The organism is Corynebacterium sp., from assembly GCF_022712275.1.
Lineage (GTDB): Bacteria > Actinomycetota > Actinomycetes > Mycobacteriales > Mycobacteriaceae > Corynebacterium.
Genome location: NZ_JALAGU010000048.1, coordinates 1 through 56,441, shown reverse-complemented (window position 1 = coordinate 56,441; position 56,441 = coordinate 1). Strand labels below are relative to the sequence as shown.

Annotated in this window: 52 protein-coding genes (1 of these 52 running past the window's edge); 28 read left to right on the top strand and 24 right to left on the bottom strand. The window is 67.8% G+C overall.

Features of this window, described 5'->3' with window-relative positions:
- A protein-coding gene (locus Q0A27_RS11470; protein ID WP_291475594.1) for an alpha/beta hydrolase family protein crosses the window boundary here: on the bottom strand, positions 1-841 show its 5' portion. Its footprint begins 431 nt before the window's first position; only the first 841 of its 1,272 coding nucleotides appear in the window; it begins with the start codon at positions 839-841; its stop codon lies off the left edge, out of view.
- A gap of 173 nt (positions 842-1,014) precedes the next feature.
- On the opposite strand from Q0A27_RS11470, the gene Q0A27_RS11465 reads away from it, so the two are divergent.
- Both Q0A27_RS11465 and Q0A27_RS11460 read left to right on the top strand, forming a co-directional pair.
- The gene (locus tag Q0A27_RS11465) at positions 1,015-2,820 is read left to right on the top strand and encodes an ABC transporter ATP-binding protein (RefSeq protein ID WP_291475592.1); all 1,806 of its coding nucleotides are present in this window, start codon (positions 1,015-1,017) and stop codon (positions 2,818-2,820) included.
- Positions 2,820-4,700 (top strand): ABC transporter ATP-binding protein, encoded by a 1,881-nt coding sequence (locus Q0A27_RS11460; RefSeq protein ID WP_291475590.1) that lies wholly within the window; start codon positions 2,820-2,822, stop codon positions 4,698-4,700. The genes Q0A27_RS11465 and Q0A27_RS11460 overlap by 1 nt, the downstream gene beginning before the upstream one ends.
- A gap of 203 nt (positions 4,701-4,903) precedes the next feature.
- Here the strand turns inward: Q0A27_RS11460 and Q0A27_RS11455 are convergent, their stop codons facing one another.
- Complete coding sequence (locus tag Q0A27_RS11455) at positions 4,904-5,269, bottom strand: hypothetical protein (RefSeq protein ID WP_291475588.1); 366 nt, start codon at positions 5,267-5,269, stop codon at positions 4,904-4,906.
- A 26-nt stretch (positions 5,270-5,295) separates the two neighbouring features.
- Complete coding sequence (locus Q0A27_RS11450) at positions 5,296-5,598, bottom strand: hypothetical protein (protein WP_291475586.1); 303 nt, start codon at positions 5,596-5,598, stop codon at positions 5,296-5,298.
- 58 nt (positions 5,599-5,656) lie between these two features.
- Here Q0A27_RS11450 and Q0A27_RS11445 point away from each other — a divergent pair, with 58 nt between their 5' ends.
- The 4 genes from Q0A27_RS11445 to Q0A27_RS11430 all read left to right on the top strand — a co-directional run bounded on the left by Q0A27_RS11445 (position 5,657) and on the right by Q0A27_RS11430 (position 13,447).
- Positions 5,657-6,139, top strand: coding sequence for an SRPBCC family protein (locus Q0A27_RS11445; protein ID WP_291475583.1), 483 nt, complete (start codon positions 5,657-5,659; stop codon positions 6,137-6,139).
- Between the two features lie 241 nt (positions 6,140-6,380).
- Positions 6,381-8,054: an ABC-F family ATP-binding cassette domain-containing protein gene (locus Q0A27_RS11440; RefSeq protein ID WP_291475582.1), complete on the top strand. Its 1,674-nt coding sequence runs from the start codon at positions 6,381-6,383 to the stop codon at positions 8,052-8,054.
- A gap of 37 nt (positions 8,055-8,091) precedes the next feature.
- Positions 8,092-12,051: a Pls/PosA family non-ribosomal peptide synthetase gene (locus Q0A27_RS11435; protein ID WP_291475580.1), complete on the top strand. Its 3,960-nt coding sequence runs from the start codon at positions 8,092-8,094 to the stop codon at positions 12,049-12,051.
- 10 nt (positions 12,052-12,061) lie between these two features.
- On the top strand, positions 12,062-13,447 hold the full coding sequence (locus Q0A27_RS11430; protein ID WP_291475578.1) for a M1 family metallopeptidase: 1,386 nt from the start codon (positions 12,062-12,064) through the stop codon (positions 13,445-13,447).
- Positions 13,448-13,454: 7 nt separating this feature from the next.
- Here Q0A27_RS11430 and Q0A27_RS11425 read toward each other — a convergent pair whose 3' ends face one another.
- Positions 13,455-14,681, bottom strand: coding sequence for an FAD-dependent oxidoreductase (locus Q0A27_RS11425; protein ID WP_291475576.1), 1,227 nt, complete (start codon positions 14,679-14,681; stop codon positions 13,455-13,457).
- Positions 14,682-14,819: 138 nt separating this feature from the next.
- Here Q0A27_RS11425 and Q0A27_RS11420 point away from each other — a divergent pair, with 138 nt between their 5' ends.
- From Q0A27_RS11420 to Q0A27_RS11405, 4 genes are all read left to right on the top strand, one after another.
- Positions 14,820-15,662 (top strand): class I SAM-dependent methyltransferase, encoded by an 843-nt coding sequence (locus tag Q0A27_RS11420; protein WP_291475574.1) that lies wholly within the window; start codon positions 14,820-14,822, stop codon positions 15,660-15,662.
- Positions 15,663-15,728: 66 nt separating this feature from the next.
- Positions 15,729-16,175 carry a DoxX family protein gene (locus tag Q0A27_RS11415; protein WP_291475573.1) on the top strand — a complete coding sequence of 149 codons (447 nt, stop codon included), beginning with the start codon at positions 15,729-15,731 and terminating at the stop codon, positions 16,173-16,175.
- Between the two features lie 253 nt (positions 16,176-16,428).
- A complete protein-coding gene (locus tag Q0A27_RS11410; RefSeq protein ID WP_291475571.1) occupies positions 16,429-17,970 on the top strand; it encodes an aldehyde dehydrogenase family protein in 1,542 nt (513 codons plus the stop codon).
- Between the two features lie 95 nt (positions 17,971-18,065).
- A complete protein-coding gene (locus Q0A27_RS11405) occupies positions 18,066-18,626 on the top strand; it encodes a type 1 glutamine amidotransferase domain-containing protein (protein ID WP_291475570.1) in 561 nt (186 codons plus the stop codon).
- Positions 18,627-18,664: 38 nt separating this feature from the next.
- On the opposite strand, the gene Q0A27_RS11400 is transcribed toward Q0A27_RS11405, so the two are convergent.
- Positions 18,665-19,006, bottom strand: a complete 342-nt coding sequence (locus Q0A27_RS11400; RefSeq protein ID WP_291475568.1) for a hypothetical protein — start codon at positions 19,004-19,006, stop codon at positions 18,665-18,667.
- A gap of 35 nt (positions 19,007-19,041) precedes the next feature.
- Positions 19,042-20,109, bottom strand: coding sequence for an aldo/keto reductase (locus Q0A27_RS11395; protein ID WP_291475567.1), 1,068 nt, complete (start codon positions 20,107-20,109; stop codon positions 19,042-19,044).
- Between the two features lie 100 nt (positions 20,110-20,209).
- On the opposite strand from Q0A27_RS11395, the gene Q0A27_RS11390 reads away from it, so the two are divergent.
- The 6 genes from Q0A27_RS11390 (at position 20,210) to Q0A27_RS11365 (ending at position 25,121) form a co-directional block, all read left to right on the top strand.
- Entirely contained in the window at positions 20,210-21,592 is a 1,383-nt protein-coding gene (locus tag Q0A27_RS11390) for a hemolysin family protein (RefSeq protein WP_291475565.1), read from the top strand.
- A complete protein-coding gene (locus tag Q0A27_RS11385; protein WP_291475563.1) occupies positions 21,592-22,581 on the top strand; it encodes a CNNM domain-containing protein in 990 nt (329 codons plus the stop codon). Before Q0A27_RS11390 ends, Q0A27_RS11385 begins: the two co-directional genes overlap by 1 nt.
- Before the next feature lie 202 nt (positions 22,582-22,783).
- Complete coding sequence (locus tag Q0A27_RS11380; RefSeq protein ID WP_291475562.1) at positions 22,784-23,233, top strand: MarR family winged helix-turn-helix transcriptional regulator; 450 nt, start codon at positions 22,784-22,786, stop codon at positions 23,231-23,233.
- 1 nt (position 23,234) lies between these two features.
- Positions 23,235-23,657: an organic hydroperoxide resistance protein gene (locus Q0A27_RS11375; RefSeq protein ID WP_291475560.1), complete on the top strand. Its 423-nt coding sequence runs from the start codon at positions 23,235-23,237 to the stop codon at positions 23,655-23,657.
- 44 nt (positions 23,658-23,701) lie between these two features.
- Positions 23,702-24,679, top strand: a complete 978-nt coding sequence (locus tag Q0A27_RS11370; protein WP_291475559.1) for a zinc-binding dehydrogenase — start codon at positions 23,702-23,704, stop codon at positions 24,677-24,679.
- A gap of 52 nt (positions 24,680-24,731) precedes the next feature.
- Positions 24,732-25,121: a DUF1304 domain-containing protein gene (locus tag Q0A27_RS11365; RefSeq protein WP_141331343.1), complete on the top strand. Its 390-nt coding sequence runs from the start codon at positions 24,732-24,734 to the stop codon at positions 25,119-25,121.
- A 206-nt stretch (positions 25,122-25,327) separates the two neighbouring features.
- On the opposite strand, the gene Q0A27_RS11360 is transcribed toward Q0A27_RS11365, so the two are convergent.
- Complete coding sequence (locus Q0A27_RS11360; RefSeq protein WP_291475554.1) at positions 25,328-26,146, bottom strand: PaaI family thioesterase; 819 nt, start codon at positions 26,144-26,146, stop codon at positions 25,328-25,330.
- A gap of 148 nt (positions 26,147-26,294) precedes the next feature.
- On the opposite strand from Q0A27_RS11360, the gene Q0A27_RS11355 reads away from it, so the two are divergent.
- From Q0A27_RS11355 to Q0A27_RS11345, 3 genes are read left to right on the top strand one after another with little or no spacing between them, the layout of a single operon-like run.
- Positions 26,295-26,798 carry a DNA starvation/stationary phase protection protein gene (locus Q0A27_RS11355; protein ID WP_014008668.1) on the top strand — a complete coding sequence of 168 codons (504 nt, stop codon included), beginning with the start codon at positions 26,295-26,297 and terminating at the stop codon, positions 26,796-26,798.
- A gap of 59 nt (positions 26,799-26,857) precedes the next feature.
- Positions 26,858-28,222 (top strand): glycosyltransferase 87 family protein, encoded by a 1,365-nt coding sequence (locus Q0A27_RS11350; RefSeq protein ID WP_291475551.1) that lies wholly within the window; start codon positions 26,858-26,860, stop codon positions 28,220-28,222.
- Positions 28,215-29,231, top strand: coding sequence for a DUF1524 domain-containing protein (locus Q0A27_RS11345; protein WP_291475550.1), 1,017 nt, complete (start codon positions 28,215-28,217; stop codon positions 29,229-29,231). The genes Q0A27_RS11350 and Q0A27_RS11345 overlap by 8 nt, the downstream gene beginning before the upstream one ends.
- A 48-nt stretch (positions 29,232-29,279) precedes the next feature.
- Here the strand turns inward: Q0A27_RS11345 and Q0A27_RS11340 are convergent, their stop codons facing one another.
- Positions 29,280-30,083: a CPBP family intramembrane glutamic endopeptidase gene (locus tag Q0A27_RS11340; protein ID WP_291475549.1), complete on the bottom strand. Its 804-nt coding sequence runs from the start codon at positions 30,081-30,083 to the stop codon at positions 29,280-29,282.
- A 249-nt stretch (positions 30,084-30,332) separates the two neighbouring features.
- Here Q0A27_RS11340 and Q0A27_RS11335 point away from each other — a divergent pair, with 249 nt between their 5' ends.
- Positions 30,333-31,787 (top strand): dicarboxylate/amino acid:cation symporter, encoded by a 1,455-nt coding sequence (locus Q0A27_RS11335; RefSeq protein WP_291475547.1) that lies wholly within the window; start codon positions 30,333-30,335, stop codon positions 31,785-31,787.
- 47 nt (positions 31,788-31,834) lie between these two features.
- Here the strand turns inward: Q0A27_RS11335 and Q0A27_RS11330 are convergent, their stop codons facing one another.
- Entirely contained in the window at positions 31,835-33,400 is a 1,566-nt protein-coding gene (locus tag Q0A27_RS11330; protein WP_291475545.1) for a carboxylesterase family protein, read from the bottom strand.
- Between the two features lie 143 nt (positions 33,401-33,543).
- Between Q0A27_RS11330 and Q0A27_RS11325 the strand changes: the two genes are divergently transcribed.
- Positions 33,544-34,356, top strand: a complete 813-nt coding sequence (locus tag Q0A27_RS11325; RefSeq protein WP_291475543.1) for a hypothetical protein — start codon at positions 33,544-33,546, stop codon at positions 34,354-34,356.
- Positions 34,357-34,428: 72 nt separating this feature from the next.
- Here Q0A27_RS11325 and Q0A27_RS11320 read toward each other — a convergent pair whose 3' ends face one another.
- The 5 genes from Q0A27_RS11320 to Q0A27_RS11300 form a co-directional block, all read right to left on the bottom strand.
- Complete coding sequence (locus Q0A27_RS11320; RefSeq protein WP_291475541.1) at positions 34,429-35,643, bottom strand: NAD(P)/FAD-dependent oxidoreductase; 1,215 nt, start codon at positions 35,641-35,643, stop codon at positions 34,429-34,431.
- A gap of 12 nt (positions 35,644-35,655) precedes the next feature.
- A complete protein-coding gene (locus tag Q0A27_RS11315) occupies positions 35,656-35,847 on the bottom strand; it encodes a rubredoxin (RefSeq protein WP_291475540.1) in 192 nt (63 codons plus the stop codon).
- A gap of 59 nt (positions 35,848-35,906) precedes the next feature.
- Entirely contained in the window at positions 35,907-36,074 is a 168-nt protein-coding gene (locus Q0A27_RS11310) for a rubredoxin (RefSeq protein ID WP_291475539.1), read from the bottom strand.
- Between the two features lie 83 nt (positions 36,075-36,157).
- Positions 36,158-36,526, bottom strand: coding sequence for a hypothetical protein (locus tag Q0A27_RS11305; protein WP_291475538.1), 369 nt, complete (start codon positions 36,524-36,526; stop codon positions 36,158-36,160).
- A 1-nt stretch (position 36,527) separates the two neighbouring features.
- On the bottom strand, positions 36,528-37,826 hold the full coding sequence (locus tag Q0A27_RS11300) for an alkane 1-monooxygenase (RefSeq protein ID WP_291475536.1): 1,299 nt from the start codon (positions 37,824-37,826) through the stop codon (positions 36,528-36,530).
- Positions 37,827-38,323: 497 nt separating this feature from the next.
- Here Q0A27_RS11300 and Q0A27_RS11295 point away from each other — a divergent pair, with 497 nt between their 5' ends.
- Both Q0A27_RS11295 and lepB read left to right on the top strand, forming a co-directional pair.
- On the top strand, positions 38,324-39,217 hold the full coding sequence (locus Q0A27_RS11295) for an ABC transporter ATP-binding protein (RefSeq protein ID WP_291475532.1): 894 nt from the start codon (positions 38,324-38,326) through the stop codon (positions 39,215-39,217).
- Between the two features lie 10 nt (positions 39,218-39,227).
- Positions 39,228-40,019, top strand: a complete 792-nt coding sequence (gene lepB / locus Q0A27_RS11290) for a signal peptidase I (protein ID WP_291475530.1) — start codon at positions 39,228-39,230, stop codon at positions 40,017-40,019.
- A 5-nt stretch (positions 40,020-40,024) separates the two neighbouring features.
- On the opposite strand, the gene Q0A27_RS11285 is transcribed toward lepB, so the two are convergent.
- Complete coding sequence (locus tag Q0A27_RS11285) at positions 40,025-40,621, bottom strand: response regulator transcription factor (RefSeq protein WP_291475603.1); 597 nt, start codon at positions 40,619-40,621, stop codon at positions 40,025-40,027.
- Positions 40,622-40,638: 17 nt separating this feature from the next.
- Positions 40,639-41,868: an ATP-binding protein gene (locus Q0A27_RS11280; protein WP_291475529.1), complete on the bottom strand. Its 1,230-nt coding sequence runs from the start codon at positions 41,866-41,868 to the stop codon at positions 40,639-40,641.
- Between the two features lie 131 nt (positions 41,869-41,999).
- On the opposite strand from Q0A27_RS11280, the gene Q0A27_RS11275 reads away from it, so the two are divergent.
- The gene (locus Q0A27_RS11275) at positions 42,000-43,064 is read left to right on the top strand and encodes an ABC transporter permease (RefSeq protein ID WP_291475528.1); all 1,065 of its coding nucleotides are present in this window, start codon (positions 42,000-42,002) and stop codon (positions 43,062-43,064) included.
- The gene (locus tag Q0A27_RS11270; RefSeq protein ID WP_291475527.1) at positions 43,064-43,690 is read left to right on the top strand and encodes an ABC transporter ATP-binding protein; all 627 of its coding nucleotides are present in this window, start codon (positions 43,064-43,066) and stop codon (positions 43,688-43,690) included. Before Q0A27_RS11275 ends, Q0A27_RS11270 begins: the two co-directional genes overlap by 1 nt.
- Positions 43,691-43,712: 22 nt before the next feature.
- Here Q0A27_RS11270 and Q0A27_RS11265 read toward each other — a convergent pair whose 3' ends face one another.
- The 4 genes from Q0A27_RS11265 to Q0A27_RS11250 all read right to left on the bottom strand — a co-directional run bounded on the left by Q0A27_RS11265 (position 43,713) and on the right by Q0A27_RS11250 (position 49,912).
- Positions 43,713-44,951, bottom strand: coding sequence for a dicarboxylate/amino acid:cation symporter (locus Q0A27_RS11265; protein ID WP_291475526.1), 1,239 nt, complete (start codon positions 44,949-44,951; stop codon positions 43,713-43,715).
- A gap of 109 nt (positions 44,952-45,060) precedes the next feature.
- Positions 45,061-46,599 carry an alkaline phosphatase gene (gene phoA / locus Q0A27_RS11260; RefSeq protein WP_291475525.1) on the bottom strand — a complete coding sequence of 513 codons (1,539 nt, stop codon included), beginning with the start codon at positions 46,597-46,599 and terminating at the stop codon, positions 45,061-45,063.
- A 214-nt stretch (positions 46,600-46,813) separates the two neighbouring features.
- Positions 46,814-49,150: a hypothetical protein gene (locus Q0A27_RS11255; protein WP_291475524.1), complete on the bottom strand. Its 2,337-nt coding sequence runs from the start codon at positions 49,148-49,150 to the stop codon at positions 46,814-46,816.
- Between the two features lie 132 nt (positions 49,151-49,282).
- On the bottom strand, positions 49,283-49,912 hold the full coding sequence (locus Q0A27_RS11250) for a sugar O-acetyltransferase (protein WP_291475523.1): 630 nt from the start codon (positions 49,910-49,912) through the stop codon (positions 49,283-49,285).
- Between the two features lie 118 nt (positions 49,913-50,030).
- On the opposite strand from Q0A27_RS11250, the gene Q0A27_RS11245 reads away from it, so the two are divergent.
- The 3 genes from Q0A27_RS11245 to Q0A27_RS11235 all read left to right on the top strand — a co-directional run bounded on the left by Q0A27_RS11245 (position 50,031) and on the right by Q0A27_RS11235 (position 52,653).
- Positions 50,031-51,299 carry a cystathionine gamma-synthase gene (locus tag Q0A27_RS11245; protein WP_291475522.1) on the top strand — a complete coding sequence of 423 codons (1,269 nt, stop codon included), beginning with the start codon at positions 50,031-50,033 and terminating at the stop codon, positions 51,297-51,299.
- A complete protein-coding gene (locus Q0A27_RS11240) occupies positions 51,296-52,156 on the top strand; it encodes a hypothetical protein (RefSeq protein WP_291475521.1) in 861 nt (286 codons plus the stop codon). The genes Q0A27_RS11245 and Q0A27_RS11240 overlap by 4 nt, the downstream gene beginning before the upstream one ends.
- 188 nt (positions 52,157-52,344) lie before the next feature.
- Positions 52,345-52,653 (top strand): YdeI/OmpD-associated family protein, encoded by a 309-nt coding sequence (locus Q0A27_RS11235; RefSeq protein ID WP_291475601.1) that lies wholly within the window; start codon positions 52,345-52,347, stop codon positions 52,651-52,653.
- A gap of 157 nt (positions 52,654-52,810) precedes the next feature.
- On the opposite strand, the gene adhP is transcribed toward Q0A27_RS11235, so the two are convergent.
- The 4 genes from adhP to Q0A27_RS11215 form a co-directional block, all read right to left on the bottom strand.
- On the bottom strand, positions 52,811-53,836 hold the full coding sequence (gene adhP, locus Q0A27_RS11230; protein WP_291475520.1) for an alcohol dehydrogenase AdhP: 1,026 nt from the start codon (positions 53,834-53,836) through the stop codon (positions 52,811-52,813).
- A gap of 248 nt (positions 53,837-54,084) precedes the next feature.
- On the bottom strand, positions 54,085-54,888 hold the full coding sequence (locus Q0A27_RS11225; protein ID WP_291475519.1) for a hypothetical protein: 804 nt from the start codon (positions 54,886-54,888) through the stop codon (positions 54,085-54,087).
- On the bottom strand, positions 54,885-55,616 hold the full coding sequence (locus tag Q0A27_RS11220) for an ABC transporter ATP-binding protein (protein ID WP_291475518.1): 732 nt from the start codon (positions 55,614-55,616) through the stop codon (positions 54,885-54,887). Before Q0A27_RS11220 ends, Q0A27_RS11225 begins: the two co-directional genes overlap by 4 nt.
- A 6-nt stretch (positions 55,617-55,622) precedes the next feature.
- The gene (locus Q0A27_RS11215; RefSeq protein WP_291475517.1) at positions 55,623-56,366 is read right to left on the bottom strand and encodes a hypothetical protein; all 744 of its coding nucleotides are present in this window, start codon (positions 56,364-56,366) and stop codon (positions 55,623-55,625) included.
- Positions 56,367-56,441: the final 75 nt, after the last annotated feature.

Here is a 56,441-nt window from a genome sequence, read left to right as displayed (position 1 = left end):
TCTGCTCGTAGGTGACACCGGTGCCCTTCATGGCCAGCGTGGCGTCCACCGCCGTCGCGCCGGCACCACTGGTCGCCGGGCAGCCGGAGTAGGAGCCGACCGCGTCGTACATGCCGGGGTTGTGCTCGGCGTAGACCAGGGACGTCGACCCGGTCATCGACATGCCGACGATCGCCCGCTTGTCGCTGCTGGTCCCGAGGTGGCCCTGCTCCATCGCGCCGGGAAGCTCCGAGGTGAGGAAGGTCTCCCACTTCTGGACGCCGCCGTTGCCGTTGCCGTCGCCGTCGAGCACGGACTCCTGCTGCCAGTCGGTGTAGTAGGAGAAGCCGCCGGACATCGGGATGACCACGTTGACGTTACCGATCCGGTTGCCGTAGAAGTCGATCGCCGTGGTCTGGGACAGCCAGTTCGCCTTGCCGGATCCGCCGTCGGCGCCGTTGAGCAGGTAGATCGTCGGGGCGTTGGCGGCGTCCTCCTTCGCCCGGATCGTCACGACCGGGATGTCGCGGTCCATGGCGGGGGAGTGGACCTTGAGTTCCTCGACATTGGGCAGGCGGTTGCCGGCATCGTCGTAGACCGCGTCGCGCCAGACCGACTCGTCGGAGGGGACGTAGGTGTCGGCGTCCGCGGCGTCGCGGGTGGGGAAGGCGTCGTTGATCACGGCAGGGCCGGTCGCCGGGGCGGCCGGGGCAGGGGACGCCGTGGCGCCCGGCGTCCCACCGTCGAGGCTGACCGCGACCGCGGTGACGGGCAGGGCTGCGGCGACGACGGCGGCGGCGATGCGGACGGAGCGCGGGGTGCGGGACGCGGTGCGGTGACGGGACTGTGCGGACGGGGCCATGGGGTTCCTCAGTGACTGGTGCGGTGACTGGTGCGGTGACTGGTGTGGTGACTGGGCGGTGACGGGAGGTGCGCAGGCACGCGAAGATTACCAGACGACAGTTGGAGTCTCTGACCTGCGGTGATGCGTAGCTGCCGCCCGTTACCGTGTCCTACCTGTCAGGTCCCGCCTCTATGCTCGAAGATGTGCAGCTGCTACGCCTTCTCCGCGCCTACTCGCGGCCCTATCTGGGACTGCTGACCGCGGTCCTCATCCTCCAGGGCATCTCCGCCCTGGCCACCCTCTACCTACCCAATCTCAACGGGCGGATCATCGACAAGGGTGTCTCCACCGGAGACATCGGCTACATCTGGTCCACCGGTGGTGTCATGCTCGCCGTCGCCTTCGGTCAGGTCATCGCCGCCGTCGGCGCGACCTGGTGCGCAGCCCGTGTGGCGATGGGGATCGGACGCGACATCCGGCGGGACGTCTACCGCAGTGTCGACCGGTTCTCCGCCCGTGACATGGGCGAATTCGGTGTGCCGACGCTGATCACCCGCGGTACCAATGACGTCCAGCAGGTCCAGCAGGTCACCTCGATGGCACTGAGTTTCATGGTCACCATGCCGATCATGTGTATCGGCGGCATCGTCATGGCCCTGCGGGAGGACGCCGCCCTGTCGTGGCTGGTGTGGGTCTCCGTGCCGGTGCTGCTCGCCGTCGTGGCCCTGCTCATCGCCCAGCTGGTGCCGCTGTTCAAGGTCATGCAGGACAAGGTCGACCGGATCAACGGGGTCCTGCGTGAACAGATCACCGGCATCCGTGTCGTCCGCGCCTTCGTCCGCGAGAAGCACGAGACCGACCGGTTCCGGGACGCGAACCTGGACATCGGCCGCGTCTCCGAGAAGGTCGGCCAGGTCTTCGTGCTGATGTTCCCGGTGATCATGATCCTGCTGCACGTCGCGACCGCGGCGGTGCTGTGGTTCGGCGGGCACCGCGTCGGCGACGGCAATATGGAGGTCGGGTCGCTGACCGCGTTCATGCAGTATCTGCTGCAGATACTCATGGCGGTGATGATGGGCGCGTTCATGGCGATGATGCTGCCGCGCGCCATCGTCTGCGCCGGGCGTATCAGCAAGGTCCTGGGCCATGAGCCGACCGTGGCGGAGCCGGCCACGGCGCAGGATCCCGGGGAACTGCGCGGCGAGCTGGAGTTCCGCAATGTCTCCTTCACCTACCCGGGTGCGGACAAGCCCGTGCTCTCCGACGTCTCCTTCACGGTCCGTCCCGGCCAGACCACCGCGGTGATCGGGGCGACCGGGTCGGGCAAGACAACCCTGGTCAACCTTGTTCCGCGGCTGCTGGAGCCGACCGCCGGTCAGGTGCTCCTCGACGGCGCACCGGTTGACCGGATGTCGCGTGCCGCGATCGTGGAGCGCGTCGGCCTGGTGCCGCAGAAGGCCTTCCTGTTCTCCGGGACGGTGGCCTCCAACCTGCGTTTCGGCGCTCCGGACGCCACCGATGACGAGCTGTGGGACGCCCTGCGCATCGCCCAGGCCGACCGCTTCGTCGCCGAGCGCTCCACCGGGGAAGGAGAGGACGCCGACGGTACAGAGGACGCGGTCGCCGCGACGGGCCTGGCGTCCTCCATCTCCCAGGGAGGAACGGACGTCTCCGGTGGTCAGCGCCAGCGCCTGTGTATCGCGCGCGCCCTCGTGGCGTCCCCGAAGATCTACGTCTTCGACGACTCCTTCTCCGCCCTCGACGTCCGCACCGATGCGGCGTTGCGTGAGGCCCTGGCCCCGCGCACCACGGACGCGGCGGTGGTGACCGTCGCCCAGCGCGTCTCGACCGTCCGGGAGGCCGACCAGATCCTCGTGCTGGAGGCCGGCCGTATCGTCGCCCGCGGTACCCATGAGGAGCTGCTGGAATCCAGCGGCACCTACCGGGAGATCGTCGAATCGCAGTTGACCGGTGCCGTGAACGGAGGTGACGAGTAATGGACGAGATGCAGCAGCCCCAGAAGATCCGGTCGTTCTGGTCGGCGACGAAGCGCATGCTCGGCCTGCTGGGCGCACGCAAGGCCGCGATGGCGTGGGTGTTCTTCCTGCTCACCGTGTGTGTGGTCCTGTCGGTGTGGGCGCCGAAGGTGCTCGGCTACGCCGTGGACGTCATCTACGACGGTGTCAGGGCGATGTGGAGCGGCGAGCCCGGTTCCGGGATCGACTACGGTCGGCTCGGTGAGCTCATCGGCATCGTGCTGGGCATGTACGTCGTGGCCGGGGTGTTCAACTGGCTGCAGGGGTTCGTGCTCAACCGGGTGGTCGTGGTGGTCGTCATCGAGCTGCGCGCGCGGGTGGAGCGCAAGATCCACCACCTGCCGCTGAACTACTACGACACCCGCCAGCGTGGCGACATCCTCTCGCGCACCACCAATGACGTCGACAACATCCAGCAGGCGCTCCAGCAGGCGATCAGCCAGCTGGTGTACTCGGTGATGATGATCATCGGTGTGCTGGTCATGATGTTCACCGTGTCCTGGCAGCTCACGTTGCTGTCGCTGCTCGTGCTGCCACTGACCGCCGTGATCGTCGGCGTGATCGGTGGTCGGGCGCAGAAGGAGTACGGCTCCCAGTGGCGTGAGACCGGTCGGGTCAACGGTCATGTCGAGGAGTCCTTCACCGGGCACGACCTCGTCGTCGCCTACGGTCGGCAGGAGGAGATGGCCGAGGAATTCACCGGCCGCAATGAGTCGATGTACCGGGCGAGCGCGAAGGCGCAGTTCCTGTCCGGGTCGATGATGCCGCTTATGCAGTTCCTCACCTGGTTGTCCTACGTGGTCATCGCGGTGGCCGGCGGGCTGCGGGTCGCCGGCGGATCGATGACCCTGGGTGCGGCGACGGCGTTCATCACCTACTCGCGCGAGTTCAACCAGCCGCTGTCGGAGGTCGCCGGGATGATGACGATGCTGCAGTCCGGGCTCGCCTCCACCGAGCGTGTCTTCGAGCTGCTCGACGCCGACGAGGAGGACGCCGACCCGACCGATCCGGAAACACCGGAGCTCGCCACCGGTCAGAAGCCGGGCCGGGTGGAGTTCCGGGACGTCTCCTTCGGCTACGGCGGGGCGGACACCGAGCCCCTGATCACGGACCTGGACCTCACCGTGGAGCCGGGGCAGACGATCGCGATCGTCGGTCCGACCGGTGCCGGTAAGACGACACTGGTGAACCTCATCATGCGGTTCTACGAGGTCACCGGTGGGTCCATCCGGCTCGACGGTGTGGATACCCGCGCCATGACCCGCGCTGACCTGCGCTCGCGCACCGGCATGGTGCTGCAGGACGCGGTGCTGTTCGAGGGCACGATCATGGAGAACATCCGCTACGGCCGGCTGGAGGCCACGGACCCGGAAGTGATCGACGCGGCGAAGGCGGCCTATGTCGACCGGTTCGTCCATGCGCTGCCGGAGGGCTATGACACGGTCATCGACCAGGACGGTGGCTCGGTCTCTGCCGGAGAGCGGCAGCTGATCACCATCGCCCGCGCCTTCCTGCGTGCCCCTGAGCTGCTGATCCTCGATGAGGCGACATCGTCGGTGGACACCCGCACCGAAGTTCTGGTGCAGAAGGCGATGAACGCGATCCGGGCGGACCGGACCTCATTCGTCATCGCGCACCGGCTGTCCACGATCCGGGACGCCGACCGGATCCTCGTGATGGTCGACGGTGCGATCGTGGAGCAGGGTTCCCATGAGGAGCTGCTGGAACTCGACGGCGCCTATGCGGACCTGTACCGCAGCCAGTTCGCCGCCGGTGGTGCCGGGGATGACGTGGACATTGTCGACCCGGCTGACGTGGCCGGTACAGGGGGCGCGGAGTAGACCCGTCCCCGCGCTGCCCCGTCACTTCCCGTCACTTCCCGTCACTTCCCGTCGCCCCCGTCGCCTCCGTTGTCTCCCGATGTCGACTCTGCCCCCTCACAGGCAGCTGAACCGCCCGTTTTTCTGCCGGTGAGGGTGCTGACTCGACACCTGCCGCCTGATCCACCCTGAGGCACCCGACCTGGAGCCAGGGGGTGGTGACGTCAGTGTGTGAAGGTGCCCGCGGAGGAATCACCGGTGTCTTCGGCATCGTCGGCGTAGCCGGTCTCCCAGTAGTCGAGCACCACTGTGTCCACGGGGAGAGCTGCCGTGACTTCCGCGTGGAGGCGGCGTCCCTCCTCCTCGTGAGCCCGGGCCATCTCCTGCGACGGCCACCGGAAGCTCCGCTCATAGTTCTCCGCGAACTGCCTGGTCCAGGATCGGACCTGCGCTGCGAGATCATCCGGAAGGTGGGGGAGGGGATCATCCATGTCGGAGAGCAGATAGGGCAGGTCAAGGTCGGGATTGCTGCCAGCCGGGTTCCAGAACGGCCAGTCGACCGGGTACTCGTCCATCATCTTGATGTACATGGCGCCCTTCTGTGTTCTCTTCGTTCTCAGATCACGCAGTTGCCGTCAGGGGAGGGGAGAACCAGGCACAGCGCGAGCGCTCCGGCGGCCGCACTGCCGTAGATGGCCTGGTCGACAGGCAGTCGGAAGAAGGCCCCTACACTGCCGGCGACGTAGCCGCCGTACTCGACCGAGTCCTCGACTGCGCCGTTGACCTGTGACTGCACCTCCGAGCTGGACGGGAGGTCTGCAGCACCGGCGGTTCCGGCGGTGGTGACGGCGAGCACGCCGGTAAGGCCGGTGGCGAGTGCTGTGGTGGTAAGTCGCCGACGGCGTGATGTGGTGGTCATGGCGTCCACGGTAGCGGGGAAGCGCCCGGCCGGACAGGCCCCGACTACCCTCGACGCCATGGCATACGAACTCAGCGACTCCATCACCATCGCCGCGTCCCCGGCCGAGGTCTTCGACCTGGTCAGCGACATCACCCGCACCGGCGAATGGAGCGCCCAGTGCTACAACGCGGAGTGGAACGACGCCGCCGCCACCGATCCGGCCGCCCGGGGCGTCGGAGCGACGTTCACCGGCCACAACCGGACCGAGGACCGGGAGTGGAGCACGGTGTCCGAGGTCGTGGTCTGCGAGCCCGGCCGCGAGTTCTCCTGGCAGGTCACCTCGTCCGGCACGGTGTGGGGTTACCGCCTGGAGCCGGTGAACCGCCGCGACGACGCCACCGTCCTCACCGAGTTCACCCGTTTCACCGAACAGGGTGAGGCATTCTTCGTCGAGAAGTACGGGGAGGACGCCGCCGCCCAGGAAGTCGACCGGCGGGACGCCGCCACCTACGGCATCACCGAGACGCTCCACACTCTCCGGTCACTCGTCGAGGGCTGAGCGGCCGCGCGACTGAGTGACGTCCGCATCACGCACCATGAGGCCGTCTCAGCAGGCATGCGACCGACCTGCCGTTGCGCGGTGCGGACAACCGCTGCTAGCGTGAGTCCCATGCGGAAGTAGAACCCCTGAACCGTCCCGCGCCTGAGGCGCCCCCGGATCCCCGTCGAGCGAACAGCTCCGGGCGCCGGTGAGCACAGCCCGGCGGGGCACACCTTTTCTCCACTCAGGGAGTTCCGCCATGTTGTCCGACACCTCCGCGCACACCGCCACCCCGGACGCCGTCCTGCGTATCGACGGCCTGTCTGCCCAGATCGCGGGGACGCACATCCTCACAAACCTCAGCTTCACCGTCGCCCCAGGTCAGCGCATCGGTCTGATCGGTGAGAACGGCTCGGGCAAGTCCACCCTGCTGCACGCCGTCCACGGTTCACTGCCGCGCGGTGCAACGACCGCCGGGACCATCGACACCGGTTCCGGCAGTCACCGGGCCCGCGTCGGTCTGCTGCACCAGCAGGCGCCCTTCGCCCCGGCCGACACGATCGGGCAGGCTCTGGAGTCCGCCGTCGCCGTCGAGCGTCAGGTCGCCCGTGACCTGGAGTCCGCCGCCGACCCTTACGACGAGCAGGCCTACACAAAAGCCATTGACCTGGCCGAACGCCTCGACATCTGGGAGACCGACGCCCGGATCTCGGCCACGCTCGCCGGCCTCGGCCTGTCGCACATCCCGACCGACCGCCCCACCGGGGAACTCTCCGGAGGTCAGCAGGCGCGCCTGTCCCTGGCGTGGCTGCTGCTCAACCGGCCGGACATCCTCCTGCTCGACGAGCCCACCAACCATCTCGACGACGCCGCGACGACTTACCTGGTCAGCGTCCTTTCCGCGTGGAAGGGGCCGGTACTCTTCGCCAGTCACGACCGTGCGTTCCTGGACATCGCGGCGTCCGGCATCGTGGATCTGGACCCCGCGCCGAGCATGGTCGGCCAGGACGGCGGGGTGACCCGCTACACCGGCAACTACAGCGACTATCTGGTCGCCCGCGAAGACGTCCGCGTTCGTTGGGAACGCCGGTACCGCGATGAGCAGGCGGAACTGAAGCGCCTGCGTGCCGGTGTGCGCGACAACCACACCGTCGGGCACGTCGGCGCCCCGCCCCGGACCGAGGGGAAGCTGGCGAAGAAGTTCTACGCCGACCGCAACGCGAAGGTCGTCTCGCGCCGCGTCAACGATTCCCGCTCGCGCCTGGAGAAACTCGAGGAGGAGCAGGTCCGCAAGCCCCCGAAGGAGCTGACCTTCGCCGGTCTCACGGCGGCATCGGCCGGTACCACCCGTGAACCTGCCGAGGGGCCGGTCGTCGTGGCGTCCTGCATTTCCGTGGAAGGACGCCTCCCGGGGACATCGCTGACCCTCAACGGCACCGAGAAGCTCCTGGTCACCGGACCGAACGGGTCGGGGAAGTCCACGCTGCTCTCGGTCCTCGCCGGACAACTCACTCCGGACGCCGGGTCTCTCACGGTCACCGGGGTACGCACCGGCTACCTGACCCAGGACGTCGACCTGCCGGACCCGCACGACCGCGGCGACGACCGCACAGTCGAGCGCGCCTACCGTGACCTGGTCGGTGAGGAGCTGGCCGAGGAGGTGCCACTGTCCACGTTCGGGCTGATCCACCCGCGCGACGAGAACCGACCGCTGGTGGAACTCAGCCTCGGCCAGCAGCGCAGGGTGGCCCTGGCGGTGCTGCTCGCGGATCCACCGGAGGTCCTGCTGCTCGACGAGCCGGACAATCACCTCTCGTTGTCCCTGGTCACTGCACTGGAGGAGGCGATTCCGGAGTACCCGGGGGCGGTTGTCGTCGCCTCCCACGACCGGTGGCTGCGTGAGCGGTGGTCGGGGGCGCGGCTGGAACTGTAGTTGCCGTGCACGTCATCAGAAGTTCACCTGTGTGTGCTTGACTGACGTCGTGAAACTCACCGGTGATTCTCAATCTCCCCTGACTCGCGGTGCCCTCGCGGCGCCACCCCGGACGCTCATCGACATTCTCCGGGCGACAGCACAGGACCATCCCGAGGCATCCGCCATCGATGACGGATCGGGGGCGTTGAGCTACACCGAACTGCTCGACGCCGTCGAGGCGAAGGCAGCGGTGCTCCGCTCGGCGGGGGTGCGACCGGGGGACAGGGTCGGTATCCGCGTCGACTCCGGATCGAAGGAACTATACATCTCGATTCTCGCCGTGATGCTCGCCCGGGCTGCCTACGTTCCGGTCGATGTCGACGACACCGATGAGCGGGCCCGTCTCGTCTTCGGGGAGGCACAGGCCGTCGGCATCGTCGGTAACGGCGGCTATGTGCCGCGTGAGAACGGGGACGAGCAGGGTACGCAGGACGCCGAGGCGTCCCACGACCCGACCCCGGATGACGACGCCTGGATCATCTTCACCTCCGGATCCACCGGCGTGCCGAAGGGGGTCGCGGTCACACACCGCTCGGCCGCGGCATTTGTCGACGCGGAGGCAAACCTCTTCCTGCAGGACGACCCGCTCGGCCCCGGTGACCGGGTGCTCGCCGGGCTCTCGGTCGCCTTCGATGCGTCCTGCGAGGAGATGTGGCTCGCCTGGCGGCACGGCGCGTGCCTGGTGCCGGCGCCACGCTCGCTGGTACGCAGCGGAGTGGATCTCGCGGGCTGGCTCGTCCGCCAGAACGTCACGGCTGTCTCGACCGTACCGACGCTGGCCGCGATGTGGCCCGCCGAGGCGATCGAGAACGTCCGGCTGCTCATCTTCGGTGGCGAGGCCTGCCCGCCCGAACTTGCCGCGCGCCTGGTGGAGGAGGGGCGTGAGGTGTGGAACACCTACGGCCCGACAGAGGCGACCGTCGTCGCCTGCGGTTGCCGACTCGACGAGAAAGGACCGGTGAGCATCGGTCTTCCCCTCGACGGCTGGGACCTCGCCGTCGTCGACGCCGAAGGCGGGAGGGTCGCGCCCGGGGAGCAGGGCGAACTCATCATCGGCGGCGTCGGACTCGCCCGCTACCTCGACCCCGCGAAGGACGCGGAGAAGTACGCACCGATGCCCTCCCTCGGCTGGGAGCGTGCCTACCGCTCCGGCGATCTCGTGCGCTACGAGGAGGACGGCCTGATCTTCGTCGGTCGTGCCGACGACCAGGTCAAGGTCGGTGGACGCCGTGTCGAACTCGGCGAGGTGGAGAATGCGCTGCAGGACCTGCCCGGTGTGACGGCCGCGACTGCTGCGGTCCGGAAGAGTGAGGCGGGGGTGCCGTTGCTGGTCGGCTACCTCGTCGTCGAGGGCGACCGTGACCTCGACCGCGCCGCGGCCCGCGAACATCTCGCCTCCCGCCTCGCGGCGGGGGTGATGCCGTTGCTCGCCGTCGTCGAGGAACTGCCCACGCGGACCTCCGGCAAGGTGGACCGTGCGGCACTCCCGTGGCCGCTGCCGCCCTCGGCGACCGGCGGCGCGGGACACGACAGTACGGGCGAGGGTGACGCACCCCGGACAGAGGCCGAGCAGTGGCTGGTGGAACAGTGGGAGGCTGTCCTCGGCATGCCCGTCCCGGGCACCGACGCCAACTTCTTCGACCTCGGCGGCGGGTCCCTCGCCGCCGCCCAGCTCGTCAGCCGGATCCGCACCAGGGTGCCCGAGTTCGCCGTCGCTGACGTCTACGATGTGCCGCGGTTGGCGGCGATGGCGGCAGCGGTCGCCGCGACGGACGCGCAGACCACCTCTGACACCTACCACCGCCCGGTTCCGACACCGCGTCGTACCCAGTGGCTGCAGACGCTCGCCGGCGTCCCGCTGTTCATCGTGGGCGGGGTGAGGTGGCTCGTCTACCTCCTCACCGCGGGAACGATCCTCACCTCGGTCGACGGCGACGCCTTCAGCGTCCTGCCGAGTGTGCCCTGGTGGCTGCTCATCGTCATGATCGTCGTCGTGGCGACGCCCTTCGGTCGCATGGGTATCGCTGCGGCCGCGGCCCGTCTGCTGCTGGGCGGACTCGTTCCGGGGGACTACCCGCGTGGCGGTGCCACCCACATGCGACTCTGGCTCGCCGAGCAGTTCGCGGCCCAGATCGACGCCGTCGGTCTTGCCGGGGCACCGTGGATCACGGTGTACGCCCGCATGCTCGGCGCGAAGGTCGAGCGCGATGTGTCACTGCATACGTTGCCGCCGATCACCGGGATGCTGGAGATCGGCCGGAACTCGGCGATCGAGCCCGAGACCGACCTCAGCGGGTACTGGATCGACGGTGACCTGCTGCGCGTCGGCCCGGTGCGCATCGGACGCAATGTCACCGTCGGCGCCCGGTCGACGCTCGCTCCCGGCACCCGGATCGACGACGGGGCGGAGATCTCGCCCGGTTCCGCGGTGTTCGGCCGTGTGAAGTCGGGCCAGCGGTGGAGCGGATCGCCCGCCGTGCGTACCGGTGGTGCGAAGCGCATCGCCGGCAGATGGCCGGAGAAGAAGGCGACGCAGTCGTCGGCGTGGAAGATCGCCTACGGTGTCTCGTCGGTCGGTCTGGCCCTGCAGCCGTTCGTGGCGTTCGCGGCGGGAGCCGCCGTCCTCTCGATCGGGATCGCCGGTGCAGACACCCCCTGGCAGGCGTTGCTCGGCTCGCTTGTCTGGTTGGTGCCGGCGGTGCTCGCCGTCGGCCTCGTGTACGCGGGGATCGTCCTGGTGCTCGTCCGTCTGTGCGCGGTCGGTCTGACGGAGGGGACATTCCCGGTGCACAGCCGCATCGGGTGGCAGGTGTGGACCACGGAGCGCCTGCTCGATGCATCCCGCAACTTCCTTTTCCCGATCTACTCGAGCCTGTTCACCCCGGTGTGGCTGCGCATGCTGGGCGCCCGGGTCGGGAAGAACGTCGAGGCGTCCACCGTCCTGCTGCTGCCGACGATGACCCGCATCGACGAGGGCGCGTTCCTCGCCGACGACACGATGGTCGCATCCTATGAACTGCATCGCGGATGGCTGCGGATCGCCCCGGTGCGCATCGGTAAACGGGCGTTCCTCGGCAACTCGGGCATGGCCGGCCCCGGGCACAAGGTCGCCAAGCGTTCGCTGGTCGCCGTGCTGTCGGTTGCCCCGGACAAGTCGAAGTCGGGTTCGTCATGGCTCGGCTCCCCGCCGACCCGCCTGCGCCGCGCGGCGCAGACCGGTGACGACGAGCGCACCTACAACCCCGGGACGCGGCTGAAGGTCGCGCGCACCTTGTGGGAGCTGTGCCGCATCGTGCCGGTGATCGTCTCCTGCCTGCTCGGTGTAGCGGTGCTCTGCGTCTTCACCTGGCTCTGGTCCTCGGTCGGGCCGTGGTGGACGCTCCTGCTGTCCGGCATCGTGATGCTCGCCGCCGGCGCTGTCGCTGCAGCGGTCACCACTGTCGCGAAGTGGACGATCGTGGGGCCGATCCGGGCCGGGGAGAAGCCGTTGTGGTCGAGTTTCGTGTGGCGCACCGAGGTCAGTGACACCTTCACCGAGATGCTCGCCGCACCCTGGTTCGCCCGTGCCGCCGTAGGGACGCCCGCGATGGCGGTCTGGCTGCGCTCGCTCGGTGCGCACATCGGCAAGGGCGTGTGGTGCGACTCGTACTGGCTGCCCGAACCCGATCTGGTGACCCTCGGTGACGGTTCCACCGTCAACCGGGGCTGTGTGGTGCAGACGCACCTGTTCCACGACCGCATCATGAGCATGGACCGTGTCGAGCTCGAGGACGGGGCGACGCTCGGCCCGCACAGTGTGATCCTGCCCGCCGCGTCGATCGGTGCGCATGCGACGGTCGGTCCGGCCTCGCTGGTGATGCGCGGTGAGGGCGTGCCCGTCGGCTCCCGGTGGAGCGGCAACCCGATCGGCCCCTGGAAGGCCGTGAAGGTGCGCGCCTACCAGTCAACGACATAGGATCGGTCCGATGCCCCACACCTCTGCTCCACACCCCTACCTCCCGCACTCCGGTGACCAGCGGTTCTCCGTCGCTCATACGACGCTCGCCATCGACTACACCCCGCGCACCAACCGCCTCGAGGGACGTGCCGAGTTCGACGTGCGGGTGCTCGAGGAGACCCGGGACCTGCGCTTCGACCTCGTCGGGCTGCGCGTAGGCAAGGTGCGTGTCGACGGGAAGGTGCACAAGCAGCTCAAGCACGGGAAGGACGCGCTGCATGTGCGCTTCGGTCCGTCTCTGCAGCCGGGAACCTCGCTGACCGTCGTCATCGACTACGCCGGCAAGCCGGCGCCGCGCCGGTCGCACTGGGGCGAGGTCGGCTGGGAGGAACTCACCGACGGTGCGCTCGTCGCCTCGCAGCCGTGCGGTGCGCCCACGTGGTTCCCCTGCAACGACCGGGTCGACGACCGAGGCACCTACGACATCGAGTTCACCTGTGACCCGGAGTTCTTCGTCGCGGTGACCGGTGTGCCGGGTCGCGTGACCTCCGCGGGACGCAAGAAGGCCTGGCACTTCGAGAGCCATGTCCCGACCGCGACGTACCTGCTCGCCGCGCACGTGGGGGAGTACACGGAGTACGCGTTCCGCCTCACGACCGTGGGCGATGTCGTCGTCGGCGCGGTGCGTGCCGGGGCACGGTCGCTCACCGGACACGCCCCGCAAGGCGCCGGATCCGCCAGGCTCATCGCCCCGCCTGCCCACTCCGGCCTCGTGCGCGAGGCCTTCTCCCCGGTACCCGACATGGTGGCGGTCTTCGAGGACTGGTTCGGCGACTACCCGCAGGAGGATCTGACTGTCGTCGTCGTTGACGAGGACCTGGAGATTCCGCTGGAGGCACAGGGCATGACGACCTTCGGCCTGAACCACTGCGAGGAGTCCGAGCAGCGACTCATCGCGCACGAGCTCGCCCACCAGTGGTTCGGCAACAGTGTCGGCCTCGCCCGCTGGGAGGACATCTGGCTCAACGAGGGCTTCGCCTGCTTCTCCGAGTGGATCTGGTCGCAGGAGTCGGACGGGCCGTCGATCGCGGAGTGCGCCGGCTTCCACCATGCGCGGCTGGCGGAACTGCCGCAGGATCTACAGCTTCTGGACCCCGGCGCCGCCGACCTGTTCGACGACCGTGTCTACAAGCGGGGTGCGCTGCTTCTCGAGACGCTCCGACGCACCCTCGGTGACCTGTCGTTCCGGGCTCTTCTGCGCACCTGGGCGGAGACCAGGAAGCACAGCCTGGCGACAACCGACGAGTTCACGGCACTGGCCGACTCGGTGAGCACCGAACCGCTCGACGGCATCTGGCAGGCGTGGTTGCACAGCACCGCGCTGCCGGAGCTGCCGGAGCTGCCTGCGGAATAGGTTCCACCTACCCGACGGGGATGGCGCCGCGCAGATCCTCGCCGGTGAGCGTCCCGGCGGCGGAGGCGGTCATGACCTCGCGGGCCTTCGGCACGCTGTCCCAGGTGTTCCACAGCAGGACGCCCCGGGCGATCCCGCCCTCCAGGTAGTAGATGACGGCGGCGGTGTGGTCGTCGTTCCAGTCCTCGAGGGTGTCGAGGTCCGTGCTCAGCGTGCCGACCGCCTCATAGCCGTCGTCGAAGATGTCGGAGAAGAACAGCGGCGTGTAGTCGTAGGTGGCCGTGTCGCCGGCCATGTTCTTTCCGGCGATCTCACCGGACTGCTCGGCATTGTCCACGTGCTCGACATGACGACGCCCGAGCAGTGGATCGGTGAATCCGATGATGTCGCCGGCGGCGAAGATATCGGGGTCGCTCGTGCGCAGGGAGGCATCGACGGCGACGGCACCGTCCTCGACCGTGAGCCCGGCGTCCTGGGCGAGGCCGGTCTCCAACACCGCGCCGAAGCCGATGACCACCAGATCGGCGTACGCGGCGTCCCCGTGTTCCGGGACGAGTTTCAGCGTCTCGCCGGAGGCGTCGAGGTGGTCGAGGAGGAACCCGTGGTGCACGGTGACACCTTTGTCGGCGTAAACCTCCTCGAGATGGTCGGTGACCGAGGCCGGGAACATGTGCCCGAGCAACCGGTCGTCCGGGGTGTAGACGTCCACGGTGGCGCCGATGGCGTTGAGTGCGACGGCGATCTCGGAACCGATGTAACCGCCGCCGACGACGGCGACCCGGGTCCCCTCCGAGACTTTGCTCCGCAGGTCACGGTAGTCGCTGACGCTGCGGATGCAGGTGACCCGGCTGTCGTCGCCACCCTTGGCGTCCTCCAGTGTGCGGGCGGACGCACCGGTCGCCAGCAGGAGCGTCCCGTAGGTGACGGTGTTCCCACCGTCGGTGGTGACGGTGTGGGCGGACGGGTCGACTGCGGTGACCGTCACACCGGTGACCAGCTGGGCGCCGGTGTCCCCGGCGGTGCCCAGGTCGATGTCTTCGAGGCCGGTCGACTCGTCGAGCCAGAGGGTCTTGGTGAGGTCCGGTCGGGACACGGGGCCCTCGGGATCCCTGGTGAGGATGAGGACGGCGGCGTCCGGTGTGCGCCCGTGGATGGCACGGGCGGCCTTGTCAGCGGCCACGCCGCCGCCGACGATGATGTGATCGTAGGTTGCCTGCAGCTCACTGTGTGTCATGGTTCCGAGGCTACGCGTGACCCGGACGTGGAATCAGCCCCTGTGGACAGGGCCGGTGGACAGGGCCGGTGGACTGGGTCGGCACGGTGACACCGCGTGCGGTGCTCACCTCGTCGAAGCCACCGGTACGCTGGCGGCATGACTGACTCATCCGCCACCGGCGGCACATCCGGTAATGCCTCGGAGACCTCGGGTGCCGCGAACGTGCCCAGCAACTGGTTCACCGGCGGCGCCGAGTACGCCATCTACCGCCCGGAATATCCGACGCAGGTCTCCGCTTTCCTGGCGGGGCTCGCTCCCTCCACCGGTACCGCGGTGGACGTAGGCTGCGGTACAGGGCAGCTGTCCACCCAGCTCGCGGACAATTTCGACACGGTACTGGCCTTCGACCCCAGTGAGTCGCAGATCGGGGCGGCCACGGCGAAGCCCAATGTGACCTACGAAGTCGGACGCGCCGAGAACCTCCCGGTGGCCGACGGCACGGTGGACCTGGTCACCGCCGCGCAGTCGGCGCACTGGTTCAACCTGCCGGAGTTCTACGCCGAGGCCCGCCGTATCGCCGCGCCGGGAGCGGTGATCGCCCTGGTCAGCTACGGTGTGCTGCGCATTGCGGACGCTGACCTGCAGGAGCGGTTCGGCCGCTTCTACTACGACGAGATCGGCCCGTTCTGGGATCCGGAACGACGCTACGTCGACGAGGGCTACCGCACCATCGGGTTCCCCTTCGAGGAGCTGGACACCCCGGAGCTCAGCATCGACCGGGACCTCGACCCGGAAGGCTTCCTCGGGTACATCGGCACGTGGTCGGCGGTGCGCAAGGCTGAGGAGGCTGGCCGGGCGGATCTGTTCCAGAACTTCAGTACCGACATCGTGCGGATCTGGGGGGACAACGGTCGGCCGCGGCAGGTGTCGTGGCCGGTGACGGTGCGCGTCGGAAAGCTGTGCGTGGAAGTTCCCCGGTGTGACCCTTCCGACACATAGTTGACACGTCAACAGTTTGGGCCCTAGTGTGGTGCGCGATCATTACTTACTTTATGAAAGGACGCCATGCCTTCCGCTGCCGGTGGCAACACCCTCTCCCGTACCACCTCTGACATCGTCATCCTCATCGCCCGCGTCGCGCTGGGCGTGACCCTCCTGGCCCACGGTTGGCAGAAGTTCTTCACCAACACCATCGACGGAACCGCGACCTTCTTTGAGTCGATGGACATCCCGGCGGCCACCGCGTCCGCGATCTTCGCGGCGACCGTCGAGCTCGTCGGCGGCATCCTCCTCATCGTCGGTCTGTTCACTCCGGTGGTTGCGGTGCTCGTCGTCATCGACATGATCGGCGCCTGGTGGTTCGTCCACTCCGACGCCGGCACGATCTTCGTCGACGGTGGCGGCTATGAGCTGGTTCTCGTCATTGCCGCAGGTGTCGCCCTGGTCGGCGCGGTGGCCGGTGGCCGGTACAGCCTGGACCACCTCATCCGCGGTCGGCGGAAAACTGTCTAGGTATCGCCCGCGCAATCCCTGATTCACCCCCGGTTGCCACCCCCGTCGCGGGATGGTCTTCCGGGGGTGTTCTTTTGCCAACTTGACAGTTAAGGGGTGGCGTCCTGCGGTGATAGGTGAGCCTGTGTGATATCGCTGAGTATATGAACTTATAGTGGTCGCCATCACATCCTGGTCCCGATAGGTTGGTTCACGCAATCCATCACCATTCGATCCGGGAGAAGCCCGGTCCACTACGGAGGTAGCCAGTCTCATGACCATCACCGCACAGGGCAGTAACGTCTACGCAGCACCCGGCACCGAGGGATCCCTGATCTCGTTCAAGCCCCGCTACGGAAACTTCATCGGCGGCCAGTGGGTCGAGCCCGCTGACGGCCAGTACATGGAGAACATCAGCCCCGTCGACGGCAAGGTCTTCTGCGAGGTTCCCCGCTCGAAGGCCGCTGACGTGGAGAAGGCCCTGGACGCCGCCCACGCCGCCGCTCCCGCCTGGGGCAGGACCAGCGTCCAGGAGCGCTCCCGCATCCTGCTGAAGATCGCCGACGTCCTCGAGGAGAACCTCGAGATGCTCGCCGTCGCCGAGACCTGGGACAACGGCAAGCCGGTCCGTGAGACCCTCGCCGCTGACCTGCCCCTGGCCGTGGACCATTTCCGGTACTATGCCGGGGCGCTCCGTGCCCAGGAGGGGCACCTCTCGCAGATCGATGAGAACACCGTCGCCTACCACTTCCACGAGCCGCTGGGGGTCGTCGCCCAGATCATCCCCTGGAACTTCCCGATCCTCATGGCGGCGTGGAAGATCTGCCCGGCCCTGGCCGCCGGTAACGCTATCGTCCTCAAGCCGGCCGAGCAGACCCCGGCATCCATCCTCGTGGTCGCCGAGCTCATCGCCGACCTGCTGCCGGACGGCGTCCTCAACATCGTCAACGGCCTCGGCGAGGAGGCGGGCGCGGCGCTCACCGCCTCCGACCGCATCGCCAAGATCGCCTTCACCGGTTCCACCGAGGTCGGAAAGATCATCAACAAGGCCGTCGCCGAGAAGCTCATCCCGGTCACCCTGGAGCTCGGTGGAAAGTCGCCGAACATCTTCTTCGGTGACGTCATGGACGCCGACGACTCCTTCCGTCAGAAGACCCTCGAAGGCTTCTCGATGTTCGCCCTCAACCAGGGTGAGGTCTGCACCTGCCCGTCCCGTGCGCTGGTCCAGGAGAGCATCGCCGACGAGTTCCTCGAGCTCGCCGTCGATCGCGTCCGCCAGGTCAAGGTCGGTAACCCGCTGGACCCGGACACCATGATCGGTGCCCAGGCGTCGCTGGAGCAGCTGGACAAGATCTCCAGTTACCTCAGGTCCGGCCCCGAGGAAGGTGCCGAGGTGCTCATCGGCGGTAGCGTCCGCACCGTCGAGGGCCTGGAGAACGGCTTCTACGTCGAGCCGACCGTCCTCAAGGGCAGCAACAACATGCGCTGCTTCCAGGAGGAGATCTTCGGCCCGGTCCTCGCCGTCACCACCTTCAAGGACTTCGACGACGCCATCGCGATCGCCAACGACACCGACTACGGCCTCGGTGCCGGCGTCTGGGCCCGTGACGGTCGCACCGCATACCAGGCGGGACGCGCCATCCAGTCCGGTCGAGTGTGGGTGAACAACTACCACTCGTACCCGGCCCACGCGGCGTTCGGCGGGTACAAGAAGTCCGGTATCGGTCGCGAGACCCACCTGATGATGCTGGACCACTACCAGCAGACGAAGAACCTGCTCTGGTCGTACGACGAGAACCCCAACGGTCTTTTCTGATCCGCTGTCCCGGCCCCCGATCCGGGTGTGTCCGGGGCGACGTCCCGGGAGTCTGGTGATGGGAATCACCAGACCCCGGCGTACCATCAGGTGGCATGAGCGATCTCAGTAAGTGGACCATCGCGATCCTGGCCACCACCGGCTTCGAGGACACGGAAGTCAGCCGGGCGAAGCACGCCGTGGAACAGGCTGGCGGCCGCGTCCTTATTGTCGCGCCTCAGGACAGCATCATCACCGGTAAACGCGGTACCGCGTTCACCCCGGACATGATCACCGCCGACGCGGACGCCGCGTCTTTCGGCGGGCTCATCCTGCCTGGTGGTGTGAGCAACGCCGATCAGCTGCGCCTCGACGAGCATGCCGTCGAGCTGGTCCGTGGCATAGCGACGGCGGGCAAGCCGATCGCCGCTATCTGCCACGGCGCCTGGATTCTCACGGATGCGGCCGTGGTGACGGGGCGCACCCTCACTTCGTCACCGACTTTGCGCACCGACCTGGTCAATGCCGGTGCGACCTGGGTCGACGAGGAGGTGTGCGTCGATGACGGCTCCGACGTGGGGGAGGACGCCGCGACCTCGGGTCTGCTGATCACCTCGCGGACCAAGGCCGATGTCGACGCCTTCAATGCCGCGATCGTGGGGAACTTCGGCCGGTAGGCCTGAGGCCTACCGGCCTGTACCTGTCGCCCGGGTCGTCACCGGTGTCGGACGGGCGGGTCCGGGATGATGCCGGGCAACGGGTTCGCGATGAGGCGCTGCTGGACAGCCCAGGTCACGCCGGCCGCGCCGGCACCGGCAGCCAGCGCGGAGACAAGGAACGCGGTGTAGTCGGGGTCAGTGAAGAGGGAGCCGAGAGGCCCCTCCGTGAAGATCGGGTCGGAGCTGCCGATGATTCCCGGCAGATCAACACCCGACGTGCTGCCCGGTGCGCTGCTCGGCTCAGCGCCTGACGAGGTCGCGTCCCCGGCGACGGCGGGAGCCACTGTGCCGACGGCGATGCCGATGGCGACGGTCAGGGTCAGAAGGGTTCTACGCATGGTCGTATAGTGCCGCATCCGGTCGAATACCGCACCTACCTCGTCGACTCCGTCGCTTTCGCCCACTGGTTGATGCCACGGTCGACGGCGTATCGGTCGATCTCCGCCAGCTCAGCGTCCGTGAAGTCGAGGTTCTTCAGCGCATCCAGGGAATCGTCGAGCTGTTCCACAGAGGATGCCCCGATCAGGGCACTGGTGACTTCCGGGCGGCGCAGTACCCAGGCTATCGCCATCTGGGCCAACGTCTGCCCGCGGCCCGCGGCGATGTCGTTGAGTGCCCTGACGGCGAGCAGGGTGTCGTCGGCGAGGAACCCGGAGTTCATCTTGTGCGTCCCCAGCCGGGATCTCTCCGGCACGCCGTCGAGGTATCGGTCGGTGAGCAGCCCCTGCGCCAGCGCGGAGAAGGCGATCACACCCATGCCCTGGTCAGCGCAGGTCTCCAGCAGTTCGTCCTCGATCCAGCGGTTGAACATGGAGTAACTCGGCTGGTGGATGAGCAGCGGCGTCCCCAGGTCCTTCGCGATCACCTGGGCGTGCCGGGTGAGCTCGGGGGAGTAGGAACTGATGCCGACGTAGAGGGCCCGGCCGGACCGCACGATGTGGTCCAGGGCGGCGACGGTTTCCTCGACCGGGGTCTCCGGGTCCGGCCGGTGGTGGTAGAAGATGTCGACGTAGTCCAGGCCCATCCGCTTCAGCGAGGCGTCGCAGCTGGCCACGAGGTACTTCCGCGAACCGCCGAAACCGTAGGGTCCGTCCTGCATGTACCAGCCGGCCTTGGAGGAGATCAGCAGTTCATCGCGGTAAGGCCGGAAGTCGGACGCCATGATCCGCCCGAAGTTCTCCTCCGCGGCCCCCGGGACGGGTCCGTAGTTGTTGGCCAGGTCGAAGTGGGTGACACCGCGGTCGAAGGCGCGGCGCAGGATCTCCCGCTGATTCTGCAGTGGCCGGTCGGAACCGAAGTTGTGCCACAGGCCCAGCGTGATCGCCGGCAGCTTCAGACCGGAGACACCGCTGCGCCGGTAGGGCACAGCGGGGTGTTCGTCGGTGCCCGTGTAGCGGGTGTCGGCGGCGCGGTAGATGTCGGGGTACGCAGGTTCGCTCATGGCATCCGAGGTTACGCGGAGAGATCGTGTAAACTTCGTTCACCGCTACCGTCGCCTACACAAGGAGTTGATCGTCCACCATGGACGATGGTGAACCCAGGTGAGTACCGCCACCGCAGTCGCGGCACTCACCGCCGGCGTCCTCGCCGTTCTCATTCTCATCGCACTGAATGCCTGGTTTGTCGCCCAGGAATTCGCCTACATGTCCGTCGACCGGTCGCGCCTCGCCGCCCGGGCGGACGCCGGGGACCGCAGGGCCGCACGTGCCCTGACCGTCACCCGGCGCACCAGCTTCATGCTCTCCGGCGCGCAGCTGGGAATCACCGTCACCGGCCTGCTCGTCGGTGAACTCGCCGAACCGTTGATCGGCGGCGTGGTCGCCGAACTCACCGGGGTCTCCGCGGCGACGATCGCGCTGCTGGTCCTCCTGGTCGCCACAGTCGTGCAGATGATCGCCGCCGAGCTCTACCCGAAGAACCTGGCCATCGCGGCCCCCGAACCTCTCGCGCTGGGCCTGGCCCGGTCGACCTCCTTGTACCTGAAGATCTTCGGCCCGCTCATCGCCTTCTTCGACTGGTCGTCCAATTTCCTGCTGAGGATGGTCGGCGTCACCCCGGTGGAAGACGTCGACTCGACAGCCTCCCCACGGGAGCTGGAACGCATCGTGGCGGACGCCCGCACCTCCGGCGACCTCCCCGCCGACGTCTCCGGCGTCGTCGAGCGCATCCTGGACTTCCCGGAGCGCACGGTCGAGCATGCGATGGTGCCGAGGTCGAAGACCGGTGAGTTGTCGGCCACGGACTCCGTCGCCCGGGCCCGCGCACGTATGGCGGTCGAGCACACCCGCTACCCGGTGGTCTCCGGTACCGGGGACGCCGAGGTCCTCCACGGAGTGCTGCACCTGGAGGATGTCCTGGCCGAAGGGCTGGATCCGGCGTCCCCGGTCGTGGACCTGGTCCGGGATGCGGTGGTCCTGCCGGAGGCGATGAGCCTGCCGGACGCCCTCGTCGCGCTGGTGGAAAGTGATGACCGGCTGGCGTGCGTCGTCGACGAGTACGGCGGTGTATCCGGCGTCCTCACCGCCGAGGATCTCGCCGAGGAGATCGTCGGTGAACTCACCGACGAACATGACGAGAAGGTCGCCGTCGCCTGGACGCCGGGTGAGGTGCCCGGCGTCCTGCCCGGTGACGAGCACCTTGACGAAGTCGCCCGCCTGCTGGGGATCCTGCTGCCGGAGTCGGACGCCGAGACACTCGCAGGCCTGGTCATCGAGCACACCGGTGACCTCCCGGAGGTCGGTGACGTGGTGCGTATCGCCCTGCCCGCCGACCCCCGCGACGTCCTGGACGAGGTTCCGGTCCGTGTGCTCGTCGTCGAGGTCCGGTCGGTGGAGCGCCATGTCCCCGCTGAGGTGGCCCTGTCCGTGGAGTCCGTGGAGTCCGTGGAGTCCGTGGAGACCGTCGATCCCGGGGAGGAGCTGTGATGACCACCGTGACCGTCATCCTCGTCACCCTGGCACTGTTACTGGCAAGTGCCTTTTTCGTCATGATCGAATTTGCCCTGCTGGGGGCGAAGCGGCACCGGCTGGAGGAGCAGGCGTCCATCCGGCCCACCGCCCGCGCCGCCCTGCGCGGCATGGACGAACTCACCGTCATGCTCGCCGCCGCCCAGCTGGGCATCACCGCGGTGACCTTCGCCCTCGGTGCGGTGACCAAGCCGGCGGTCTCCTCGTGGATCAAGCCACTGGTCGAGGCGGTGGGACTGCCGTCGTCCGCGGCCTACCCTGTCTCCTTCATCCTCGCCCTGCTCGTCGTGACCTTCCTGCACCTGGTCATCGGCGAGATGGCGCCGAAGTCCTGGGCGATCGCCTTCCCGGAGCGTGCGGTGCGCCTGATCGCCGTGCCCGCCCGTGGGCTGGCGTGGCTGCTGCGACCGTTGCTGATCGCCATGAACCGGGCGGCGAACCGGCTGGTGCGCTGGTCAGGCGTGGAACCGGTGGACCGTGCCGCCGCCGGTGGGCACGATGCCGATTCACTGCGTCACCTCGTGGAGCACTCCGCGCAGACCGGCGCACTGGATGCCGCGGACCGTGACCGGGTGATCGGTGCACTGGATCTGACGCGTCGGACGCTGGGCGAGCTGCCCGGGGCGTCTGTTCCGGTCCTGCCGGCTGCGGCGACGGTCGGTGAGGTGCAGGACGCCGCCCGCGCCTCGGGTCAGATGCGCGTCCTCGTGGGCGCGGGCGCTTTCGTCCATGTCCGCGACACTCTCACGCTGGACCGGACGTCCCTGGTCAGTGAGACGGGTATTGTCCGCCCGTTGCTGGTCCTTGACCCGGAGCTGCAGGTGCACGAGGTGCTCCGGCGGATGCGGGAGGAAGGCGAGCAGATCATCGGGGTGAGCGGCAGTTCGCCACGCGTCGTGGTCCTGTCCGGGATTCTCGCGGTCGTCCTTCCGGGCTCGGTCGGTTAGGTCATGCCCCTGCCGTGAGGGCCCCGGTCCGGTGGGGTCAGGGGCGTGTCGGTTCCCATTGTGGTCCGGGGACATGTACCTGGCCCGTACAAGGCTGATTCCGGGGTGGCGCGGTTGCCGCATCGCGCGCGGGTCGACCTCGCGGGACCGAAATCCCTTCAAAAGATTGTGCACAATTAAGATGTGTGCAATAGTTGTCGGCATGGGAGCTACCGACCGCATGCTGTGCTTCGCCCTCTACTCCGCAAGCCGTAAGACCACACGCACGTACCGGGAGTTGCTCGAGCCCTGGAACCTCACGTACCCCCAGTTCCTGGTGCTCTACGTCCTCTGGAACCAGGGGCCCCGGACCATCCGCGAACTCGGGGAGGAGATGCAGCTGGATTCCGGCACCCTCTCCCCCCTGGTGAAGCGTCTGGAACAGGCGGGCTACGTCAGTCGGCACCGCGCCCTGGAAGACGAACGGGTGGTCAATATCGAGCTCACGGACGCGGGTGAGGGACTCCGGGAACCCCTGTCCGGGATTCCCCGCGACGTCGCGGCGGCGATGGGAGTCCCGGACGACGACACCGCCGGCAGGCTCGTCCGGAGCCTGCGGCAACTCGGCCGTCAGGAACCGGCCCCTCCACACACACCTACCCGAAAGGACTGACATGACCCCGCTCTACACCGCAGAGGCACTGGCCACAGGTGCCGGCCGCGACGGCCACGTCGCAACTTCCGACGGACGCCTGGACCTGGATCTCGCCGTCCCCACCGAAATGGGCGGTAGCGGCGACGGCGCCAACCCGGAGCTCCTCTTCGCTGCCGGCTATGCGGCCTGCTTCCACTCCGCTCTCCAGATGGTCGCCCGAACGAAGAAGGTCTCCGTGGCCGACAGCTCGGTGGGCACCCGGGTCGGCATCGGATCCGACGGCAACGGCGGATTCGAGCTCAGCGTGCACCTCGAGGTGCAGATCCCCGACATGCCGACCGAGGAGGCCCGGGCACTCGCCGACGCCGCCCACCAGGTCTGCCCCTACTCCAACGCCACCCGCGGAAACATCGACGTGACTGTCTCCGTCGTGGACGACTGACCGCCCCCTGCCCACCAACACCCATGAAAGACGAGGATACCGTGATGCGCAGCCTCACCCATGACCGTTTCGGAGAACCGGAAGACGTCCTCCGCCTCACCGAGGAGGACGTGCCTGAGCCCTCGGCAGGACAGGTCAGGATCCGGGTGGTCCTGTCCCCCGTTCACAACCACGACATCTGGACGATCCGAGGAACCTACGGATTCGTTCCCGACCTCCCCGCTCCCGCCGGAACAGAGGTGCTCGGCACCGTCGATGCCGTCGGATCCGGGGTGACGGGACTGGAGGCCGGGCAGCGGGTCGTCAGCGGAACATCCTTCGGTGTCTGGGCGGAGTATGCGCTGATCGATGCCGCCGGGGCAATCCCCGTTCCCGATGAGTTGTCCGACGACAGTGCGGCGCAGCTGGTGTCGATGCCTTTCAGCGCGATCAGCCTGCTGGACTTCCTAGAACTGCATGAGGGTGACTGGCTGATCCAGAACTCCGCCAACGGAGCCGTCGGAAGGATCCTCGCCCAGCTCGCCAAGGCACGGGGCATCCACGTCATCGGTCTGGTCCGGCGTGATGACGCTGTCGCCCAACTGGCGTCGGAGGGCATTACCGACGTCCTGTCGACCGAAGAACCGGACTGGCAGGGCAAGGTCCTGGAGATTACCGGCGGCATTCCGATCTCCGTCGGCCTGGACTCGGTGGGTGGCCAGTCGACCGCAGATCTCGTCTCCGTGCTCGGCGAGGGTTCCACCCTGGTGTGTTTCGGCGCGATGGGTGACCCGACTATGACGATCCCCTCTGGCCCGGTGATCTTCAAGGACATCACCGTCCGCGGATTCTGGGGCAGCAAGATCAGCCAGGAGATGAACCCCGGGAAGAAGTCTGAGCTCTTCGGAGAACTCATCACACGGATCTCGGAAGGGAGTGTCACCCTCCCCGTCGAGGGTATCTTCGACGCTTCTGATTTCCGCGAGGCGATGATCTCCAGCATGTCTTCCGGACGCACCGGCAAGGTCCTGCTCCGGTTCTAGCTGACCCCACCAACAACGTAGAGAACCGGAAGAACAGCAGAGGCGAACAGCAATGATCATCACAGGTGCCGTACTGGCAGCACTGGCCGCACTACTCCACGTGTTCATCTTCTACCTGGAGTCCATGGCCTGGACCACCCCCCGCGCACGCGCGATCTTCGGTCTCACGGAGCAGGAGGCGGACAGCACCAGGGAGATGGCTTTCAACCAGGGTTTCTACAACCTTTTCCTGGCTGTCGAGGTCCTCGTCGGCGTCATCGTGACCGTGACCACCACTGCCGGAGGTATCGGGCTGGCCCTGACCCTGGCCGGCACGGTGAGCATGTCCGGCGCCGCCGCAGTGCTCTGGTTGACGTCACCGGACAAGCGTGGCGCGGCCCTGAAGCAGGGACTGCTCCCCGTGGCAGCGGTCGTGCTGCTCGCAGTCGGCGCGGCCATGTGACCCCGCCACCCCCGGTGACAGGGCACTGTCTCGCCGACTCCTGAGGTCACCGGTCACAACGGACCGGGCCTGACCACCGACCACGGTTCTCAGAAGACCGTACCGTCAGATCTCCGACAGGCGTTCCTCCACACGGTCCCGGGGTTGGCCTGGTTGCGTAAGACCCGGTTAGAAGGTCTCTCGGAGAGTGCCACGCCGGGCCCACGCTATCCCAGCAGACGCCGGGGGATCGCCAGCTCCAGCAGTTCACCGGTGGTCAGCGCGTCGCGGGACAGGATCTCGCCGCACACGTAGCGGGCCTGCTCCTCGGGCTCGGGGATGCGTCGTGCCGCGGAGAGCACCGAGGTCAGCAGGCCGTGCTCGCCGCTGCCGGTCGGTCCCCAGGCTCGCCAGGCGGCCGCGGTGACCAGGTGCTCCAGTGTCATCCCCTTCGGTTCCCGGGGCGCCATGGACTCGTCGGTCTCGCGCGCCGCCCCGGGCGTCCTCGACGCTTCACGGCCCTTGCGGGGACGCACGTGCAGGTCCTGCTGGCCGACGCCGACCACCGTTCCGTCCCGGTTGGTGATGACGCAGGTGAAGGCGACGTTGTAGTAGCCGTCGTCCTCGATGCCGGCGAGGATCTCCTCGCAGAGCTCGTCGGTGACGCGCACCGTCATCCGGGCACCGTCGCGACCCGGGGCGAGGAACTGGAACTGGCCGGTGCGGGTCCAGGCCTCGTAGTCGCGGCCGAGACGTTTCATGACCAGCGTCCCGAAGAGGAAGTCGGTCATGGAGAACAGGGTTCCGCCGAAGGCTGCACCGTGCATGTTCTGGGTCAACGGCCCCGAATGCAGCACGACCTCGCCGTAGGACCAGTCGTCGGCGATGTTGTGGACACGCACGCCGTCGCCCGCCAGCGGGGGCCAGATCGCCAGGCCACGCTCGAAAGCACGGGGGGACCCGAAGACCTTCTTCATGACGGTCTTCTCGATCTTCTTCAGCGGCTTGCGGAGCGGCTTCTTCAACTTCTTCGGCACAGTCAACATAGTTCTGTTCACGTTACCTTTTATGGACCTGTTCGGGGGTGGAACAACCACCGGCTCCCCGGTGATCTGGAATAGGCTGGGCCGTGATCCGTTGAGAACAGCGGACACGGCAGATCACCACATGTCATACGAAGGAGCGATAGACACCATGAGTAACTTCACTGTCCCGGGCCTGTCAGAGGGCGATGCCAAGCAGGTCATCGACATCCTGCAGGAACGCCTCACCGCCTACAACGACCTCCACCTCATCCTCAAGCACGCGCACTGGAACGTTGTCGGCCCGAACTTCATCGGTGTCCACGAGATGCTCGACCCGGAGGTCGAGGCGATCCGTGCCAACGCGGACGCCGTCGCCGAGCGCATCGCCGCCCTCGGTGGCGAGCCGATCGGTACCCCGGACTCCCACTCGCCGGGCCGCGAGCCGCTCCAGTACCCGGTCAACAAGGGCAGCACGGTCCAGCACCTCACCGCTCTCAACGAGATCTACGACAAGGTCATCATCGACTCCCGTGAGGCGGATGCCGCCCTCGACCAGCTCGACCCGGTCAGTGAGGACATGTTCATCGGCCAGATCGGTGCCATGGAGCAGTTCCAGTGGTTCATCCGCGCCCACCTGGAGAACGCCTCCGGCGACCTGCCCGACGGTCAGTAGATCCTCGGGGCTCGGCGGGTGCCCGGAACGGGAGTCAGGGCAGGTAAACTCTCCCGGCAATGACTGCCCCGACCGTATCCCCGACCACAACCGCAGATACCCCGCGCACAGCGTCCCGACCGCTGGTGCGGGGGCTTTTCGCTGTCGTCACCCTCCTCGGCCTGGTCTGCCTCGTCTGGCAGCTGGACGGCGTCTTCTCCCATGTCCGGGAGAACTACCTGCTCGACGTCGGTGTCTTCGTGGACGCCGGTCAGGCGATCCTCGACGGTAACGCCCTCTACGGTGACGATTTCCCCTCCCGCTCGGGCTTCGCCTTCATCTACCCGCCACTGGCCGCGGTGCTTTTCGTGCCGCTGACCTGGATGGGCGAGGAGACGATGGAGATGGTGTGGACGCTGGCCTCACTGGCCGCGGCCTGGGCCTTGCTGACCATGGCGGTCCACCGGATCACGGTGCTGGCCGGTGTGTCCACTCTCTGGCGTCGTCTCGCCCCGCTCACCGGGCTCGCTGCCCTGGGCTTCGCCCTGCTGATCGAGCCGCTGCAGGTGCATCTGATGTACGGGCAGATCAACGTCTTCCTTGTCCTGCTCGTTGCCGCTGACCTGCTGGGTTACACACCGAAGTGGCTGCGCGGTGCGGGCGTGGGCATCGCCGCCGGCATCAAGATCACCCCGGCGGCCTACGCCCTGGTCTTCCTCGTGACGAGGAAGTGGGGTGACCTCGCCCGCTCTTTCGTCGCTTTCCTCGTGACCGCGGGCCTCGGCTGGATCTTCCGAGCCTCGGACTCGACGTTCTTCTGGACCGAGGAGTTCTTCAACGGCGAGCGCGGTGGTGGACCCGGCTACGCGGCGAACCAGGCGCTCACCGGCATTCTGACCCGCGCGGGCATGGACGGCGACACCGCCCAGACCCTGATGATCCCCGGTCTGCTGGTCATCGCCGTGATCTCCGGCTGGGCGGTGTGGCGGCTGTCGGCGGCCGGACGCCCCGTGAGCGTCCTGCTGACCCTGGTACTCGCGGTGAGCATCTCGGCGCCGATCGCGGTGACACACCACTGGACCGGCATCATCGTCGGGATCGTGCTCCTCGCGGCCCAGCTCTCTGCCCTGGTCACCGGACGCCGGGACGGGTGGGACTGGCCGACGCTGACCGGGACCCTGCTGCTCGTGGTCGCGAACCTGTCCTTCGGGCGGCTCAGTGACGAGGACTACCAGACGAGCGCGAACCACCACTACCAGGTGTTCCCGGAGAACGGCCCGTGGTCGTTCAGCGACATCGGGATTGTAGACTTCCTCTACGGAAATATTCAGGGCATCTCAGGCATCATCTGCCTGGCGTTGCTGTGCCTCGCCGCGTGGCGGGCCCGGCCTGCGGAAGATGCTGGACCCGCTGAAGTCAAGGAACCCCACACCACTGATGCGTAACACCCTCCGGACGGTCGCCGGTCTCTCGGCGTCCGTTCTCGCTGCGTCCGCCCTCGTCAGCTGTTCGACGGATGAGGACGCCACCGTCGTCACCGTCACCTCCACCTCTGAGGTGGTGACGTCCCCGGCCGGGACCCCGTCGGCGGAGCCTACCGAGGATGCGGAAGATCCAGGGGATGAGGGGGGCGCCGCATCCTCCGCCGATGACGCCGTCGCCACGGCACTGGCCACCCTGGCAACCCTCGAGGTCAAGGGTCGCGCCCCGAAAACCGGCTATGACCGGGCGCTGTTCGGTCAGGCGTGGGCGGACGTGGACCGCAACGGCTGCGACACCCGCAATGACATCCTCGCCCGCGACCTCACCGACATCACCTACAAGGACGGGACCTGCCGGGTGCTCACCGGCACCCTGGACGACCCGTACACCGGCCGGACCATCAACTTCGTCCGTGGTCAGGACACCTCCACGGCCGTGCAGATCGACCACCTCGTCGCCCTGTCGGACGCCTGGCAGAAGGGTGCACAGCAGCTCTCCCCGGAGCGCCGCGAGCAGCTGGCGAATGACCCGGCGAACCTGCTCGCTGTCGACGGTCCGGCGAATATGCAGAAGAGCGACGGGGACGCCGCCACCTGGCTGCCGGCCAACAAGTCCTTCCGCTGCACCTATGTGTCGATGCAGATCGACGTGAAGGCCGCCTATGCGCTGTGGGTCACGCAGGCGGAGAAGGACGCCATGGTGCGTATCCTCTCGGGCTGTGGCGCCGACGGGATCGCCGCGGGTGGTTCCCCGGTGGCCGGGGACAATGCCGGTGCCCCGGCCGAGGTTCCGGTGGAGGAACCTGCCGCGCCGGCTGCTCCCGCCGCGGAGGATGTGCCGGCCGACCCGGCCGGTGTCTACTACGCGAACTGCTCCGCAGCCCGTGCTGCGGGAGTGACCCCGCTGTACCGCGGCGAGCCCGGCTACCGCTCGGGCATGGACGGCGACAACGACGGCGTCGCCTGCGAGTAACTGCTCAGGGCTTCCCCGGCGTCCGGGCATCCTACCTGGATGCAGCGGTCACAGGAAGGTCCACGCGGCGGCAGCGGCGAGCGCGCCGACGGCGTTGAGGGCCCAGTGCAGGCCGATGGGGGCGAGCACGCTGCCGGTGTGGTGACGCAGCCAGGTCAGCCCCGCACCCGCGCCGGCGGTGGCGACGACGGCCAGGCCGACGCCGATCCACTGGGCGGCGGTACCCGAGCCGAGGAACGCGGTCAGACCCACGTTCGTGGCGGTGAGGCTCAGCGAGCTGGCGACGTGCCACAGGCCGAAGAGGATCGAGCCGCCGATGAAAACGGCCTTGGTGCCGCCGAGGCGACGGAGCCGGCCGTGGAGCAGGCCACGGAAGGCCAGTTCCTCCGGCAGCACGGTCTGCAGCGGGATGATCACCAGCGCGGCGATCAGCGCGGTGCGCAGCGAGGCATAGGACTCATTGAAGAAGAAACCCCTGGTCATCGGGATCGCCAGTGCCACGGCGATGACAGCGGCGACGAGGACGACCGCGCCGATGCCGTACTTCAGGCCCTTGCCGACATAGGCCCGGCCGAGACCGAGATCGGTCCAGGTCATGCCACGTGCTTTGGCGATGACGAGCAGGCAGGCCACGCCGACCGGGACGATCGCCGCGACCGTCGACAGTGAGGTCAGGTGCGCGGTGACGTTGATGGTGGCCAGACCCATGATGACGGCGACGACGCTGATGAGGTCGCCGCGTCGGACGCGGAAGCGTCCTCCCAGGGAGATGGTGTCGGACATGGTGGTGGGGGCGGCGTCGGTGGAGTCAGCACCGGTGGCCGCTGTGGTGTGTGCAGTCGTGGTGGTCATTGCCTTATGAGGCTACGGGCCCGGCGACCTGCATACCTAATGAATACGGGCAGAATCACCGTCTTCGTCCTGAACTGACAGGTCGCTGCCAGCATATTGCTTCACGAACTCACTGACCTGGGATGATGTGCATCATCGTCCGGTTCCGACGTGACCTCAGGAACACCGGCCGGGCAGTATTGTCTCTCCGCAGGTAGAGGCGTAGAGTGACGGGCCGATATAGACAGATCTGTTCACTAGGAGAATCCCATGTCCCACCAGGACACCACCGACGCCCCGGCAGCGGCGTCCACCAGCACCGCCGCGCCGCGTCGGCACCTGCCCGCCTGGCTGACCGGCTTCGGCGCGCAGGTCATCGCCGGCCTCGTCGTCGGTCTGGTCCTCGGCTTCATCGCCCGCGCACAGGCGTCCGACATCCCCGACGCCGACGCCCCCTGGCTCGCCCAGTTCCTCGACAAGACCGGCTCGATCTACGTCTCCCTGCTGAAGACCATGGTCCCGCCGCTGATCATCACCGCAGTCATCACCTCGGTGGCGAACCTGCGCAAGGTCGCCAACGCCGCCCGCCTGGCGATCAGCACCCTGATCTGGTTTGTCATCACGGCGTTCTTCTCCGTGATCGTCGGCATCCTCGTCGGCGTCATCATGAAGCCGGGTTCCGGCACGGACATCGACGCGTCCTCCGCCGCCGAGCCGTCCAACACCGGCTCCTGGATGGGCTTCATCGACTCGGTCGTGCCCACCAACTTCCTCGGCCTCGGCGCTTCGGTGAGCTCCGACGGCGATATCTCGGTGAGCTTCAACGTTCTCCAGCTGCTCATCATCTCCCTGGCCCTCGGCATCGCCGCGGTGAAGGCCGGTAAGTCCGCCGAGCCTTTCCTCAACATCACCGAGTCCCTGCTCACTGTGGTGCAGAAGGTCCTGTGGTGGATCATCCGCCTCGCCCCGATCGGCACCGGTGCCCTCATCGGCCACGCCGTCGCCGACTACGGGTGGGACGCCCTGGGCTCCCTCGGTAAGTTCGTCCTGGCGATCTACGTCGGTCTCGCGATCGTCCTGCTGGTCATCTACCCGGCCGTGCTGATGTTCAACGGCCTGTCCGTCACCGGGTTCTACCGCCGCGTCTGGCCGGTGACCTCGCTGGGCTTCGTCACGCGGTCCTCGATGGGCGTCATGCCGGTCACCCAGCGCGTCACCGAGCAGTCCATGGGCGTGCCGAGCGCCTACGCGTCCTTCGCCGTGCCGCTGGGCGCGACGACGAAGATGGACGGCTGCGCCTCGATCTACCCGGCGATCGCCGCCCTGTTCGTGGCCCAGTTCTACGGCCTCGACCTCGGCTTCACCGACTACCTGCTGATCATCTTCGTCTCGGTGATCGGCTCCGCGGCGACGGCAGGCACCACCGGCGCGACCGTGATGCTCACCCTGACGCTGTCGACCCTGGGCCTGCCGCTGGCCGGTGTGGGTCTGCTGCTGGCCATTGAGCCGATCATCGACATGGGCCGCACCGCGGTCAACGTCACCGGTCAGTCCCTGGTCGCGGTGGTCGTCGCCAAGCGCTCCGGCATCTGGGAGGAGGACGTGTGGGACGCCGCCGGCGAACACGGCTTCGACCTGGAGGTCGGCGATGAATCGTCCGATGAGATCTCCGACGCCGATGCCTCTGACGCGGACGCCGCCACCGCGGACGTCACCTCACGCTGACCAGACGTGTCCCCCACGTCTCGGCGTGACCGTGATGCCGGGACGAACTACACCGGCATCCCGGTCAGTGACACCGGGGCCCAGGCTTCGCGCAGCTCAGGGGAGGGGTCCGCGACCGTCTTCTCGCCGCCGTCGAAAAGCTGCGTGGCGTAGTCGCCCGGGTAGGGCTCCCACCCAGGGTCGCCGTCGTGGATGAACCGCTTCCACCGCGGTTGCATCACGGCCGTCGTCGCGGCCATCCGGTCGCGCCCGCCGAGCAGAAGAGCCCCGGGCCCGCGTCCGGAATCGTAGCGGCCGAAGAGAACCGGCAGGTCCAGGGCGTGCGTCGCGCCGATGCCCGAGACATTGAGCGACGGGGTGGACATGTCCAGCCGGTACATCCACGACCGGCCCGACGGGTGTTGCGCGGCCATCCGCATCGAGGGGGCGGTGAACAGGGCGTCGCCGATGAAACGTCCGGCGTCCGCCCGTCGCTTCCCGCTGCCGTACAACCCCGAGAGGACGCCGGGACCGTGCGCCGGGTCGACATCCTCGGCGAACTTCTGCGCCTCCGCGGTGAAGACGCGCGCCCGCGGATACGCCCACCGCATCAGCACGTACTCGTCGAGGTTCGTGCCGATGAGCATCGGGATGTCGGACTGCGCGCCCGGCACCAACGGGTGTGCCGGCAGCAGGTCGTCGATGACCGGCGCGAACCCGCCGGCGATGCCGGACTGACCCCAGGAGGCTTCGTTGACCCGCTCGGTGAGCCACGCCAGCCCGTCGGCGGATGCCGTGAGCAGGTCCTGGCCGGTGCCTTCGGGACGCGGATGCTTCTCGCCGTCCGGTCCGCGCAGGATCTCCAGTGCCTTGTCCGAGATGCGGGCGGCGTCCGCCGGGGTGTGTACCATCCCCGCGGCCGGGGACTGGGCGATGAACCCGTGGACCAGGTCCTTGACTGCCGGGACCGCGGACAGCGCGGTGACCATCGCACCACCGCTGGATTCGCCCATGACGGTGATCCGGTGGGGGTCGCCGCCGAACTGTCCGGCATTTTCGTGGACCCATTCGATCGCGGTGATGATGTCGGAGAGCCCGGTGTTCGAGTCGAAGCGGTGCTCGTCGAGATCATCGGCCATGCCCAGTGCGAGCTGGCCGAAGATGCCGACCCGGTAGTTCACGGCGACGTAGACGGCGTCCGTCGCGGCGGCGAAGTACTCGCCGGAGAGCAGTGGTTCGGCTGCGGAGCCGTGGATGTTCGACCCGCCGTGCAGGTACACCACCACCGGGCGCTGTGCGCCGCGGTCGATCACCGGCCCGCGGGAGTCCGGCCGCGGCACCACCACATTGAGCCAGAGGCAGTTCTCGCTGCCGACCCAGCCGATGCTCTTGTTGCGCCACTGCGCGCAGTAGTCGCCGGGACGGGTCGCGATGAGGACGCCGCGCCACGGGTCGCGCGGGGTCGCCCGACGGAACCGCAGGTCACCGGTGGGTTGTTCGGCGTAGGGGACGCCGCGGAAAGCGACGGCACCGTTGACCTGGTGCCCGCGGACGGCGCCGGTGGAGGTTTCGACGGTCCAGGAATCGCGGCCGGAGACGCTGGTGGAGATGTGGTTCGGGGGCACGTCACGCATTATTCAAGAATAACGCTGCCGATGTGATCAGCAACACGGGCCGAAAATCGGTCACCCTGTGTTGTGATTCGGCAAGGCTATACTACAATTCTCTCCGAAAGAGGAGACTGCGGCGCACGTGCCCGCACATCAAGGAGAACTGAATGGCCGAGAACACCGGGTACGACGGCGCCGACAACGCCGACTACGACGACGCCAACGATGAGCAGCAGGAGAAGTCCGGCAGGTCGGTGGCATGGCCCACCGTCGCACTGTCCGTCGGGCTGTCGGCACTGGCCTCGGCCGTGGTCATCGGCGTGGGGGCGGCCGTGATGATCGCCAACACGAATGATCCGCAGGTCACCCTGGTCCAGGGCGACGGCACCACGAACGCCGGTGTGACCTCCAAGAAGGACGACAACACCACCACCGCGCAACGTGCCACCACCAGCGCGAAGCCGACCTCCACCAGCGCCGCCGGTGCCGGAAGCTCGGGCTCCGGCAGCTCCGGCAGCGAGCCCGTCCGCATCAACGGTGGCGGCAGCGCCCCGATCGACGACGCCTCCGCCGGCGAGAGCGGGGGTGACAGCGACAGTGGTGCCTCCGCCCGGTCCGGCGGCGCCGACATCCCGGCCCAGCCCTCCAACAGCGAGCTGAAGAACCAGATGGAGACCATCCTCGCGCAGGGTGCCTCGGATGACACGATCGCCGCCAACCTGGAGAACCCGGCCGGCGTGCAGACGATCAGGGACGCCGGTGCCGCGATGCGCGCGGTGCCGATCTTCCGCTACGAGATGGTCGACCCGGTGGTCGTCGAGGGTGACCAGATGACCGCCACCATCCAGATGTCGATGGTGGGTGTGGGAAGCAAGCCACCGACCGACCTCTACTACGTCGCGAAGGACGGCAAGTGGGTCCTCACCGACGAGTCGGTCTGCCTCATTGCCTCGCAGGCCCGCGTGTCCTGCACGGTCTAGCAGCGTCGACACGGCAGGAGTGAACCCCCGGTCCGTCATGGACCGGGGGTTCTTGCCGTGATGTCTGGTGTTCTACCCGGCGAGGACGGTGCCCAGGGCACTCTTCGCCGAGCGGACCTCCGGGCTGCGTCCCACCGTGGTGACGCCGACGACCGTGGGGCCGGCACCTGTGTCGCTGACGGTGAAGACCACCAGCTCCTCGGGTGAATCGAGCACGACGTGCTCGGTGAGGCCGTCACCGGCACCGGTGGTGCCGAGGACGTTGAGCATGTGACCGTACTGCTTCGTCCAGCCCTTCTGCGGGGTGTCGAGGAAGGACGCGGCGTCCTGCCCGTTGTCCCCGCAAGTGAGCTGGGTGGCGACGATGCCGGCCAGAGTGCGGGCGGAGCCGTCGTCCTCCGGTCGGATGATCCGCCCGTCAATGGTGTGGATCTCGGCGCAGTCGCCGGCGGCGAAGATGCCGGGCACGCCGGTCCGACCCTGCTCGTCGACGATGATGCCGCCGCCGACACCCTCGCCGACGGCCAGGCCGGCGTCCTCGGCGATCATGGTGTCGCGCACCGCGCCGACCGAGACGATGACCACCGACGGTGCCAGCTCTTCCACCGCGCCGGGCAGCACCTCGGGGGAGACACCGCAGGTCACGGTGACATTGTGCTCACCGTGCCGGTCCCGCAGCCAGCGGGACGCCGACGGCGGGAGGATGCGTCCGCAGACCTCGGGGGCGAGCTCCAGGACGTGGACCTGCGCCTCGCTGAGGGTGGACGCCGCGGAGGCGGCCTCGAGTCCGAGGACGCCACCACCGATGACCACCACAGTCTCGTCGGCGGTGAGCTCGAGCAGGCGGGACCGCAGCGCAGTGGAGTGCTCGGGGGTGCGGACGTAGTGCACGTCGCGACCGTCGAGCCACTCGACCTCCAGTAGCCGGGGGCCGGCGCCGGTGGCGAAGACCAGCTGGTCGAAGTGGCGTGTGGTGTTCCCGGCGGTGAGGGTTCGGGCCTCGGCGTCTACCGCGGTGACGCGGGTGTTCAGGTGGAGGGTGACGCCGGGGGTCTCGAAGACTCCGCCGGGCAGTGCGACATCGGCGGGCGACTTCCCGTCGAGGAGGATTCCCTTGTTCACCTCAGGACGCCGGTACGGGGCATGCGCCTCAGTGGTGAAGACGTCGATGGTGAGGGCGTCTGTGGCGTCCCCGGGGCCTTCCGGCTGTGCCGACGCTGCCGTGGGCAGGGACTTGACGAGGGTGTGGGCGGCGACGCCGCCGCCGATGATCGCGATGTGGGTCATGAGTGCCTCCGGTCAGCCGATCTGGACCATGTCGAAGTCGACCTTGGCGGCACCGCAGTCCGGGCACTCCCAGTCGTCGGGGATGTCCTCCCAGCGGGTGCCGGGCGGGAAGCCTTCCTCGGGGTCACCCTTGGACTCGTCGTAGATGTAGCCGCACTGTGCGCATTCCCAGACCTTGTAGTCGGTGATGGTGGAGGTGCTCATGATGGATTCCTTTCTCGTGGAGTGCTGGGGCGTACCGGGGGGTACTGATGTCTGCCGGGTCAGCTGACCTGGTCGAAGTCGACCTTGTCGCGGACGCCGCAGTCGGGGCAGAACCAGTCCTCGGGGACCTCTGCGTCCCAGTCGAAGCCGGGTGCGAAGCCCTCGGAACTGTCGCCGACAGCGGTGTCGATGCGGTAGTCGCAGCCGGGACACTGGTAGACGGCCATGGTGATCTCTTCTCTTCAGTCGTAGGTGTGGATGCTGTTCCGTGACGTCGGTCCGGTCGGTCCGGTCGGTCCGGTCGGTCCGGTCAGGACGTCGGCGCCGGGCCGGCCGCGCCGCCGGCACCGGCGGTCGGGTCGATCGGCTTGCGGTTCTTCGGACGCGGGATGACGTGCGTGGAAGGCTCGCCCGGTCCGCGGAACAGGCCGACGACGCCAGGGAGGAGGAAGAACAGCGAGATGAGCAGGAACCAGGGGTAGGCCTCCTCGAGGAAGGCGGTGCCCGTGGCGCCCAGGGTGCCGAGCACGATGACGATGACGCCGAGTATTGTCAGCGCGATGCACATCGCGTAGTGGAACGTCGGGTTGGTCTTCTTCTGCGGCGGGGCGGCGGTGACGGGGATGTTTCCGCCACCGGCGGCGCGGAGGGCCTCGAGGTCAGGAGTGGAGGTGGTCATGTCAGGCCACCGTCGCCTTCTCGGCCCGGGCCTGCTCAGCGGCGATGCGGTTCCACTTCTTGCGGAGCTTCGCGGCCTTCGGCGGGTGCAGGTTCGCCCGCTCGATGTCGTAGTTGTAGTACTGCATGAGGCGCTTGTCCATGATCCAGGACCACACCGGCGGGACGGCGGCGGCGGCGATCATCGTCGCGTAGCCGGCGGGCAGCTCCGGGGCGAAGACATCCGAGCGCAGCGACTGGTAGCGGCGGGTCGGGTTGGCGTGGTGGTCGGAGTGACGCTGCAGCTGGTACAGGAAGATGTTGGTGGTGAGGTTGTCGGAGTTCCAGGAGTGCTCGGGGGAGCAGCGCTCGTAGCGTCCGTCCTCGAGCTTCTGACGCAGCAGACCGTAGTGCTCCAGGTAGTTCACGAACTCCAGCAGGGCGATGCCGATGACGGCCTGGAGGATCATGTAGGGCAGGATGCCTAAGCCGAAACCGACGACCAGGGCGACCCACAGGACGGCCGTGATGAGCCAGGCGTTCCAGACGTCGTTGTCCAGGTTGAACTGGCCCTTCTTGGAGCGGGCCAGGCGGGTCTTCTCGACGTTCCAGGCACGCGGGATCTGCTTCGGGATGGAGCGGATCAGGTAGACGTAGGCGTTCTCACCCATGCGGGAGCTCACCGGGTCTTCCGGGGTGGCGACCTTCACATGGTGGCCCTTGTTGTGCTCGACGTAGAAGTGGCCGTAGGCGGGGACGGCGAGGACGATCTTGGCGAGCCAGCGCTCGAAGCCGGTCTTCTTGTGGCCGAGCTCGTGGGCGGCGACGATGCCGATACCGGAGGTCATACCCATGGACCAGGCCAGGCCGAGGTTGTCGTACCAGGTCAGGTCACCGGAGGTCCACTTCCAGCAGCAGAGGAGGAGACTGGCGAGCATCACCGGGAAGTAGAGGTAGGAGACGATGCGGTAGTACTTCGTCTCCTCGAGCTGGGGGACGAACTCCTCGGGGGCGTTCTCGCCGTCACGGCCGAGGACGAAGTCGCCGATCGGGATGAGGACGAACACGGCTACGGGGCCGAGGAACCAGGTGGCATGCTGGAAGAACGCCGGGGCGTTGATGGCGATCATCCACTCGGCGAGAGCCCAGATGAAGATCGGGATGGCGGCCGGGACGATGCTGAAGATCCAGGCGTACTTCTTCTTGTCGATCCACTTCTGCTCGTCGGCGGTGAGGCGGTGTTCGTAGGTGGCGTCGGGACTTCCGTTGCCGCCGGCGGTGTCACCGCCGCCGGCGAGCGGCTTGGATTCGGTCGTAGTCATGTTCCCCTCCGGGGGTTGTGGTGCGTTCCGGAGGTGAGTGTGACCTTACCTCCGATGGGCTGCAGATTGTGTTCTGTAGCACACGTTCCAGATTGTGTTGTAGACCATACGAGATATTTTTGTGCGCAACAACCGATTCGGAAAAGATACTTTCGGGTATGTTGTCGCGACGCTGTGAAATGGGGAAATACGTCGGTGTAATAGTCTGTACGAGTGCGGCGGGCGCCTCTGTGGTGACCTCCGTGACCGCCTGGTGGTGGCGTGAAGGCGTGTCCGAAGGTGGGCGCCGGGAACGACTCGACCGGTTGGTCGGGTCGGCTGATTCCACCCCCTCGGGTCGCACCTGGGTCAGGGGCTGCGGGGTGGTTCGCCGGTGTCCTTCCACCCCGAGGCAACCGACCTGGAGAGGCGGACTCGCGATGTGCACCGCCGCGTACCAATCAATGAGATTAGGAGTCCGTTAGACGGGAAAAGGCAGGTGGAGTAACCTGCCCCGCATGACTGAGACCACCACCGATGCCCCCGCCCCTGCACCCACCGACTCGCTCGAAGCCACAGCAGCCATCGTCATCGACGACGTCACGATCCGCCGCGGACCGAACACCCTCGTCGAGAGCTTCAGCGTCACCATCCCGACAGGTACGCACTGGGCGGTCCTCGGCCCCAACGGCGCCGGCAAGTCCACCATGCTCAAGATGGCCGGCGGGCGCCTCTACCCGACGACCGGCACGGTGCAGATCCTCGGTGAGGAACTCGGCCGCACCGCCGTCCAGGACCTGCAGAAGCGCATCGGCTACGTCGACCCGAAACAGCGGCTTGACGACCTCACCGCCGAGGAAATCGTGCTCTCCGGTGTCTCCGGCTCCAACGGTTACATCCAGCGCTTCAAGTACACCGACGAGCACCGCGTCCGCACCGCCGAGCTCCTCACGCTCGTCGACATGGGCCACCGTGCCGACCGCACCTGGCGGCAGATGAGCCAGGGCGAGAAGGCCCGCACCCTCATCGCCCGTGCTTTGGTCACCGAGCCGGAGATGCTGCTGCTCGACGAGCCCTCCACCGGCCTCGACCTGCCGGGACGCGAGACACTGTTGCGCGTCGTCGACGACCTGCGTGCGGCGATGCCGGGGCTCACCACCGTCCTGATCACCCACCATGTGGAGGAGGTCGCGGCGTCAACCACCGACGTGCTCATGGTCAAGAACGGTGGAGTGCTCGCCTCCGGTCCGACGGAGCAGGTCATGACGGCGGAGAACCTCGGCGTCCTCTATGACATGGACGTGCAGCTTGAACGCGTCCGCGGACGCTGGTTCGCGTTCAGCGACGGAGTCGGGACGTCCCGCGAGTCCCCTGAGGCGTTCCGCCACGTTCCGGCCGCGGGCACCGACTAGGGTGGCACGGGTGAGTGACGACAACGACAAGACCGTGCCGGACGCCGACACCGACGGAACCGCTGACACTGCTGAGGCGACCACGGCGGACACGTCCGACAGGTCCGCCAAGCCCGCGAAGGAGAAGCGCCCCGCCTGGGTCGAGTACACCGTCACCATCGTGGTGGCCCTGGCGATCCTCGGCCTGGTGAACACCTTCGTCGGACGCCTGTACCAGATCCCCTCGGAGTCGATGGAGCCCACGCTGGTCGGCTGTGAGGGCTGCACGGGTGACCGCATCGTCGTCGACAAGGTCTCCTACCGCTTCAGTGATCCGTCGCAGGGCGATGTCGTCGTCTTCGCCGCCCCTGAGGGCTGGGAGGACGGCTGGACCTCCGGACGCTCCGACAATGCGGTGATCAAGGCGGGGCAGGACCTGCTCTCTGCCGTCGGATTACTCGCCCCCGACGAATACACCCTGGTCAAGCGGGTCATCGCGACCGGCGGTCAGACCGTCCAGTGCCTCGAGGGTGATGAAGGTGTGATGGTCGACGGCGAGCAGGTCGACGACTCCTACATCCTGGATCCCCCCGCGTACAACGTCGATCCCCGGTCCGGTTCCGAGGCCTGCGGTGGCCCGTACTTCGGGCCGGTCACCGTCCCGGATGACGCCGTGTGGGTCATGGGTGACAACCGCACCAACTCCAAGGACTCCCGCTACCACCAGGACGCCGCGGACGGCGGTTCCGTCCCGGTCGACGACATCGTCGGCAAGGCGCAGTTCAAGGTCTGGCCGCTGAGCCGCATCGGCGGCATCAGCTAGATCAGCTAGATCAGTTTCCTGACCTGCGCTTCGGTCACTGCGGCGGTGCGGTTGTCGACTCCGAGTTTCCGGTAGATGTGTATCAGGTGGGTCTTCACCGTCGCCGGGGAGATGAACAGGGAGGACGCCACCTCCCGGTTGGACGCCCCCGTCGCCAACGCCCGGAGGATCTCGGTCTCCCGACGCGACAGGGCCAGGTCCGGATGGCCGACACGTCGGGCCAGGGCAGCGCCGACCTCAGGGGAGAAGGTCGGTTCACCACGGGCCGTGGACATCACCGCACGGTGGAGGTCAGTTTCCGGGGCGTCCTTGAGCAGATAGCCGCGGGCCCCGGCAGCGAGCGACTCGACGATGTCCGCCTCACTGTCATAGGTCGTGAGGATGAGCACCGGGGGACCATCGGCGGCGACCAGTGCTTTTGTTGCGGTGATGCCGTCCATCCCCGCCATCTGGATGTCCATGACGATGACATCCAGGGTCGTGGCATCGGCGTTCACCGCTGCGGCACCGTCCGCACCCTCGGCGACCACGGTGATATCGCCGAAGCTGTCGAGGATTGCCCGTAGACCGGCGCGGACCACCGGGTGGTCGTCGACGAGCATCACCCGCACAGGACCGTTCACGGCTGCACATCCCCGGTCGGCACGCGCACGGCGACGACGGTGCCGGCCACCGTGCCGGACACGGTGGAGTCCACGGTGAACTCGCCGCCCACAGCGGCCACCCGGTCCCGCATCCCGGCGATACCGTAGCCGCCCAGCTCGGTACGCTGCACGGACGCCGGGTCGAAGCCGCAGCCGTCATCGAAGACGTCGAGGGTCGCCTCGGTGTCCCACACCCCGAGAGTCACCCGGATGCGGGACGCCCCGGCATGGTCCACCGCATTCGTCACCGCCTCCTGCGCCACCCGCAGCAGTGCCTCGCTGACCGGGGCGGGGAGTGCCGTGGCCTCCGCCTCCTCCGCGTCGAGGTCGACCGTGGTGGACGCCCCCAGCGCCCGGGCGCGCCTGGCAGCGTCCTCGGTGAGCTGGCGCAATGACTGAGACAAGGGGGTCGTCGTCATGGCGGCCGCACATTCGGCGACCAGCGCCCGGGTCTGGATGAGGTTGTCGTGGGCGGTGGAGGTGATGACGCTGAGCTGGTCGGTGGCATCCCCGGTCCGCCCCTGGTCAATGGCGGTCCGGGCGGCGCGGGAGAGCAGCAGGACAGAGTTGAAGCCCTGGGCGAGGGTGTCGTGGATCTCGCGGGAGAGCCGTTCACGCTCGGCGAGGCGTCCTGCCTGGTTCTCCGCGGCGAGCAGCCGGTCGCGGGTGGCGACGAGCTGCTCGGCGACCTGCCGGTGGTGTTCGACCTCGCGGGTGAGCCGCAGGTAGGTCCAGTAGGCCACTCCGGCGAAGAGCACGCCGATCGCCGGGCCGAGGACGCCGCCCACACCACTGCGCTGCCCGGTGATCAGCGGAACACCGGCGGCCACCACCCAGCATCCGACGACGGCCAGCGCCCCGGCGACCGACCCGGTGAGCGACAGGACGACGAAGACGAGGGGGAAGAGCAGCCACACGGCGTCTGCGGAGAGACCGACGAGCACCGCCCACAGCCCCAGCGCCACGGCCAGCCAGGGCAGCGCGAACCGCCGCAGGCCAGGACTGGTCTGTCCGGCCACCGTCCCCGCGAGGTACACGACAGCCAGCAGGGCGGTGAGGACGATGACCGCGATCCGGCGGGCGGGGGAGGCGTCGGCGGCGTCGGAGGCGAAGAACTGCACCAGGGAGACGACGAGCAGGGCGGCGAAGACAAGGTGCAGGGCGAGCCGGAGGGTCTCCAGCAACTGGGCGAGCGGGGTGGTCACGACCTCCAGCGTAGGGCGGGCGACGGGGCCGGGGATCGACCGATCGGTTGAGAAACAGACCACCCGCCGAGGTGATGTGCCGCAGCGTCCCGGGGCGAAGCATGGGACTCGGCAACAGAAAGGAGAATGCCGTGTACCTGGCATTCCGGGACATCCGCGCCGCCACCGGCCGATTCGTCCTCATCGGGTCCGTCGTCGGACTCGTCACCCTGCTCATCGTCATGCTCACCGGACTCACCGCGGGCCTGGGGAAGCAGAACACCTCCGCCCTCGAGGCTCTCCACCCCGACCGGTTCATCGGTACCACCGGTGAAGACGGCTCCTTCTCCTTCGCCGGATCCTCAGTCGGACAGGACGCCGCGACCACCTGGGCAGGGACCACCGGGGTGGACGCCGTGACGCCGTTGGGCATCACCCAGACCAGGATGACCGCCAGTGACGGCGGGACACGCTCCACCGGAACCGTCGCCGTCTTCGGTCTGCCCGCCGGGACCACGGTGGGCGGGGCGACGGTGTCCGCCGACGCCGCGCTGCTGCCCCCGGCTCTCAGGGGTATCACCGGGGACGCCACCTCCGTCGACCTGGGTGGTGTCGACGTGCCGGTCGCCCCCTCCACCGCCCCTGAACTGCAGTACAGTCACCTGCCGGTGGCGCTGGTGGATCTCGGCACCTGGCAGGCCGTCGCCCACACCGATGACCCGACCGTGCTCATGGCCGACGGTTCCTCCGCCGACTGGGACGCCACCGCAGCCGCCACCGGCACCACTGCCCTCACGGTGAAGGACTCCTTCTCCGGGTTGAGCGCCTACACCTCTGAGCGTGGTTCCCTGGTCGCGATCCAGGGGCTGCTCTACGGCATCTCCGCGCTGGTCATCGTGGCCTTCCTGTCCGTCTGGACGATTCAGCGGACCCGCGACATCGCCGTGCTGCGGGCACTGGGGGCAACGAAGGCCTATGTCTTCCGTGACGCTCTCGGCCAGGCTGTCGTGGTCCTCGTCGCCGGAGTGGCGGTGGGCGCACTCGCCGGGCTGGGGCTCGGCACAGTCGCCGGGTCCATGGTGCCTTTCAGCCTGTCCGCGACGACCGTGGTGGTGCCGTCGGCCGGCGTCCTCATCCTCGGTGTGGTCGGCGCACTCGTCGCCACCCGCCGCGTCCTGTCCACCGATCCCCGCATCGCCATGGAGGCGACATCCTGATGACGAACACACTCACCCTGACCGACGTCAGTGTCCGCTACCCCGACGGTGACCGCACCGTCACCGCACTCGACCATGTCTCTCTCACCGCCGCGCCGGGGACTGTCACGGCAGTGGTCGGCGAGTCCGGCTGCGGCAAGTCCACACTGCTCTCCGTCGCCGCCGGACTCACCGTCCCGGACGCAGGGCAGGTGCACCGCGACCGCACCGGCATGGTCTTCCAGTCCGCGAATCTCTTCAGTTCGCTACGGGTCCGTGAGCAGCTGCTCATCGTCGACCACATCCAGGGCAGGCGTCCTGGTGCCACAGAGAAGAGGAAAGCTGACGCACTGCTGGAGCGCGTCGGCCTGGGCGGGTACGGTGACCGCCGCGTCCACCAGCTCTCCGGTGGTCAGCGCCAGCGGGTGAATATCGCCCGCGCGCTCACCGGATCCCCCCGGGTGCTGCTTGCCGACGAACCGACCTCGGCACTGGACGCCGCGCTCTCCCGCACGATCGTCGAGCTGCTCCGTGGTCTCACCGACGAGCTCGGACTGGCGACCGTCCTCGTCACCCACGACCGTAGCCAGCTCGATGTTGCGGATGCCGTGGTGACGCTGCGTGACGGGGCAGTCGTGGCGTCCTGATCAGTTCCTGATCAGTTCTGGATCAGTTCCGGGCGTCCGTGATGGACTCGGCGGCGGCCTCGTTGATCTCCGCCTCGCGGGAGTCCATCCCGAGCTGACCGCCTGAGATCTTGTTGACGATCAGGGCGATCGCGCCGTCGCCGGTGACGTTCGCGGCGGTGCCGAAGGAGTCGATGGCGATGTAGGCCGCGATCATGATGGCGATCTGGTCCTGGTCGAAGCCGAGCTGGTCACCGAGGACGCCGACGGCGGCCATGATCGCACCACCGGGCACACCCGGGGCGGCGATCATCATGATGCCGAGCAGCAGCAGGAAGCCGATGAACTTCCCGGTGGAGACGTCTATGTCGAACATGTGGATCACGGCCAGGGCGAAGAGGCTGATCTTCATCATCGAGCCGGCGAGGTGGATCGTCGCACACAGCGGGACGGTGAAGCCGGCGACGTTCGGGGAGACACCGTTCTTCTTCGTGGCTTCCAGGGTGACCGGGATGGTCGCCGCCGAGGAGGAGGTGCCGAGCGCGGTGGCGTAGGCGGGCATCATCGTCCACAGGGCCTTGAAGGGGTTCGTCTTCGTGATCGCGCCGGTGACCAGGTACTGGGCGATGACCAGAAGGACCGTCATGACGACGGCGAGGATGAGGACCTTGATGAACGCACCGATGACGTCCAGCAGGGTGCCGTTCATGCCCATGCCGAGGAAGGTGCCGAAGACGAACAGCGGCAGCAGCGGGATGACGAAGACCTTGATGACCTTCATGACGATGCCCTCGAGCTCGTTCACGCCGGCACGGAGGACCTCGGAGCGCACCGCGGTCATCGCGAGGCCGATGCAGAAGGCGAGGATGAGGGCGGTCATCACCTCGAAGGGTGCGGGCATCTCGATGTCGAAGTAGGTGGTCAGTGCACCTTCGTCGATGTCATCGAGGGTGTCGAGTGACTTGTCGCCGAGCAGCCAGTTGTAGGACGCCGAGGCGACACCGAAGGCGACGAGACCCGAGATGATGGTGGACGCGTAGGCGATGCCGGCGGTGAGGCCCAGCCACTTGCCTGCGCCGCGGCCGATGTTGGCGATCGCCGGGGTGATCAGCGAGAAGATGAGGACCGGGATGAACAGTCCGAGGAAGTTGCTGAACAGTCCGTTGAAGGTCACGAACACGCGGCCCAGCCAGTCCGGGAAGAACAGGCTGCAGAGGATGCCGAGGATGATGGCGACCACAATGCGGAAGAGCAGCATGCCGCTGAGTTTCTTGAACGTCATGGGGTGACTGTAGGACGCTGCCACCATGTGAAACAAGATGTTCACATGGTGGCAGGGGTAGAGTATGGCGGTCGGTGCGGGTCGGTGACCGCGTCCGGGGGAACTACAACTAGTCCTCGAGCCCCAGTGCGTCCGCGATGGTGAAGTGCAGGTCGGTCTGGTCGGTCAGGCCGGTGGCGTTTGCCGCGCCCGGGCCGTAGGCCGCGAGGCGCAGCTGGGTGCCGGTGTGACCCTGGTCGGTGGTGTCCTGGTTGTCGGAGGTGGCGTAGGCGACGGTCATCTCCGAGCCGTCCTTCGTGGTGAGATTGCGGGACAGACCCGGGTAGACGGAGGCGCGGGCCTCTTCGACGGAGACGCCGGCGTCCTCGGCGATGCCCTCGATGTCCTCCTCCGACACCGGGGCGACGATCTGGCTGGTGTGCGCGTGATCGGCGGTGACGAGGACGAGGGTCTCGCCGTCGGCCTCGGCGAACTCGAGGGCCTTCTGCACCGCCTCGTCGAGGTCGACGGTCTCGCCGATCTGTCCGCAGGGGTTCGCCGCGTGGTCCTCCTTGTCGATCGAGGCACCTTCGACCTGCAGGAAGAAGCCGTTCTCCTTGCCGTTGTCGTTCTCGGAGAGTAGGTCGATGGCCTTGGAGGTCATGTCGGCGAGCAGCGGCACCTCGGCGGTGCGCTCCGGGTTGTCGGTGCAGGTCTCCGCGGGCTGGAGGTAGCCCTCCTTCACCGCCTTCTCACCTTCCCAACGTACCGGCATATTGCCGTCGCTGAACAGGCCGAGGACCGGGGCGTCCTGGTCGGCGGCGGTGATCTCGTCGAGCTCGGCGGCGGTCGTCGGCAGCTGGTAGCCACGTTCGGTGGCCTGCTCGATGAGGGTCTTCCCCTCCCAGTCGCCGGCTTTGGCGGTCTGTCCGAAGCTTTCGGCGCCACCACCGAGGGTGACGTCGGCGCGGGTGTCGAGGATCTGCTCGGAAATGGAGCCGGAGCCCCCGTTCTCCAGCAGGTCATCGCCGCATTTCTCGGTGTCCTCCGGGCCGTAGCACTTGCGCTGTTCGACGTGTGCGGCCTGGACGGCGGGGGTGGCGTCCTGGATCTCGGCGGTGGAGACATTGCCGGTGGCCAGGCCGGCGTCCTTCGCCTTCTCGATGAGGTTCTGCTGCGCCTCGCCGTGGATGTCGACGCCGATCGCGCCGTTGTAGCTCTTTGTCCCGGTGGCCCAGGCGGTGCCGGACGCGGCGGAGTCGGTGACGTAGTTCGGCGAGCCGTCCTTGTTCAGTGAATAGTGGGTGTACTGGCCGGAGACGGGGAGGGCGTCGATGCCGGCGAACTGGCCGGCGGCGCCTTCGGCGTAGTTACGTGCGGCGGTGATCTCGGAATCGCCCATGCCGTCGCCGATGAGGAGGATGACGTTCTTCGCGCCGGCGTCGCGCATGGCGTCCCGGATGTAGTCGGTCTGGTCGCCGTCGAGGCGTCGGGCACCACCGTTGGTGGTGATGTCGCCGTCGGCGGAGCGCTCGGCGAGGGCGCCGGCTTCGGAGGACGCCGCAGTGGCAGTGCTGTCGGTGCTGTCGTCATCCCCACTGCTGCAGGCGGCGGTGACGAGGAGGGTGGAGGCGCCGAGGGCGGCGAGAACTGTTCGTGAAACGGTCATGCTGCAGGACGCTACGGGCGACCGGTGAAGCGGTTATGAGCGCAGAAGTACGAGGTTCTTAACATGAGATGAACAGCCGTATAATCTACTCTTCCCCATGACGTTCACCTCATCGATCAAACACGTCCTCTCCCGTGGCGCCGTCGCCGCCGCCGGGACGCCGGACATCGACGACTGCAGCACGCTCGGTTCTGGTGCCGACAAGGGGGAGTGACTAGGAGGTGGCCTCGTCGGCGCCCTCAGTGTCCTCAGCGTCCTCAGTGTCCTCAGTGTCCGCAGCGGGATCGTCGACCGGCTCGCCGCTGGTGGCACCGGATTCGTCAGTCGGCTCGTCATCCTGGGTGGGGGACGCGGTGGTCGGCCCGGGAGAGGGGTCGGTGGCACCGCCCGATTCCGCAGGTGCCGTAGTCCCGGCGGACGGACGGATCACGGTCGTGTCGGTGGGTTCACCGGAGCGCCGGCTGGTGGCGTCGTCCTCGTCCAGGCCCTGGCCCGCCGGCGTGGTGGACGTGGAAGACCCGTCGGAAGCGGAACCTGAGCCGTCAGCCGATCGGCCGGCTGCTTCCTCTCCGCAGTCCTCGTTGTCCCCGTACTCCCCGGACTCCCCGGACTCGTCTGTACCGTCAGCGGTGTCGCAGGTGCCGGTGCCGTCCTCTGCATCGTCGGCGGATTCATCATCCTTGCCGAGACCCAGCAGATCACCGATCCACTTCAGATCGGACGGCAGGGTGACGCTCTTGGCCCAGTTCGTGAAGATCCGGTCCGGACGGGTGAGATCGTCCAGGGTGACCGTGCCCAGGCCGAAGGCGTTGTCCCAGGTCACGAGGCTGACCTTGGGGAGCAGGCCGGTGTCGGCATCGTCGGCGATCTTCTCGATCTGCGGCAGACTGAGCAGGTTCGGACGGGTCGAACCGTTGACGTCGACGCCCGGGAAGAAGACCACGCGGTGGCCGAACCACTCCACGGTCACCGGCTCGCGCAGACCGTAGTCCGAGGTCAACCAGGCTGCCGTGGTCTGCCGCGTGGTTTTCTCGGTGACTGCGTCACCGTCCTCGTCGAGGAGCGGGTTGCCCTCGTCATCGAGCACCGGAACCTCGACCTCCTCGGTCGTGACGTTCCTGGTCAGACGGACAAAGTCCTTGGCGAACTTCAGGCGTCCTTCCTCGCTGGTGATGTTGGTCATCAGGTCGTCGAGGAACGGGGTGGATCCAGCGTCCCCGGTGAGCTGCTTGACCAGGGCATCATTACCGAGGACGAGGGAGGACAGGTCGGTCAGGCCCCACTGGGTCTGGCGGGATTCTCCGACGACCGGGTCGCGCAGGTCCTCGTAGCGGTCGAAGGTGCCCAGGATGTTTGTGCAGGAGCCGAGGCCTTCAGCGGTGGCGGACGCGGAGATGCCGAAGCAGGAGACCTCCTTGAGCTTCGGGATGTCGAGGTTCTCGGCGGTGTCGAGGAGGTCCATGACCTCGTCGCCAGCGTACTTCTCGATGCCCAGATCGCGGAGCTTGGTGAGGTCGAGCGCCTGGCCGAACCAGGTCAGGCCGATCTCGTTGGTGTCCATGTTCAGTGCGGTGGAGATGCCGAGGGTGGAGTGCGCGATAGAGCTGCGTCCCTGGTCGGCACCGGCGAGAGCAGCGGCCGGAAGGCCGAAGAGCTTCTTGGCCTCGGCCAGGGCATTGCCGTCGCGCATCGCGGCGGCGACACTGATGCCGTCGCCGGCGATCGTGGCGGTGCCGCGGGGGCCGGAGGACGCCAGGTCGGGCAGCTCGACGGGGCGGGACGCGTCGTAGGTGTGGCCGGTGAGGTACTCGGCGATCTTCAGGGCGTCGGCGCGCCTCTCGAGGTTGGCGTCGTACTCGACGCTGACGGTTTCCCAGCCGATGCATAACCCGAGCAACCACTTGTTGCACTCTCCTCTTTCACTACGGTAGGCGGCCTCGTACGGCAGCGCCGCATCAGCCTGAACCTGCTCGTAGGAGCTGTACTCACCGAGCTTCGACGGGTCGATCCGCGGCAGGCCGAGCGCGCCGACGACGCTCTTGATGGTGTCGCTTCCCAGCGCAGCCGCGCTGAGGATCTCGAAGAGGTTCCGCTCGCCGAGCTCGTAGGTGTAACCGAGGATCTTGATGTCATCACCCAGGTCAACGGTCACGTTCTCCGCGGCAGACCCCAGTTCAATGTTGTCCGGCAGGACAATGGCGATGCCGTCGCCGGTCGCCCGGGAGCAGTCCGCGACCGCCACCGGGCGGGCGTCCTCCGAACCCTCCTCGGGCACCGGGGTGGAGCCGTCGGCGTTGCGGCAGACCTCGAGGTAGTCAAGGATCATGTCGTTGTTCAGCAGGTCATCGAGCTGATCCATGCTGAAGTCGCCGGTGTAGGAGTTCGCCGCAGATGCCGACGGGCCGACCGCCACGCCGACGCCCAGTGCGGTGACCGCGCCGAGACTGAGGATGCTGGTACGCCACTTCTTCCGCTGCATCGCAGTGGTGGCGAGCCCGGTGCGGGCGGATCGGGTGGAACGGGAAGCAGCGCGGTGGCGGGCGGAGCTCATGCAGGGAGCCTTTCGGTGGCGGAGTAGAAACTTCACCCGCACCAACCGGTTGCCCGGTTCTCCTGTTACCGGGGGTCGGCACCGGTGTTAAGTTGCTACCCCTGACCTTTTGGCGCGCAGGTGCCCGCTGTCCTACAGTTCCCGGACCACCCGCGCCGGCGTCCCCACGGCCAGCACCCCGGACGGCAGATCGCGGGTCACCACGGCACCCGCACCGACGACCACGTTGTCGCCGATGGTCACCCCGGCACATACCGTGACATTCCCGCCGAACCAGCAGTTCTCGCCGATGGTGATCGGCGCCCCGTACTCCCAGCCCGTCGCGCGCAGCGCATGGTCGGTCAGCGGGTGCAGCGGCGTGAGGAGCTGCACGCCCGGCCCGATCCGCGTGTCCTTACCTATACGCACCGGGCAGACGTCGAGGATCGTGGCGTCCACGTTGAGGAACACGCGATCACCCAGGTGGATGTTCGGCCCGTAGTCCACCCGCAGCCCGGGCCAGACCACGGCGTCCTTCCCGACCGAGCCGAGCAGGTCGCTCAGTATTTCCTCGTAGGACGCCACGTCCGCCGGGTCGGTCTGACCCAGTTTCCAGCATGCCGAACGGGCGGCCAGGCCCGCGGCGGCGATCTCCGGGTCATCGGCGTGGTACAGCTCCCCGGCGACCATGCGGTCCCACATGGAGCGCGGATCGGCGTCCACCTCAGCACGGAGGGCGGCGTCCGGAGCAGCGGGCACGGCGGCAGGATCAGATTCAACCATGCCAGACAGTATGCCGGACGCCGTGCCAGACAGCTCTGTCCGATAGGATGGCCTGCGCATGCACTGTCCCGGAACGTCGACCCGGGGCAACGACGAGAAGCACCCAGGAGAACACCCGATGACCAGCGCCGATCAGGCACAGCACGCCGAGCACGAGAACCGGGCGGACGCCGGTACCGCCGCGCGACGCGAGGCCGCACTCACGGCCGCGGCCCGGCTGACCGACGCCACCGGCCGCCCCTTCGGGTTCAACACCAACGCCATCCACTCCGGTTACGAGCCGGACGGCCAGACCGGTGCGGTCAACGTGCCCGTCTACACCTCCACCACCTACGCCCAGGACGGGGTGGCGCAGCTCCGCGGCGGTTTCGAGTACTCCCGCTGCGGCAACCCGACCGTCACCGCCGTCGAGCAGGCCGTCGCCGCCCTCGAAGGTGCCCGCTTCGGCCGCGCCTTCGGCTCCGGCATGGCCGCCACCGACACCCTGCTGCGTGCCCTGCTGCGTCCCGGCGACCACCTGATCCTCGGATCCGACGCCTACGGCGGAACCTTCCGCCTCATCGACACCACCTACAAGGAGTGGGGCGTCACCTGCTCCATCGTCGACACCGCCGACACCGCCCAGATTGTCGGGGCACTGGGTCCGGAGACGAAGCTGGTCTGGCTGGAAACGCCGACCAACCCGATGCTCGGCATCACCGACATCGCCGCCACCGCCGCCGCGATCAAGGACGCCGGCCACGGTGCGAAGCTTGTCGTCGACAACACCTTCGCCAGCCCCTACCTGCAGAATCCGCTGGCCCTCGGCGCGGACGTCGTCATGCACTCCACCACGAAGTACCTCGGCGGACATTCCGACGTGGTCGGCGGTGTGGTCGTCACCAATGACGAGGATCTCGACGGTGAACTGCTGTTCCTGCAGGGTGGCGTGGGTGCGGTGCCCGGCCCCTTCGACGCCTACCTCACCTACCGCGGGATCAAGACCCTCGGCGTGCGCATGGACCGCCACTGTGCGAACGCCCAGGCTGTCGCCGAGTTCCTGCAGTCCCGGCCCGAGATCCACACCGTCCTCTACCCGGGCCTGTCGGACCACCCCGGCCACGACATCGCCGCGCAGCAGATGAAGGGCTTCGGCGCGATGGTCTCTGTCCGCTTCGCCGGAGGGGAAGACGCCGCCCTGAAGTTCTGCGAGTCCACCCGGCTGATCTGCCTGGCGGAGTCGCTCGGTGGTGTGGAGTCCCTGCTGGAGCACCCGTCGAAGATGACCCACCAGTCCGCCGCCGGCTCCGCCCTCGAGGTGCCCGATGACCTGGTGCGCATCTCCATCGGCATCGAGGACATCGACGACCTGATCGCCGACCTCACCCAGGCGCTCGACGCTCTGTGAGTGAGCGCCTGTATGACCCCGCCGACTGCTGCATCGGCATCCGAGCAGGACACAGCATCATCCATGTGACGGTGTGGCACCCGCAGTGGGGCTCGGCGAAGACCGCGGCGCTGCGTGCGGGACTGTTCGGTGCAGCTGTTTCTCCGGATGCCGCTCCCTCTGCCATGTCTTCTGGCGAGGACGCCACCCCGGACCCGGCGGTGGCGCGTCAGCTGCTGGAGGACGCCCTGGGTACCGCGACTGTCGCGACCTGGATCGGTTCGATCGAGGTCACCGACCATAGCCCGGACCGTGCCGTGAGCATGGCTGACCTGTGCGGGCTCGTGACGCGCATGGCGTCCTCCGCGAAGGATCCGGACGGGCATCCGACGCACACCGAGCTGCGCATGGAAGTCAACGGGGCGGACGCGGTGGTGCGCACGATCGTGCCGCTGGCGCCGACGGTCGCCCCGGGCCGTAACCACCATGTCGCGGTGACGCTGCATATCGACCCGTTCCGCTCGACGGAGCTCACCGGCGCGCAGGTCCGCTCCACCGTTCTCGCGCTGGAGGACGCCCTGTCGGCCACCGTCCGGGAGAACCGTGCGGGGCTGCTCGTCGCTGTGGTCCACCAGGAGGGTGCCGGGACCGGTGAACCCGGGGCCGGACTGGATGGCGTGGGCCGGCAGGATGCGGTGACGCTGCACTACTACCTGGGTATCGGCGCAGGTGACAGTGCCGACATGGCTGGTGGAGCCGACCTCGACCACATCCTCAACTCCCTGCGCGCCACGGTCTCCACCTGGGAACTCGGCGAGGCGTCCCTCGATGATGAGGTCGACCCGACCTGGACCGCGGTGCAACGCTACCGGGTGTAGGTGTTTCCTCCGCCTGCTGTTTCCCGTTTCCTCGGTGACTCCTCCCCGCCTTCCGCCGTGCAGCAGATCTGCGGAGTGTGTGAATGATTACACGCCAGCGTTCCCGCGTGCACTGATGTGTGACTGGGTGTGTGACTGGGTGTGAGTGAATCCCGCCCGGATCCGGTAGCGTCGTGTCCATGAGTGACGTGAGTGAAGTGGTCGTCTCCGGTGGTGTCGTCCACGAACTGCCCGATGACCTGCGCGCAGCGATCCTCGGCGGCGACCGTGGCGAGGGCGACGACGGCAGCCCGGCGGTCGCCCGCAGCGTCCTCGATCTGTGGGAGGCGTGCACCCCGTTGGGGCGCAACGAGTTCATCTGCTGGGTCGGGGACGCCAAGCAGGCCAGGACCCGTAACCGACGTATCCGTCGGACCTGTGAGGAACTGGAGGAGGGGAAGCGGCGTCCCTGCTGCTGGCCGGGCTGCAAGCACCGCGAGCGCACGGGCAGGGCGTGACAGCGACCGTCCCGCCGTATCGGCACTACGCAATGTCGGCAACGCGCAGCGTGAGGCTGTTCTGACCCGGGTCAGAACAGCCTCACGCTACGTACTGCGGACATCTCGGACATCGGTGGACATCGGTGGACATCCGCAGGAGGGGGTAAGCAGCGGATCAGTAGCGGATCGCCATACGTCCGTCGATCTTGCCCTTCTCCATGTTGGTGAAGACCTCGTTGACGTCATCGAGGCGGCACTCGGTCACCGTCGGGTGGATGAGGCCACGGGCATAGAAGTCCAGCGCCTCGACCTGGTCCTGGCGGTCACCGACGAGCGAGCCGCGGATCGTCAGACCCTTGAGCACGATGTCGAAGATCGGGGCGGGGAACTCTCCCGGGGGCAGGCCGTTGAAGACGATGGTGCCGGCGCGGCGGGCCATGTTGATCGCCTGGCCGAACGCCTGGGGGTGCACCGCGGTGACGAGGATGCCGTGGGCACCGCCGTCGGTGTACTCCTGCACGGCCTCGGCCGGGTCGACCTCGGCGGCGTTGACGGTGAACTCCGCACCGTGCTTCTTCGCCAGCGCCAGCTTCTCATCGGCGATGTCGACGGCGATGACGCGCATGCCCATGGCCTTGGCGTACTGCACGGCGAGGTGACCGAGACCACCGACACCGGAGATGACCATGAACTGGCCGGGCTTCGTCTCGGAGACCTTGAGGCCCTTGTAGACGGTGACGCCGGCGCAGAGGATCGGGGCGACCTCCAGCGGGTCAGCGCCTTCCGGGATCTTCGGGGCGAAGCGGGTGTCGACGAGCATGTAGGTGCCGAAGGAACCGTCGACGGTGTATCCGCCGTACTCCGCGTTCGGGCAGAGCGTCTCCCAGCCCTTCAGGCACTGGTCACAGTTCCCGCAGGCGGACCAGAGCCAGGCGTTGCCGACGATGTCGCCGACCTTCACGGTGTGGTCGCCGGGTCCGAGCTCGACGACCTCACCGACACCTTCGTGGCCGGGAATGAACGGGGGCTCGGGCTTGACCGGCCAGTCGCCGTGGGCGGCGTGGAGGTCGGTGTGGCAGATGCCGGAGGCGATGAGCTTGACGAGAGCCTGGTTGTGTCCGGGAGTGGGCAGTTCGACGTCCTTGACGACGACGGGGGCGCCGAACTCCTCGACGACAGCTCCGGTGAACGTATCGGTCATGGGGCAGATCCTTCCGGTCGGGGAAAAGGTGTGACGGGACGCTAACAAGACCCCCGCTGTGACGACCAGAGCATTCTGCATCGGATCTGCGCCGGCCACGCCGGATCTTTCCTGCAAAGAACCATGTCAGACCCACCTTTTTCAGTGGATGTGATGCATTCCACACTTCTGGCCTCCGGGGGGTGCCGGGGGTGATTTTGCTGACAGTATCGCCATCAGGTACCGCCGAACGGTCACCTGTTATGTCGTCACAGTATTTTTCGTAGTGCCACTGTTCCGGTGCCCACCAGCACTGCAGCAACGAGGAAGACATAGAGCAGCGCGCCGTCCGGTCCCCAGGCCGGTTCCAGGGCGATATCCTGCCCCGTCGCGTACTGCCCGTTGAGAAAGGGCATCCACCCCAGCAGGTCGGCACCCTTCGGGATGTAGACCAGGGCGCTCTCGACGAGCAGTGACCACAGTGTCAGCACAGCGACCGCAGCTGCCGGCACCCGCACCAGTGCGCCGAGCCCCACCCCGATGCCGGACGCGGCCACCGCGTACAGCGGCACCGTCCACAGGAACCGCAGCCCGGCGTCCGACCCGATGGACACCGTCCCGTACACACCGGGGAACAGTGCCGGCAGCGTCACGAGCAGGGTGACCACCGCCACCAGCGAAGACAGGGCCGCGACCGCACCCGTGACGGCCCAGCGCGCGGGAAGATCCCACCGGATACGGGGCAGGAGGTGCCGTCGCAGCTCACCGACCGCACCGCGGGTGGACGTCGCCTGGGCGTAGGCCGCGACCACCGCATGCACCGTGATCCCCAACGAGATCACCCAGTACAGCGAGTTCGTGGTGCCTACCTCGCGGACCCGGATCAGGGCCTCGCCGAGTCCACCGGACCCGTCTCCCGGATCGCCGTGCAGCTTCTCTGCGACGGCGGCGACGACAACACTGACCAGCAGCGGGAGGACCAGGCCCAGGGGGAGGGACGCCCGGAGCAGCGGTCCCCGGCGTCCGCCGAGACGCACGGCCTCGGCCCGGGCACTACGCAGGAACGCACTCATCGCCGCACCTCCGCGGAACCGGCCGCGCGGGGGACGAGGGCGACCACGGCGTCCTCCAGACTGGAATGTTCCCCGCGCACCTCGTCGAGCGGACCGGCGGCCACGGTGTGTCCGGCTTCGAGCAGCATAACGGCGTCCGCGGACAGCTCGACCTCGCTGAGGTGGTGACTCGCGACGATGACGCACCGCCCGTCGGCGGCCAGTCCACGGAGCAGACGGCGCAGCCACAGCACCCCGGCGATGTCGAGGCCGTTGAGCGGCTCGTCGAGGATCACATTGGGCGGGTCGCCGAGCAGTGCGCCGGCGATGCCGAGACGCTGGCGCATCCCCAGGGAGTACCCGGACACCGCGTCATCGGCGACAACGTCGAGCCCCACGTCGGTGAGCCGACGGTCGACCTCGGCGGCGTCCAGCCCGGAGGCGGCGGCGAGCCACCGGAGGTGACGGCGTCCGGTGTGGCCGGGGTGCACGGCGGCGGTGTCGAGGAACATGCCGGTCCGGCGCCCCGGGGCGGGCCAGGCGTCCGGTGCTCTCCCGTCGACGAGGACGCGCCCCGCGGTGGGACGCCGCACCCCGCACAGCAGACGCAGCAGGGTGGACTTGCCGGTGCCGTTGAGTCCGAGGACGTAGGTGACCCGGCCGTCGGGGAAGGTCTGGGTGATGCCCCGCAGCGGGGTGACAGGTCGGCGCCGTCCGAAGGTACAGGTCAGGTCGGTGGTGGTGATCATGGCGGCTCAGGCGTTGCAGTAGACGGGCAGGCCGACGGTGCGGACGCCGGTACAGACCGAGGCGCTGGACAGTCGCCATGTTCCGTCGCGGTAGACGAAGGTGATCGGCAACGACACATCGGGTATTCCCTGTGACCAGGCGTTGAGGTGGGCGGTGACTGTGTCGCCGTCGCGTTCGACGGGGCCGGTGATCTCGGATCCGCCGCGGGGTGCGCGGAAGAGTCCGACGCGTGAGACGGTCTGCGGGACGATGAGGGCGTCGGTGGACTCGAGGTACTTCTCCTTCTCGGCGTCGGTGGCGTCGGACGCGGTGAGCAGGTGGACGATGTCGGTGAGTTCGTCGGTGCCCGGGGTGGGTACGCTGTCTGTGCCGTCGGTGGTGCCTGCGTCGGCTGTATCGCCGGTGCTTCCTCTGCCTTCCGCCGGTTCGCCGGCCGAGGCCCCGCCGGTAGCTGCGCCGGTCGATGCATCGGGTGCCGGGGCGGACGCCGATCCCGAGGCGGACCTTGAGGGCGTTGCCGACGGTGCTGCAGAGGATGTGGAGGTGGCGGAGCTGGACATGGCAGGCGCCTGCGATTCCGCGGACTGCCCGTCGGAGCCGACCGGCACCGTGGTGTCGCCGTCCCCGCCGGAGCGCTGCAGGGCGATGACGCCGACGGTGATGATCACTGCCGTGACCAGTGCGGCGCACAGGACAGAGACGAGGACGGTGGTCCGGCTTTTCAGGTCGGTGGAGGCTGGTCCGGGCATCGGGGTTTCCGTTCTCCCCGGGCTCGGACCCGGGGTGTCAGCTGGTGGGGGAGGTGGGGACAGGGAGAACAGTGG

Excerpts from the sequence above, each read along its gene's own strand:
- Q0A27_RS11320 (WP_291475541.1), bottom strand. The coding sequence starts at position 35,643 with ATGACCCACATCGCGATCATCGGCGGCGGCGTCGCCGCCCACACCCTC.
- Q0A27_RS11335 (WP_291475547.1), top strand. The coding sequence starts at position 30,333 with ATGTCCCACCAGGACACCACCGACGCCCCGGCAGCGGCGTCCACCAGC.
- Q0A27_RS11340 (WP_291475549.1), bottom strand. The coding sequence starts at position 30,083 with ATGACCACCACGACTGCACACACCACAGCGGCCACCGGTGCTGACTCC.
- Q0A27_RS11355 (WP_014008668.1), top strand. The coding sequence starts at position 26,295 with ATGAGTAACTTCACTGTCCCGGGCCTGTCAGAGGGCGATGCCAAGCAG.
- Q0A27_RS11455 (WP_291475588.1), bottom strand. The coding sequence starts at position 5,269 with ATGTACATCAAGATGATGGACGAGTACCCGGTCGACTGGCCGTTCTGG.
- Q0A27_RS11250 (WP_291475523.1), bottom strand. The coding sequence starts at position 49,912 with ATGGTTGAATCTGATCCTGCCGCCGTGCCCGCTGCTCCGGACGCCGCC.
- Q0A27_RS11285 (WP_291475603.1), bottom strand. The coding sequence starts at position 40,621 with ATGCTCGTCGACGACCACCCGGTGGTCCGCGCCGGTCTACGGGCAATC.
- Q0A27_RS11425 (WP_291475576.1), bottom strand. The coding sequence starts at position 14,681 with ATGACACACAGTGAGCTGCAGGCAACCTACGATCACATCATCGTCGGC.
- Q0A27_RS11265 (WP_291475526.1), bottom strand. The coding sequence starts at position 44,951 with ATGACGTTCAAGAAACTCAGCGGCATGCTGCTCTTCCGCATTGTGGTC.
- Q0A27_RS11370 (WP_291475559.1), top strand. The coding sequence starts at position 23,702 with ATGCGCAGCCTCACCCATGACCGTTTCGGAGAACCGGAAGACGTCCTC.
- Q0A27_RS11215 (WP_291475517.1), bottom strand. The coding sequence starts at position 56,366 with ATGCCCGGACCAGCCTCCACCGACCTGAAAAGCCGGACCACCGTCCTC.
- Q0A27_RS11325 (WP_291475543.1), top strand. The coding sequence starts at position 33,544 with ATGGCCGAGAACACCGGGTACGACGGCGCCGACAACGCCGACTACGAC.
- Q0A27_RS11310 (WP_291475539.1), bottom strand. The coding sequence starts at position 36,074 with ATGGCCGTCTACCAGTGTCCCGGCTGCGACTACCGCATCGACACCGCT.
- Q0A27_RS11460 (WP_291475590.1), top strand. The coding sequence starts at position 2,820 with ATGGACGAGATGCAGCAGCCCCAGAAGATCCGGTCGTTCTGGTCGGCG.
- Q0A27_RS11305 (WP_291475538.1), bottom strand. The coding sequence starts at position 36,526 with ATGACCACCTCCACTCCTGACCTCGAGGCCCTCCGCGCCGCCGGTGGC.
- Q0A27_RS11315 (WP_291475540.1), bottom strand. The coding sequence starts at position 35,847 with ATGAGCACCTCCACCATCACCGACTACAAGGTCTGGGAATGCGCACAG.
- Q0A27_RS11445 (WP_291475583.1), top strand. The coding sequence starts at position 5,657 with ATGGCATACGAACTCAGCGACTCCATCACCATCGCCGCGTCCCCGGCC.
- Q0A27_RS11365 (WP_141331343.1), top strand. The coding sequence starts at position 24,732 with ATGATCATCACAGGTGCCGTACTGGCAGCACTGGCCGCACTACTCCAC.
- Q0A27_RS11255 (WP_291475524.1), bottom strand. The coding sequence starts at position 49,150 with ATGAGCTCCGCCCGCCACCGCGCTGCTTCCCGTTCCACCCGATCCGCC.
- adhP (WP_291475520.1), bottom strand. The coding sequence starts at position 53,836 with ATGACCGATACGTTCACCGGAGCTGTCGTCGAGGAGTTCGGCGCCCCC.
- Q0A27_RS11415 (WP_291475573.1), top strand. The coding sequence starts at position 15,729 with ATGCCTTCCGCTGCCGGTGGCAACACCCTCTCCCGTACCACCTCTGAC.
- Q0A27_RS11395 (WP_291475567.1), bottom strand. The coding sequence starts at position 20,109 with ATGAGCGAACCTGCGTACCCCGACATCTACCGCGCCGCCGACACCCGC.
- Q0A27_RS11245 (WP_291475522.1), top strand. The coding sequence starts at position 50,031 with ATGACCAGCGCCGATCAGGCACAGCACGCCGAGCACGAGAACCGGGCG.
- Q0A27_RS11400 (WP_291475568.1), bottom strand. The coding sequence starts at position 19,006 with ATGCGTAGAACCCTTCTGACCCTGACCGTCGCCATCGGCATCGCCGTC.
- Q0A27_RS11270 (WP_291475527.1), top strand. The coding sequence starts at position 43,064 with ATGACGAACACACTCACCCTGACCGACGTCAGTGTCCGCTACCCCGAC.
- Q0A27_RS11345 (WP_291475550.1), top strand. The coding sequence starts at position 28,215 with ATGCGTAACACCCTCCGGACGGTCGCCGGTCTCTCGGCGTCCGTTCTC.
- Q0A27_RS11465 (WP_291475592.1), top strand. The coding sequence starts at position 1,015 with ATGCTCGAAGATGTGCAGCTGCTACGCCTTCTCCGCGCCTACTCGCGG.
- Q0A27_RS11300 (WP_291475536.1), bottom strand. The coding sequence starts at position 37,826 with ATGACTACGACCGAATCCAAGCCGCTCGCCGGCGGCGGTGACACCGCC.
- Q0A27_RS11225 (WP_291475519.1), bottom strand. The coding sequence starts at position 54,888 with ATGAGTGCGTTCCTGCGTAGTGCCCGGGCCGAGGCCGTGCGTCTCGGC.
- Q0A27_RS11330 (WP_291475545.1), bottom strand. The coding sequence starts at position 33,400 with ATGCGTGACGTGCCCCCGAACCACATCTCCACCAGCGTCTCCGGCCGC.
- Q0A27_RS11380 (WP_291475562.1), top strand. The coding sequence starts at position 22,784 with ATGGGAGCTACCGACCGCATGCTGTGCTTCGCCCTCTACTCCGCAAGC.
- Q0A27_RS11220 (WP_291475518.1), bottom strand. The coding sequence starts at position 55,616 with ATGATCACCACCACCGACCTGACCTGTACCTTCGGACGGCGCCGACCT.
- Q0A27_RS11430 (WP_291475578.1), top strand. The coding sequence starts at position 12,062 with ATGCCCCACACCTCTGCTCCACACCCCTACCTCCCGCACTCCGGTGAC.
- phoA (WP_291475525.1), bottom strand. The coding sequence starts at position 46,599 with ATGACCGTTTCACGAACAGTTCTCGCCGCCCTCGGCGCCTCCACCCTC.
- Q0A27_RS11350 (WP_291475551.1), top strand. The coding sequence starts at position 26,858 with ATGACTGCCCCGACCGTATCCCCGACCACAACCGCAGATACCCCGCGC.
- Q0A27_RS11295 (WP_291475532.1), top strand. The coding sequence starts at position 38,324 with ATGACTGAGACCACCACCGATGCCCCCGCCCCTGCACCCACCGACTCG.
- Q0A27_RS11405 (WP_291475570.1), top strand. The coding sequence starts at position 18,066 with ATGAGCGATCTCAGTAAGTGGACCATCGCGATCCTGGCCACCACCGGC.
- Q0A27_RS11420 (WP_291475574.1), top strand. The coding sequence starts at position 14,820 with ATGACTGACTCATCCGCCACCGGCGGCACATCCGGTAATGCCTCGGAG.
- Q0A27_RS11450 (WP_291475586.1), bottom strand. The coding sequence starts at position 5,598 with ATGACCACCACATCACGCCGTCGGCGACTTACCACCACAGCACTCGCC.
- Q0A27_RS11410 (WP_291475571.1), top strand. The coding sequence starts at position 16,429 with ATGACCATCACCGCACAGGGCAGTAACGTCTACGCAGCACCCGGCACC.
- Q0A27_RS11360 (WP_291475554.1), bottom strand. The coding sequence starts at position 26,146 with ATGTTGACTGTGCCGAAGAAGTTGAAGAAGCCGCTCCGCAAGCCGCTG.
- Q0A27_RS11385 (WP_291475563.1), top strand. The coding sequence starts at position 21,592 with ATGACCACCGTGACCGTCATCCTCGTCACCCTGGCACTGTTACTGGCA.
- Q0A27_RS11375 (WP_291475560.1), top strand. The coding sequence starts at position 23,235 with ATGACCCCGCTCTACACCGCAGAGGCACTGGCCACAGGTGCCGGCCGC.
- Q0A27_RS11440 (WP_291475582.1), top strand. The coding sequence starts at position 6,381 with ATGTTGTCCGACACCTCCGCGCACACCGCCACCCCGGACGCCGTCCTG.